This window comes from Streptomyces sp. SYP-A7185, assembly GCF_046103685.1.
Classification (GTDB): Bacteria; Actinomycetota; Actinomycetes; order Streptomycetales; family Streptomycetaceae; genus Streptomyces.
This window is the reverse complement of record NZ_CP122310.1, coordinates 8996102-9052015: the sequence shown is the minus strand read 5'-3', so window position 1 is coordinate 9052015 and position 55914 is coordinate 8996102. Positions and strand designations below refer to the sequence as shown.

Here is a 55914-nt window from a genome sequence, read left to right as displayed (position 1 = left end):
GACGATCTCGATCGATGACACCTGGCCCACCTCGACCCCGGCGACGCGTACGGAGTCTCCCTCGTTGAGGCCGGTGGCGTCGGTGAACCAGGCCCTGTAACTGCGGGTCTGGCCGACCTCGCTGCCCGCGACGCTCAGCGCGAGCACGGTGGTGGCCAGGGCCGTCACCACGATGAAGATCAGTGACTTGACGGCGGGTCCGGTCAGGCTGCGCGATGCGCTCACTTCAGCCTCACCTCCGCTCCGCGGAAGGCCGGTCCGGCCAGCACGCTGGACCAGTCGGGCAACGGGCCGCGGCGGCCGTGGTCCGGCGCGGCGAGCAGTTCGGCGACCAGGTCGTTCTCCTGGGGCGAGTTGGCCACGCCGAGCCCGCCGGACACCCCGCTGAGGGTGGCGGCCGTGTTCTGCCGCGCGGCGTACGAGCCACCCGTGTAGGGGACGGGGTAGCAGCGCGGGCCGCCGTTCGCCTCGTAGCGGGGCGTGTCCCGGCCCGGCACGTAGGCGCCGCGCGAGGGCACGACGCGTACGTCCACGCGCAGGCCCGGGCGGTCGGTGCCCTTGCCCAGCGCGGCGTCCATGGCCGGGACGAAGTCGGCGAACGTGCGCAGGGTGCAGGGGAAGGACGGCGCGTACCTGGCGAGGATCTCCAGGGTGGGGCGGCTGGTGGCGGTCAGCCGGATGAGGTTGGCCCGGTTGTCGCGCAGCCAGCTGCCGGTCTCTTGTGAGCTGCTGGTGACGGAGGCGTACAGGGTGGACAGCTCGGCCCGCCGCGCGGCGAGGGTGGCGCTCGTGGTGGTGGCGTCGTGCAGCGCGTCGACCAGGTCGGGGGCGGCGTCGGCATAGGTGCCGCTCAGCTCGACGAGCTCTGTGATGTCGCGGTTGAGGGTGGGCAGGTGGGGAGTGAAGTCCTTCAGGTATCCGTTCAGCCGCACCAGCGAGTCGCCGAGCTTCTCGCCCCGCCCCTCCAGCGCCCGGGCCAGCGCGGACAGCGTGGCCGACAGGTCCTGGGGCTGTACGGCGGTCAGCAGGGGCAGCAGATTGTCCAGCACCTGCTCCAGCTCGACGGCGCTGCGGCTGCGGTCCTGCGGGATGACCCCGCCCGCGGCCAGCGGACGCGGCGAGGGGTTCTCGGGCGGGACCAGCGCCACGTAGCGCTGTCCGAAGAGGGTGGTCGGCAGCAGCTGGGCCCGCACGTCGGACGGCACGCGGCGGATCTTGTCGGGCTGCAGGGCGAGGGTCAGGCGCGCGGTGCGGCCACCGGTGTCGATCTTCTCGACCTCGCCGACGACGACGCCGCGCAATTTGACCTCGGCGCTGGGGTGCATCTCGCTGCCGGCGCGCCCCGTCTCGACGACGACGGTCACGTCCGTTCTGAATTCCTTGTCGTAGACGGCGATCGACAGCCACACCAGCAGGGCGGGCACCACGAGGTAGACCACGCCGGCGAGCCGTCTGCGGCGGGCCAGGGCGCCCTCGCTGGGCCGGGTGCGCACCGCGGGCGGCGCCGCCGCGCGGGCGTCCTGGGTCTGCGGCGTCTTCGGCGGGGCGCTCATCCGGCGACCTTCACCGTGGTCGTGGCGCCCCACAGCGCCAGGCTGAGGAAGAAGTCGGTGACGCTGATGAGGACGATCGCGGTGCGCACCGAGCGGCCGACGGCCACCCCGACCCCGGCCGGGCCGCCCGAGGCGCGAAAGCCGTAGTAGCAGTGCGCCAGGATCACCAACACGCTGAAGATCAGCACCTTGAGGAAGGACAGCAGGACGTCCGTGGGGACCAGGAAGAGATTGAAGTAGTGGTCGTAGGTGCCCGTGGACTGCGCGTTGAACAGGACGGTCGTCGCCCGTGAGGCCAGGTAGGAGCCGAGCAGGCCGATGCCGTACAGCGGGATGACCGCGATCGCCCCGGCCACGATGCGGGTGGAGACCAGGAAGGGGGTGGAGCGCACGCCCATGCTCTCCAATGCGTCGACCTCTTCGTTGACGCGCATCGCACCGAGCTGTGCGGTGAAGCCGGCACCGACCGTGGTGGACAGGGCCAGGGCGGCGACGAGCGGCCCGATCTCACGGGTGTTGAAGTAGGCGGAGACGAATCCGGTGAAGGCGTCGGTGCCGATCTGGCTGAGCGCCGCGTATCCCTGGAGGCCGACGACCGTGCCGGTGAACACGGTGATGCCGATCATCACGCCGACGGTGCCGCCGATCACCCCGAGGCCGCCGCTGCCGAAAGCGACCTCGGCCAGCAGCCGTTGGATCTCTTTGGGGTAGCGGCGCACGGCGCGCGGGATCCAGAACAACGCCCGCAGGTAGAAGAGGAGTTCGTCGCCGGGCCGGTCCAGCCAGGCGAAGGCGCGGCTCTTGCCGCCGCGTGCGGTCAGGGCCACGGGTCACAGCCCCTTCGGCGGGACGAGCTGGAGGTAGACGCCCGTCAGGACCATGTTGACGAAGAAGAGGATGAGGAAGGTGAAGACGACGGACTGGTTCACCGCGTCGCCCACGCCCTTGGGTCCGCCCTTGGGGTTGAGTCCGCGGTAGGCGGCGACGACGCCGGCGATGAAGCCGAAGATCAGCGCCTTGAGTTCGCCGATGTACAGGTCAGGCAGCTGGGCCAGCGCGGAGAAGCTGGCCACGTACGCGCCCGGGGTGCCGTTCTGCATCACGACGTTGAAGAAGTAGCCGCCCAGGGTGCCCACCACCGAGACCAGGCCGTTGAGGAGCAGCCCGACCAGCATCACGGCCAGCACCCGGGGCACGACCAGTCGCTGGACGGGTGAGACGCCCATGACGCGCATGGCGTCGAGCTCCTCGCGGATGGTGCGCGAGGCGAGGTCGGCGCAGATCGCGGATCCGGCGACGCCCGAGATGAGCAGGGACACGATCAGCGGGCTGGCCTGCTGGATGATGACCAGGACGCTGGCACCACCGGTGAAGGACTGGGCGCCGAACTGCTCGATCAGCGAGCCCACCTGTAGGGCGATGACCGCTCCGAAGGGGATCGTCACCAGCATCGCGGGCAGGATCGTGACGCTCGCGATGAACCAGAACTGCTCGACGAACTCCCGCCACTGGAAGGGCCGTTTGAAGGTCAGCCGCACCACGCTCACCGCGAGCGCGAACAGGTGGCCGATCTCCCGCAGGACGCCCAGGCCCGGCAGGGGCCGGCGGGGGACGGGGGGTGCGCTCACGTGGCCGCTCCCCTGACCACCCGGGGCGCGGGCGGCCCCAGGACGTCGCCCCCTCGGAGGCTGGCCTCGACGGCACGGCGGGCGGCGGGCGGCAGGTCGTGCAGCATGCCCTGGACCCGCTCCTGGCGCCGGCGCACCGCTTTGCGCTCCGGCAGTCCGGGGGTGGGAGCCAGCTGCGGCACGATGGTGCGCTCCTGGGGCGGCCCGGCGACGATGCCGTGGGCGGCCTCCAGGTCCAACGTGGCCTGGTCCTTCTCCTCGGACATGCCGATGGGGCCGGCCCTGCGGGCCGTGAGGAACTGCTCGACCACCGGCTCCTCGCTGGTCAACAGCACCTCGCGTGGACCGAAGGTGACCAGGTTGCGGCGGAAGAGCATCCCCATGTTGTCCGGGACGGTCGCCGCGATGTCGAGGTTGTGGGTGACGATGAGCATCGTCGCGTCGATCTCGGCGTTGATGTCGATGAGCAGCTGCGAGAGGTAGGACGTGCGCACGGGGTCGAGCCCCGAGTCGGGCTCGTCGCACAGGATGATCTGGGGGTCGAGCACCAAGGCCCGGGCCAGGCCCACGCGTTTGCGCATCCCGCCCGATATCTCGCCGGGCAGCTTCTTCTCGGCGCCGGCCAGACCGACCAGGTCGAGCCGCTCCATGACGGTGCGGCGGATCTGTGACTCCTTCTTGCGGGTGTGCTCGCGCAGCGGGAAGGCGACGTTGTCGAAGAGGCTGAGCGAGCCGAAGAGCGCACCGTCCTGGAACATCAGGCCGAACAGCTTGCGGGTCTCGTACACGTCCCGTTCGCGGCTGTTGACCATGTCCACGCCGTCGATGAACACATGGCCCTGCTCCGGGCGGACCAGGCCGACGATCGACTTGAGGAAGACGGTCTTGCCGGTACCGGAGGGGCCGAGCATCACGCTGACCTCGCCGCGCGGCAGGGTGAGCGTCACGTTCTGCCAGATGTTCTGCCTTCCGAACGACTTGGTCAGCCCTTCGACGACCACTTCGACTCCCATCGCACCTCCTCCTTGCTCCACGTACGGGTTGCTCGCGGCCGGTGCTCAGAAGCCGGGCAGCTCCGGGATCTTGCAGGTCGATCCGGCGCCGCACACGCGCCCTTGGCGGATCTTGAGCGCGTTGCCGGGCCCGGAGACCGCGCCGGACAGCAGCACGTCCAGGTCCTCGCCGTTCGCTCCGCAGCCTCGGAGCGGCGGGATGCTCAACTCGCCCTGGAGGAGGCCGCCCTCGCTCACCGAGTAGCTGCCGGTGAGTTCCGTCTCGACGGGCCGGGACGTACGGCATCGGGGGCCGACGTCCAGGGGCACGCCGTTGACCCGGACGTCGTGCAGGCGCAGGTGCTGGCGGTAGCCGACCTGGGTCACCGGCGGCCGGCCCGGACGGATGATGTTGACGATGGTCGCCGGTTCGGGCTCGAAGCGCACCTTGGCGGTGGTCGGCTGGAACCCGAAGGTGAGGAACGTACCCTCGGCGTCGGGCAGTTGCATGATCCCCAGGTGGTCGTACTCCACGTAGTCGGGCGCCCTGACCTCACGCATCCGCATGGCCAGGTGCATGAGGCCGATGCTGCGCCCACGCGGGTCGTTGACCAGGGCCGAGCTCTTCAGTTTGCGCAGGGTCGCGAAGCCCGCCGGCACCGCGCACATCGAGGTCGCTTCGAGCTCGGTGACCTCCCCGCCCGGCGGCACCGGCGGCAGCCGCTTGGGGTCGAGCGTGCCCTTGGGCGGTTGCGCGGGGCACGGGGCCAGGGCTGCGCGGGGCCGGGGCCCGGTGTCGATGCCCTGGGGGGTGCCGCGTGGGGGGTCGCTGTCCGGGCCGGCGGATCCGGTGGCCGGGGCCGTGGGGGCCCCGGAGGCGGGCGCCTCGACGGGGACGGCCGCGAGCAGGGTGTCCGTGCCCCGGGCCGGGGTGCAGGCCAGCCGGGTCGATGCGGGCCGTACGTCCGGGGCTCCGGTGGCCGGGGCGGTGGCGCCGGTGCCGGACTCGGCGTCGGCGTCGGCGTTCTCGTCAGGGTCGGAGTCGGCAGGGGTGGCGGTGAGGGCAAGGTCCAGCTTCCCCGCGGTGAAGGTGACATCGCCTTCGGAGCCGACCGTCACGTACGGGACATCACCCCGGAAGCCGATCTCGACGGCGCCTTGCGCGGGCACCTTCGCGTCGGCCGCTTGCAGGCCCGTCCATGGGGCCCGTGCCCGCTGCCGCCCCTGGGCGACCGTCGTGGCCAGCGCGGCCGACCCCGTGACCGATGCCGTCGCCTCGGGCAGCAGCTCGGCCACGACCGGCCGCGGCACGCTCGCCCGGATGCGCACCGCTGTCGGCTGGATCGGCTTTCCCACCGCGCCGCGCCGGGGAAACGCGGCATCGACGACGACCGTGATGTGCCGGCGGCCCGAGGGCAACGCGCAGTCGTACGCGGCCGTGAGCCGGACCTGGCGCTGCTCTTGAGCCTCCGTCTTGCCCGATGTGTTCGTCGTGTTCCACGCGGTGGTCGTGGGGTCCGGCGCGTCGCGTGCTGCCGAGCCCGAGCCGGGCAGCAGGCCGAGCACGCAGGCCGCGACGACGACCGCGGCTCGTCGTGGGGTGCGCCCGCCGCTCAGGGCACCAGTCATCGCTGCTCTCCGATCCAGGGGGCGGACCCCGCGGAGGGGGGCCGCCGCGGGGTCCAACAGGAGGGCCCTCCAGCGGTCCGGGGGGAGCCAGGACCGCTCGCACGAAGGGGTGTTCGCACACGGGAGGGCCGAAGCAGACGCGGGGCAATACCGTCCAATAAAGCCCGATCTGCTTCCTATTCAGGTTGCGATCCGGACCTTACGCACGGGTAACCGAGCAGCGCAACGATCGAAATGGAAAAGCGCACGGGACCGCAATCACCAGGCATTTCCTTGTCCTTGGGACAGCAATTCCGACAGCGGCTTCGTCCACAAGTGAGTACTCCGCTCCCGGCCTCTTGACGAGGGACGGTCCGCTCTCTCCGCATACGATCACGTCCCCTGCCGGCCGCCGCCCTTGTCACCCGGCCACCAACGCACGGAGGAATTTCATCCGCCGGTGAGCATTCTTCTCCCGGCCTCTTGACGGAGCCCGCCCGGACAGGGCGCCCTGAACCTGACACGAGCGTCAGCAACGGGGCGGGGTTGTCCGAAAGAGAGTCATGAGCAGGGTGCACAGCGGCTGTCCATGGTTTAACGTGCCAGGGGTTCCACAGCGCCAAGATCAATTTGACCCGACGCCAGCCGGCGGCCACCGAGGTCGCCCGGGACCGGTTCCTCATCACGGCCGGTCAGCGGTTTCGATCACGGGCGGAGTAAGGGGAGTTCCATGACAACTGCTTTAACGGCGGGGAATGCGGGACATCCGGCGTCTGTTCTCCCTCGCGAGTTCGCCGCGGTCATGCGGCCCGAACTACCCGGACTCATCCAGGAAGTCATCGACGAGATCCGCCGCTCCTACCCCGAGTACGCGGAAGTTCTCGACGGCCCCTATTCCCGTGCCGTGCATCTTATCGTCGAGCACAATCTGACGAGCTTCGTGGACCAGGTCGCCGCCCCGGACACCTCCACCGTCCAGCGCGACAAGGTGTGCCGTATGTTCGGCCGCTTCGAGGCCTACGAGGGCCGCAGCCTGGACACCATGCAGGCGATCTTCCGGCTCGGCGCCCGGCTCGCCCTCAACCGGGCCAAGGGGGTCCTCCGGCGGCTCAACCTGCCGGCCGGCCTGATGCTCTCCTTCGCCGAAGCACTGCTGGCCTACGTGGACAACCTGATGGAAGTCTCCCGCGAGGGCTATCAGGAGGCCCGGGCGGAGATGGAACAGGGCCAGGACATCCAGCGCCAACGGCTGCTGCGACAGCTGCTGTCGGAGGCGGCCGTACCCCGTGCGACCCTGGTCGAACTCGCCGAGCGCGCCAAGTGGCAGCTGCCCGACGAGGTCACCCCGATCGCGTTCGGCGCGGACGCCAGACCGGACCGGGGCGCGATCTCCGAGGACGTCCTGGTCGACCTGAGCTCGCCGCTGCCCCACGCCCTGATCCCCGGACCCGTCGACGAGCACCGCCGCGCCTTCATGGACGCCGCCCCGCACACCACGCGCGCCGCCGTCGGCCTGACCGTGCCGCTCGCCGACGCGGCGGAGTCGTTGCGCTGGGCCCGAAGAGCGCTGAGCCTGGCCGAGGCGGGCATCCTGGAGAGCTCCTCGTACATCCACTGCGAGGACCACCTGGTGGCCCTGACCCTCTTCGCCGACCCCGGCCTGATCACGGCACTCGCCAAGCAACACCTCGCACCCCTGGCGGGCCTGACGGCCAATCAGCGCGACCGGCTCACCTGCACCCTGCGGGCGTGGCTCGACACCCGGGGCAACGTCCTGCAGATGGCCGACCAGCTGCATCTGCACCCCCAGACGGTCCGCTACCGCCTGCGCAACCTGGAGAAGGTCTTCGGCGACCTCCTGGCCTCCCCCGACCACCGCTTCGCCACCGAACTGGTCCTGCGCGCCCTGGAACTACGCGCCCGCCGCACCCGCCCGGCACCACGGCCCGTCACGGGCTGACCGCCACCCGCGCCAAGCGAGCGGATCGTGGCGCCCCGAGGGTCGGCCGGCCCGCCGAGGCGGGCAGCCCGCGCGGTCACGGCGTCTACCTCGGGTCGCGGTTGAACTGCGTCATCGACCAGCGGTAGCCGAGGGCCGTCAGGGCCAGGCACCAGGCAAGGGCGATCCACCCGTTGTGGCCGATCTCGGTGCCGAGCAGCAGTCCGCGCAGCGTCTCGATGGCCGGGGTGAAGGGCTGGTACTCGGCGATCGGCCGGAACCAGCCCGGCATCGCGCCGGCGGGGATGAAGGCGCTGGAGATCAGGGGCAGCAGGATCAGTGGCTGGGCGCTGTTGGCGGCCGCCTCCGCGTTCGGGCTGGCCATCCCCATGCCGACCGCGATCCAGGTCAGCGCCACCGCGAACAGCGCGAGCAGTCCGAACGCGGCCAGCCACTCCATGGCGGTGGCATCCCTGGAGCGGAAACCGATGGCCACGGCGACGGCACCGACGAGGACCACGCCGCCCAGACACTGCAGCACACTGCCGAGAACGTGCCCGATCATCATGGAGCCGCGGTAGATCCTCATCGTCCGGAAGCGGGCGATGAGGCCTTCGTTCATGTCCATGGAGACATGCACCGCGGCCCCGATCACCGTGCTGCCGATGGTCATCATCAAGATGCCCGGGACGAGGTAGGCGATGTACTCGGAGCGGTTCGCGTCACCGCCCCCGATGCCCGCGCTCATCACGTCGCCGAAGACATAGACGAACAGCAGCAGCATCATGATCGGCGCAAGCAGCAGGTTCAGGGTTCCGGACGGGTAGCGCCACGCGTGCAGCAGATTACGGCGCAGCATCGTGTGCGAGTCCCGCACCGCGAGCGAGAGTGCACTCATCGAACGGACTCCTTCGACTGGTGGGGCACGCCGGGCCGGTCGGCGGCACCGGTGAAGGCGAAGAACACGTCGTCGAGATCGGGGGCGTGCACGGTGAGTTCGTCCGCCTCGATGCCCTGCGAATCGAGCCGGTCCAAAATGGCGCGCAACTCGCGCTGACTGCCGTCGCCGGGAATCAGCAGTGCCAGCGCCTCGTCGTTCCGGGTGCCCCCGCGCAGCGTGAGCGCGGCGGACCGGTAGACCGCCGGGTCGGTGAACCGCAGCCGGACGTGACCGCCGGGGATGAGCCGCTTCAGCTCCTCGGCACTCCCCTCTGCGGCGATCTTGCCGTCGTTCAGTACGGCGATACGGTCGGCCAGCTCGTCGGCCTCCTCCAGATACTGGGTGGTGAGGAAGACGGTCACCCCGTCGGAGACGAGCTCGCGGATGATGGTCCACATGTTGTGGCGGGAGCGCGGGTCAAGGCCGGTGGTCGGCTCATCCAGGAAGATGACCCGCGGATCGCCGACCAGGGTCATGGCGATGTCCAGGCGGCGCTTCATCCCGCCGGAGTAGGTCGAGGCGGGCTTCTTCGCGGCCTCCACCAGATCAAAGCGTCTGAGCAGGTCGGAGGTCACCTGGCGCCCTTCACCACGGTGCAGATGGTGCAGATCGGCCATGAGGAGCATGTTCTCCTCACCCGTGATCAGGCCGTCGACCGCGGAGAACTGCCCGGTCACCCCGATCGCCGCACGGACGGCCTGCGGCGAGGTGGCCACATCGTGGCCGGCGACCTGGACCTGGCCCCCGTCCGCGGTGATCAGCGTGGACAGGATCTTCACCGCTGTGGTCTTGCCGGCCCCGTTGGGCCCCAGCAGAGCGAAGACCGTTCCTTCGGGAACGGCCAGGTCGATGCCGTCGAGCACGGTCTTGTCGCCGTACGACTTGCGCAGACCGACGGCGGAGACAGCGGCGGCAGGTGGATGCCCGTCGCACTGTCTTGATGTGGGCATGACAGAAAGAGGCATGAGGCCCTCCCGTTCGTGGGGGTGAGAGGGCGGCAGACACCGCGCGAGTCGAGGCTGCCGCCGGACTGACGCCGGACAACCGATCGACGTCTGGGGTCAAGCATCGGGACCGCGGGAGACTCGATCAACGACGTATCTTGGAAAGACAGTTAACACAGAGGTTCACGAAGCAAGGCGGGACGGATGGAGCTGCGGGAGATAGAGATCTTCCTGGCCTTGGCGGAAGAACTGCACTTCGGCCGCACGGCGGACCGGTTGCACGTCACTCCGGCCCGGGTCAGCCAGGCCATCAAGAAGCAGGAACGCACCATCGGTGCCGAGCTGTTCAAGCGCACCAGCCGCAGCGTCCAACTGACCCCCGTGGGAGCGCAGTTGCGCGATGGACTCAGGGCCGGCTACCAGCAGATCCAGGAAGCCCTGGCCGCCGCGACCGCCGCAGGACGGGGCATCACCGGCGAGTTCCACGTCGGCTATGCCACCGCGTGGTGCGGCGATCTCGTCGTGGCGGCCGCCGACACCTTCCGCACGCGTCATCCCGACTGTCTGATCCACATCTACGAGTCCCCCATGCTCGATCCGATCGCACCGTTGCGCGACGGCAGCCGGGACCTCCAACTGGTCGAGCTGCCGATCGACGAGCCCGACATCGTCAAGGGCCCGGTGCTCTTCTCCGAGCCCCGGGCGCTGATCGTCCCCGCCGGCCATCCACTCGCCGAGCGCGCGACCGTCTCCCTGGAGGATCTCGCCGAAGCCCCGCTGGTCACCATCACCGGGCAGCCCCCCTACTTCCTCGACCTCCACTATCCCCACCGCACGCCGAAGGGCCGGCCCATCCCGCGCGGCCCCTCGACCACCGCCTGGCAGGAAGTACTCGCCCTGGTCGGCGCGGGCAAGGGCATCTCCCCCACCTCGGCACGTGCGGCGCAGTACTACTCCCGCCCGGACATCGTCTACGTCCCCTTCGACGACGCCCCACCCGTGGAGTACGGCCTTCTGTGGTCGACCACCGGGAACATCCCGAAGGTCCGCGCGTTCGTCCAGACCGTGCTCGAAACGGCCGCCCAGACCACGACGGTCTGACGCAGAGCCCCTTCTCACAGCCGTAACGGAACCTCTCGTCGAGGAACCCGGCATGGTCCGGCCGCCGGGGAGCGGCTGTCCGGTGAGGGTCTCGACGGGCACCAGCACCCGCGCGTACCAGCGTTCGAACCACGGCGCGTCACCGCTTGCGGCGGGCAGACGCGTGAAGGTCTCGCGAAAGTGTGGGTAGAAGTCCAGTCCAGGACCGGAGGAACGGAGGACGAAGTGGACTGGGGACAGTTCGGACAGCAGATGGCATCGGCGGCGCGGGATCTGCTGGCTCAGGAGTCGGTCGACGGCACGCTGGAGCGCATCACCGCCTCGGCCATAGATCTGGTGGACGGCTGCGACGCGGCCGGCATCCTCGTGCTCAACGACAAGCAGGTGGAAACCCTCGCCCCCCACCGGCCCCCTCGTCATCGACAGCGACCGGCTCCAGGAGCGACTGGGAGAAGGCCCTTGCTTCAAGGCCGCCGACGGCGACGGCACAGAGCGGGTCTACCGCATCCACGACCTCGCCCGCGAGCAGCGCTGGCCCTCCTACGCCCTCCAGGCCGGCCAGCTCGGGGTAGGCAGCATGATGGGATTCCTGCTGTTCACCGACGACGAGGACCTCGGCGCGCTCAACTTCTACTCCCGCACGCCCGGCGCCTTCACCGCGGACAGTGAAACGGCCGGGCTGCTGCTGGCTTCCCACGCCGCGGTCGCCTTCTCCAGCGCCCGGACCCACGCCCAGATGGAACGGGCCCTTGCCACCCGCCACGTCATCGGCGAGGCCATGGGCATCCTCATGGGCCGCAACCACACCACCGAAGACCAGGCCTTCGACATGCTGCGCCGCTACTCGCAGAGGACCAACATCAAACTCCGTGCGGTCGCCCGCCGGGTCTGCGACGACGGCTGCCTTCGATGACCTCGGTCAAGCGGCTTCCCCGGCTCGATGGCTGAACCGGGGAAGCCTTGGCCAAGCCAGCCCCATGGGATCACTGGGCACGACCTGCCCCTCAAGTCCCCAGCACGACCAAACCCACACCTATTCGAGCCAACCGATGAAATCGCACACAAGCCCTCCGGGCCTGCCCTGAGCCGCCTGGCCTGCCCTGAGCCGTCGGAGCGATGCCGAGGTTCGCGGAGTGGCTTGATGGTCACACCAGGTACCTGAATACTGAAGAAGTGGGCACAGAACCGTCAGACCGGTCAACCTTCAGCGATGTCGTCGGCACGATGGCGGATGCCGCCGGTGAGCGCGACCGTCAAGCCGACGACCGCGAGGCCACCGCCGATGAGCGCGAAACCATCGCCGACGAACGCGAAACCATCGCCGACGAGCGCGAACGCGCGCTGAACGCCCGGGAGGAGCAGACCGACGCACAGGCCCGCCACCTCGGGGAAGCAGCCCCCAGCTTCTTGCAGCGTTCCCGGGAAGCGAACGACAGGGCCCGGGCCCTGCTCGCCGCCAGCGAGGCCCGGCTGGCGCGTGCCGACGCCAACTTGACGCGTGCGGAAGTGCTCGAAGCACGCGAGCAATGGGTCATAGGGCAAGAACTCGCCGTCTCGGACCGGCTGCTCGGCACCACAAGTCCGTCACGCAAGAGCAACCTGGACCTCTACGTGCAGCAACTCCACACGCGCTATCTCACCGCCTCGGCCAATCTGGCCGACGCGCACGACATGGTGGCCCAGCACCACGAACAGCTCGCCCAGAGCGACACGTCGGCCGGCGAAGAACACCGCACCCTCGCCCGGCAGGCCCGCCGGACAGCGCTGCACCTCCGCACGGCCGCCCACCAAACCACCCACCCGGAGGGCAGCGCCCCCTCTGCCGGCCTGCCGCCCGACGCCCGCCCCACGCCGTGAAGTGTCGTGCGTGGACGCCGGGCCCGGCCTGAAGGCAGGGCTGGCGAGTTCACGGTACTCATGCGGCTCGCATGGTGATCGACAAGACGTCGCCTGAGACAACCGGATACATTGCGGGCGTCGGCAGTATGGCTACGTGAAGAGCCGACGGCATGGCTATGTGACGTGAAGAGGGAAAGCGTGACCGACACCAGCGAAGCACGATCCGCGGACGGCTCGGCGCAGGCGACCGAGCAGAACCGGCTGCGCCGCCTGATGCGCTACCTTCCCTTGATCGCTCCCGTGCTGCTGTGGACCGTGCCCTGCTGGGTGCTGTTGCACGCCGGCCAGCGCTGGCCGCTTCCCGTGGCGCTGGGCGGCACCGCCGTGTTCGCCCTGGGTCTGGTCGGCATGCCGCTCGCCATGGCGCGCGGCCACGGCCGCCGTCAGCAGGACCGGGCGGCGATCGTCGGCGACACCCTCCTCGGCGTCGGCTGGGTGCTGTTCACCTGGTCCGTCCTGCTCGGAGTCCTGCTGCGGCTGGCCCTGGTATTGGCCGGCGTCGGTGACGGGCAGAGCCGGGCCCGGATCGTCACCTGGGCGGTCCTCGCCGTAGCTGCCGTGCTGCTGGCCTGGGGGTACGCCGAGGCCCGCCGGGTGCCACGGGTGCGCCGTCTCGACGTACAACTTCCGCGTCTGGGTGCCGGATTGGACGGCACGCGCGTCGCCCTCATCACCGACACGCACTACGGTCCGCTCGACCGCGCCCGGTGGTCGGCGCGGGTCTGCGAGACGGTGAACACCCTGGAGGCCGACCTGGTCTGCCACACCGGCGACATCGCCGACGGCACGGCCCAGCGCCGCCGCGCCCAGGCCGCTCCGCTCGGCACCGTGCGCGCCACCCGGGCCCGGGTGTACGTCACCGGCAACCACGAGTACTACAGCGAGGCCCAGGGCTGGGTCGACCTGATGGACGAGCTGGGCTGGGAGCCGCTGCGCAACCGTCATCTGCTCCTGGAGCGCGGCGGCGACACGCTCGTGGTCGCCGGCGTGGACGACGTCACCGCCGAGTCCTCCGGTCTGGCCGGCCACGGCGCCCACCTCGCCGGAGCCCTGGACGGCGCCGACCCCGACCTGCCGGTCCTGCTCCTGGCCCACCAGCCCAAGTTCATCGACCGGGCCGCGGCGGGCGGCGTGGACCTGCAGCTTTCCGGGCACACCCACGGCGGCCAGATCTGGCCCTTCCACCACCTCGTCCGCATCGACCAGCCCGCCCTCGCCGGTCTCAGCCGCCACGGCGACCGCACCCTGCTCTACACCAGCCGCGGCACCGGGTTCTGGGGACCGCCGTTCCGCGTCTTCGCCCCCAGCGAGATCACTCTGCTCGTGCTCCGCTCCCCACAGCAGCCCACCACGCCCTGACACAGCCACGGTCCGCCCATGCCTCTCCGCGCACAGACATGGGCCCGAGGACTGCGGCCGTGACGACGGGCTCAACGGCAACAGCACGCGACACCCCCGACTCCGCCGCCCTCACGCCCTCCGACCCTCAGCCGTGCCGATGACCTCATGCACGCTCGCCCGAAGGATCTCGTCTCCCTGCGCCTCCCGGACAACGGCGGGGTCGGCGTCCCACTCACAACCCCCCGGCGGACGCAGTTGCAGATATGGGCCTTCGTGGCCCATGACGCGCCCCATGCGCTGCCGCCGCAGGTCGATGACCAAAGTGCCGACGGCGCACTTTTCGATCGCTTCGGGCGCTGTTACCTCACTGGCTTGCTCGTCGCCATAGTTCGACACGTTCGCCCGCTTCCCAGGTGGACCACTCCCCCGGCCGGCACGAGCAGGCGCGGGGATCCTTGTCAGCGTCCACCGTGGCCGCCCGACCGCGATGCGCGCGACGACGCTCAGGACGCCGAAAAGGCGATACGTAGGGCGTCATTTCGGTGTCATTAGTGAGGCTCCGGGACTACCGTGCTCGCATGACCACACCGAACGGCACGCTTCGAGCGGTCCGTATGGGACTGCTCCTCAGCCAAGACGAATTCGCCCGCGCCATCCGTGACGCCGGTGCGCGCGCCGGACAACGGAACGACGCTTCCAAGCGCCTCGTGCAGCGATGGGAGAGCGGCACTACGGCCGCACCACGCCCGGTGTACGCGCGGGCTCTGGAGAGTGTCACGGGCTTGCCGGTCGAGAGCTTGGGGTTCGCCGCCCATGTACCGCACGCGCGCGTCACCGACGACGGCCACGGCGGACACGACCTGGAGGACTCGCCCATCGGAACTCCGGAGGCAAGCGGCTCACCGACTCCACAAGGGTCGCCTCGCGGCAACTACTCCGGGGTGTGGGTGTCGCGCTACGAATTTGTGAGCAGCGGCCGGAACAACGAGGTCTTCACCGGCAAGCATCACGTCGTGCTCCTCCAGCACGGCAACCGGCTCACGGCCCGCAGCCTGCCGAACGCGTCACTCAACCCGAACAGTCCTCTCACCCTTGATCTCCAGGTCGAAGGCAGCGCGGTGACAGGGACCTGGCAAGAGGAGACCGCTCGCGACGGCTACTACCAGGGAGCCCGCTACTTCGGGGCGCTCCAGATGCTGGTCGACCCGACGGGCCGCCGGACGAGCGGCAAGTGGGTCGGTTTCGGCCGCGACTACGAGATCAACTCAGGGCCTTGGGAACTACGGCTCATGGACGCGTCCACCAACAAGGCGACTCTGGACGCGTACAACCGTCCACCGGAATGAACCCCCACCACCATCCGACGGGCTAGCAGCAAACACCCGCCCGTTCAATCAAGGCGAGAACGGCGCCGCGTTTCAGATCGTGCGTCGTAGTACCGTCTCCACCGCGTCGATCAGCGGGTCGCCCTCGGTTCGTGGGTGGCGTACCAGGCCGAGTTCGATGTCCGGCAGCGCGGGCAGAAGGCCCGTGTCGTGGCCGACCATGGACGGTTCGAGGTTCGTCGGCATGAGTGCCGCCACGCCGAGTCCGGCCCGCAGCGCGGCGAGCACGCCGACCAGGCTGTTGCTTTCGAACGCCACCCGCCAGCTGCGGCCGGCTCCTTCGAGTGCCTCCATCACCGATGTGCGCCAGGTACACGTCCCCGAGAACAGCACCACCGGCAGCGGATCGGCGCTCACGTCCACGCCCGGGCCGATCCCCCAGGCCAGCGGGCGACGCACCGTCCACCGCAACGGCCCGGGAACACCCGGCACTTCGTCGAGCACGAGTTGGACGCGGCCCGCCTCATAGGCCTCCCGCATCTCGGCGGTGGAACAGCTCACCACCTCCAGCGTGGCCCCGGGGTGCAGCCGCGCGAGGTCGGCCAATGCCTGGGGCAGCTGGGAGGCGGCGAGGTCTTCGAGCAGCCCGACGCCGCAACGCCCGGTCAGCGCGCGCCCGGTGTCGGTGAGGGCCTGGGCGCAGAGCGAGAGGATGCGTTCGGCGTACGGCAAGAGCTCCTCCCCCGCCCGGGTGGGCGAGACGCCGGACGGCGAGCGGTAGAGCAGCGGCCGGCCGACGGCCCTCTCCAGCTTGCGCACCTGCTGGCTGAGTGCGGGCTGGGTCTGTCCCACGGCGGTCGCGGCACGGCTGATGCTGCCCGCCCGCACGACGGTGACGAAGGAGCGCAGCAACGCGGTCTCAAGGTCTCGGGGCATAAACATTGATTATGGCAGCTCCAGCGAATTAACCACTTCCTATGCCGCGGCGGCGAATCTACCGTCACCTGGGTGACCCGATATCGACAGGTACTCGCCGTGCCGGGGATGGCATCGCTGCTCGGCGTCTCGTTCCTCGCCCGTGCCGCCATCACGGCCGACGTGATGGCGCTGACGATGTATGTCGTGCTCGGCCTGGACATGAGTTACGCGGCTGCCGGCGGGGTCGCGGCGACCCTGACCACCGGGCTGGCGCTGGGCGGGCCGCTGCTCGGCCGCCTGATCGACCGGCGCGGCCTGCGAACGGTCCTGTCGGTGACGATCGCGGTGCAGGCAGCGTTCTGGCTGAGCCTGCCGCTCATGCCGTACGGAATCCTCCTGGGCGCCGCTTTCGTGGCGGGCCTGCTGATGGTGCCGGCCCAGCCCGTGACACGGCAGGCGATCGCCGCGATGACGACCCAGGGACAGCGCCGCGCGGCGTTCGCGCTCGAATCGGTGCAGGGCGAACTGTCGTACGTCGTGGGCCCGCCGATCGTGATCCTCTGCGCGGCGACGATGTCCCCCGGCGTGATGGCCTGGGCGGTCGGCGCCGCGCTCGTGGCGGGCGGTGCGGGCATCGCCCTGCTCGATCCGCCGCTGCGCGCGAAGCATGAGGCGGCCGCCGCCGAACGTCAGGGCCGTCCGCGGCGCCGGGAGTGGCTGGGCCCGCACATGGTCGCCATGCTCCTGATGGCGTTCGGCATCACGGTGTTGCTCAGCGGCGTCGACCTGGCCATCATCGCCACTCTCGAAGAATCGGGCCAAGTGTCCTGGGCCGCCGTCGTCGTGGCGACCTACGGCGTGGCCTCCGTCGTCGGCGGGCTGGTCTACGGCGTGCTCTCCCGGGCGGTGCCCACGTGGCTGCTGCTCGGCCTGCTCGGACTCGCGACCCTCCCCGCAGGGCTGGCCCACGAGGCTCCTTGGCTGTGCGCGGCCGTCGCGGGTGCCGGGCTGCTCACCGCGCCGACCCTCTCCACGGTGGCCGACGCGGTGATCCGGCTCGCGCCCGCCGGCGTGCGCGGCGAGGCCACCGGTCTTCAGTCATCGGCGCTGTGCGCGGGCTTCGCGCTCGGCACCCCGGTGGTCGGAATGGCCGTCGACGCCTCGGTGCCGGCGGCCGGCTTCGCGGCGGCCGGGCTGGCCGGGCTCGTGGCCGCGGCGGTCGGAGGCCTGCTGCCCCGCTGCTTCCCCGCCAGGGCCCGTGCTCAACTGGGCGATGCCGGCCCCTCCACGGCGGTCGATCCCCAGCCCAGCGCGGCCGGCGACCGGCCCGCGGCCTGAGTCACGGCACGGCGCACGAGCCACGGCACTCAGGCCGGCGTAAACCCCAAGGTCGGCATTTGGGGGAATCAGCGTGTCCGCGGCGCGGATGGGGCGTTGACCAGCGCAGGCGCCAACAAAGCGGGGTGCTCCGGCCTCGCGAGGTCTGTTGAGGCTGGTTTGGCGCCTTCCGGCTGAACGAACCCAAGGAGAAAGAAGTATGTCTGCCATGAAGAAGACGATGAGCGTGGTGCTGGCGACCGGTGGCCTCGTGATGGGCGCCGCTGGTCTCGCATCCGCCGACGCCGGCGCCCAGGGTGCTGCCGTGGGCTCGCCGGGCGTGCTCTCGGGCAACCAGGCGCAGGTCCCGGTCCACATCCCGGTGAACGTGTGCGGCAACACCGTCAACGTCATCGGCCTGCTGAACCCGGCCTTCGGCAACACCTGCGTCAACAGCTGACCAGCTGGATCGCACCGTGGTAGAGCCTGCCGGCTCGACACGACCTGAGTGAGCGTGCCACCGACCCTCCTTTTCGGTGGCGCGCTCGCTTGTTTCAGGGGACCGGCTCAGCCGACGCTGACCGCGGTGACCTCGTACACGGCCGCGGAACTCATCGACAGTCCGCGGCAGGTGAGTTGACTCGGCGGTGTGCGGTGAGAGCGCACCTCGACGTCGACCACCGCCGGGTGGGGCGGACGGCCGGTGATGCGGATGCGCCAGCAGTTGTCGTCGCGGTGGGTGCCGACGACCGTGTAGTCGTGCCGGCCCGCCGGGCCGAAGCGTTGGAGCACGGCTGCCACGGCCGCCTGCTGGGGCGGGAACAGATCCGTGTATCCGCGCAGGTGGTCCGCGTGGATCCGGTCGGCCAGATGCCCTTCGACCGCCGTCACCGCCGAGACGGCGTCGAGATTTCCGTAGTAGACCCCGTCAGGCGCGACCACGACGTTGGCGGCGAACCTGTCACCCCCGATGTGGGTGCACTCCCACACCTGGTGCGGCCAGCGTTCGCTCAGGGCCCGTCCCACGGGTCTGCCGCGCACCGCGCAGCACGTGTCGTGCTGGCCATGGGCGCAGACGAGGACCACGGGCGGGCCGCCGGTCTCGCCGGGGCGGTCCAGGGCGCCGACGATCCCCGCCAGATCCTGGTCGCGGCTCCACGTGCCCCACTCCTGGCGGTGGCCGCCGGAGTCGTCGTGGCGCAGCACGGCCCAGCGCCTGTGGCCTGCGGCGCTGTGGCGTCCGTGTCTCCTGATCAGCAGGATGCGGGCCCGCACGGCATGGGCGGCGGTGAACACGGCTGCTTTGGTCCGCGGGTCGAGGTCGAGGCCGTCGAAGCCGTTGGGCGGCCAGCCGCCCCGGTACTCGACGAGCACCCAGACCGAGCCGTAGGGGGCCGTGCCCGCCAGTGAGTCGCCTCGTGCCCGCGCGGCGTCGGCGCAGAAGAAGCGTTCTGCCGCGGTCACCGTGGCCACGTCACTGTTCCGCGGGCACCAGTACGCCCGCGCGCAGCAGTCTCGCGACGAGTTCGACGCCCAGTTCGCCGGCGGCCCGGACCTCGCCGTCCAGCAGGCGGGTCACCGACGCCAGGTCGGTCTCGGCGAAGTCGAGCCAGCCCACGCGCGTGGTCAGGCGCGAGCCTTCCAGCCGTGCCGCCAGCTCCCCGCGCAGCCGCACCGGCGAGTGCGGCCCCAGGCCGTCCGCGGCCTTGAGCTGGGCCAGCGGCCCCAGCGGCGCGGGGCGTCCCTGGCCACGCCGGGTGCGGTGGAACTGCGGGGCGGGGTCGGCCTCGGTGAGGGCGGCGACGAGACGGTCGCGGACGAGGTCGATGTCGCCGTGCGGACCGTCCAGGCCCAGCGGCAAGGTGGTGCGCATCTGCGGGTCCTCGCGCAAGGCCGTGAGCGCGGCCTGGGCGAGCTGCTCGGCCAGCGTGTAGCGCGTCCAGGTGTGGATGCCCAGCGTCAGATGGATCGAGACCTCGCCCTGCGCCCGGGCGGCGTGCAGCCAGCCCCGCGGCAGATAGAGGACGTCTCCGGGTTCGAGAACGGTGTCGATGTACGCCTCGCCCCGCGCCGCCTCGGCGACCGCCACCCGGCGGTCGGTCCACGGCTGGTCGCGCAGGGGGTCGGGGTGGACGGGCTCATGGATGAGCCAGCGCTTGGTGCCGCTGATCTGGAGGACGAAGACGTCGTGGACGTCGTAGTGGTCGTCGAATCCGCGGTTCTGCGGTGGGGTGACGTAGGCATTGGCCTGCACCGGATGGCCCAGTTCCGTGCTCAGCCGGGCGGTGAAGTCCGCGACCGGGCCCCACGTGCGCTGCAACGCCTGGAGAACCAGGGTGGCGCCGTCGGCGAACAGGCGCCACAGAGCGGTGTCGTCCAGTTGGTCGCCGATGGTGGCACCGACGCCTGCGGGCGAGGTGAAGGACGCGTCGGGCAGGGTGGAGCCGTCCTTGGCGACGCGCAAGAAGGGCGTTCGCAGCCCTCGGCGCGCGATCAGTTCGTCCACGGCGTCGGCGGAGAACAGATCGGAGAAGTCGCTCGCGCCCCGGGTGAGCAGCGCGGTGCGCGCCCAGAAGTCGCGGGCGAAGTCGTCCCGGCTCAGGCCGGTCAGCCGTGTCTCCAGGACGCCGACGCCTGGGGCGGCGCCGACGTCCCGGAGCTCAGTCGGGGGGATGCTCAAGAGCCGCTGTCGGACGAGCCGGCCCCGCCGTCGGCGCCACCGTCGTGGACGCCGGGCGTGCCCGCCGCGCCACCGTCCGCGGGACCCTCGGCCCCACCGTCGGCGCCACCGTCCTGGACGCCCGGCGTACCGGCCGCACCGCCGTCCGCGGGACCCTCGGCCCCACCGTCGGCGCCACCGTCGTGGACACCGGGCGTGCCCGCCGCGCCACCGTCCGCGGGACCCTCGGCCCCACCGTCGGCGCCACCGTCGTGGACGCCCGGTGTGCCCGCCGCACCGCCGTCCGCAGGGCCCTCGTTCTGGTTCGGATCCTGCTCGGGGTTGGTCATCGTTCCTCCTGCGAATCGAACAGCTGGGATGGGCAGGGCACACTCTCCAGAGCCCTCTCTGCTCTCACCAAGCTCGCTCACGCAAAACTGGTCGGCAACCTGGGCGGTCGCGGCCGGTCATGATGGCTCTGTGGCGACAGAAGACACGCAGTACACCGAGGACGGCCATTTCATCGTCATCAAGGGGCGACGCTGGCGGGCCACCGACCCCCTCGTGCCCGACGAGGTGGCCAAGCGGCTGACCCACCATCTGATGGCGGCACGCCGTGCCGTGGGCGCCTCGGGCGACGACGAGGACGCGCGGAAAGCGGCCCGAGCGCGCGTGCAGCTCGCCAAGACGGGGCTGGGAGAGCGCGGTACGGCCTGGTGGGAGCAGAGCCCGGCGCAACGGCGGGAGCGCTGGCAGGACTGCTTGCGCCAACTGGACGCGCTGGAAGCCGAGGCGCGGTCCTGAGAGTGTCGCGGATTGTCCTGGCGACGGGCCGGGCCATCGAGCAGGCGACTCGACGGGGCAGCCAAACGGGCGGACGCGCTCCGGCGAGAGCCGGTCGCGCGGTCCGCCCGCGTCAGGTCAGGCGTCATCCATGACGATGACCCGTGAGCTCACCAGTTGTAGACGATGTCCCCGTTGCTGTTGACCATCTTGAACGAGCCGTCCCCCTGGTCGATCACACATCCGTAACCGCCGTCTCCGGTCTCCCCGCAGAAGGTGGCGGCACTGGCCGGACCCGCCATGGCGATCCCGCCGCCCACGAGGACGCCGACGGCCGCGAGGCCGACGGCGAGCCGCCTGGCCCGCTTGCGGCGCGGCGTGGTGGTGGTGTTGCTCCGTCGCATGACTAACTCCCTGCTGCCGGTGGGCTGTCGATCGGCAGGGGTTCGGAGCCGCCGCGCGGCCGGATTGGGTTCGAGGGCGCATGCGGTGGGCCTTTCGTGCGCGCCGCACCCGGCGACGCGCACGCCTGCTCAGCCGGAGGGCTCGTCCGGGACCGGCTTCTCCGGGTGACTCTCCATGGCCCGGGATTCGCCGCGCCGGGCGGTGCCGCCCTCGTCCGTGTCGGGGACCTTGGCCGCCTCGCCGCTGTCGGGCTTGCCGTCACTCTTGCTGTTGCTCTTGCTGTTGCTCTTGGAGTTGTCGTCGGCCTGGCCCACGTCCAGATCCCAGGCGTCCGGCTCGCCCGTCGCCTGCTGGTCGGGAAGATCCCGGGGGATGGGCGTGCTGCCGTCCTCGCCGGGGGAAGCCGGAATCCGGTCGTCGCTCACGATGTCTCCGTACGTTGTCGGGCGGCCCGGGCGTTCATGTCCCTGACCCGTCGGTTCTTGGCTCGACCAGGTACCCGCGGACGACGCGACGACACGTCGCGACGGTGCTGACCGGGCTGACCGAGATGACTGGGCTGGCAACCCGTCGTGCGATGCGGCCGCACCTCCGCGGACGGCCTGCTCCCCCGTACCGGAAGCACCCGCCCCGTGTCTGACACACCCACTACCGGGTAACCGGGAGTCACCCGGACCGCCTGCGCACAGTCACCGCTGGGAGAGCCATGAGAGATTCCGCCCCCGCACAGGCCGGCTCGACCCAGCCCGCCCTGCACCATCCGCGCACGGCCCGCGCGTTGGCCCGTCACCGTGGCCGCTCCCTGCGCTGGCTGGCCGTCGGCGTCCTCATGACGATCGTGTTCGGCGGCGCGGCCCGGACCGGGTCGCACCGCGGCATCGAGTGGCTGAAGAACGTGGGCAGTCCCCTGCTCGCCGCCGGTCTCGTGTGCCTGGCGCTGGGAGTGTGCGGACTGTACGCGAACGCCCGGATGCGTCAGAGCCTGAAAACAGGTCCATGGCTGACCCGTCGTGCCCACCAGTTCCCGCCCAGCCGCCTGAAGGGTGTCGGCCTCGTCCTGCTCGACCCTTCCGGCGCGCTGTGCCCGCTGCTCATCCTGGCGACTCGTCAGCGCCATCAGCGTGCTCTGACGGGGTCCGAGGACACGTTGTGGTGGTGTCCGGGACCCACAGGCCGCGGCGTCCTCGTCCGCCCCGAGGGGGACGAACTGCTCTACGTGCGAAGGCCCTTCACCGCCTGGGGCCGCAGAACCCGCATCGAAGACGCCACGAGAGCCGGGCTCGGCGCATAGCCGCTCAGTCGCGCCCCAAGCCGTCCGCCGAGCACTCCCCTGCACCATCCATCCACCCAACGGCATCCCCAACGCGGCCTGCCTGAGGGCGACTTAATGGGGTACCGGGAGAGGCATGCCACGAAACCTCTTCGATCCCGAGAATCTCGTCCAGCCCTCCTCGGCCCCCGGGCTCACGCAAGAGAACCCCATGGCGGTCCGCTACACCGTCAAGGGTGAGGCGCGTGCCCGGCAAGGAACGATGGTCGCCTGGCGCGGCTCCCTGGAGTTCGAGCGGCAGGGCCAGGGCGTGGGCAACTTCCTCAAGCGCGCGGTGACCGGCGAGGGCCTGGCCCTGATGACGGTCAGCGGTGAGGGCGAGGCGTGGTTCGCGTCCGACGCGGCGCACTGTTTCCTCGTCGACGTGGACGACAACCGCGGCCTCACGGTCAACGGCAAGAACATCCTGTGCTTCGACGCCTCGCTCGACTACGACATCACCACGGTCAAGGGCGCGGGCATGGCCGGCGGCGGCCTGTTCAACTGCACCTTCGCCGGCACCGGCCGGCTGGCCATGACCAGCGGGGGCATCCCGCTGGTGCTGCCGGTGACCCCGGACGCGCCCGTCCACGTGGACACCGACGCCGTCGTCGCCTGGAGCCCGCACCTGCGCCCCTCGCTGCACCGCTCGCAGAGCGTCGGTTCGATGGTGAAGGGCGGCTCGGGCGAGGCCGTGCAGCTGAAGCTGGAGGGCGAGGGCGTCGTGGTGGTCAACCCCGGCGAGCCCAAGCCGGTCCCCGCATCCTGACGTCCCGAGCCACCCTCCCGTACACCTGTTGCCCCTCCCCGCCGCCCCGTCGTACAGCTGCCGCCCCCTCATCGCCGCCCCGTAGTACAGCTGCCGCCCCCTCATCGCCGCCTTGTGCGCCGAGCCGGTACGAAGCCCGGATCTTCGTGTCTTCTGCCAGTACGGGGGCGCGCCGGGCCTCGTAGAGACTGCCGGGCAAGAGCCGCGGCACCATCCGGCGACGGGGCCGCGGCCAAGGGCACGGCGAGGAGGGCGGCACCATGAGCGCGCAGCAACAGTACGACGAGATCGGTGAGGCGTACGAGGGCTTCAAGTCACTGCCGCTGGAGCAGTACGCGGTGGTACCCAGCTTCCTGGGAATGGTCGGCGACGTCCGCGGCAGATCGGTTCTCGACCTGGCCTCCGGCACCGGCTTCTACAGCCGGGAGTTCAAACGGCGCGGCGCCACCGACGTGCTGGGCATCGACATCTCCGGCGAGATGGTCGCGGTGGCCCGGCAGTTGGAGGAGCGCGATCCGCTGGGGGTGCGCTACCAGGTCGGCGATGTGGCCGAACTGCGGCCTCTGGGAACCCGTTTCGACATCACGCTGGCCGTTCAGCTGCTCAACTACGCCTCGGACATCGCCACGACGGAACGCATGTGCCGTAACATCCGCCGGAACATGAAGCCGGGCGGCGAACTGTTCCTGCTCAATCAGTCGCCCGACTTCCGGTTCGAGGGGCCGGGCCCGGACAAGTACGGCTTCCGCAGCGTGCTCACCGGCGCCGAGGTCGAGACGGGCCCACAGGTCAGGACCACGGCTCTGCTCGATCCGGCGCCGGTCTCGTTCGTGGCCAACCTGCCGCGCCGCGACGTCTACGACAAGTGCCTGGGGGCGGCCGGATTCCGTGACCTGACGTGGGTGCCGCTCACGGTGTCGCAGGCCGGCCTGCGCGAGTTCGGCGCGGAGCACTGGGCCGACTTCCGGGACAACCCCCCGCTGGAGATGCTGCGCTGCCGCGCCTGACCGCGCCAAAAAGGGGTGGGCCCGGCCGTCCCAGGCCGGGCCCACCCCTCGGACGCGTGCGCCACCGCCCGTGGCGCCGCGTCGGTCTGTGCCGCTCGCATCTCTCACATGGAGCAGGTGCGCGCGGTGCGCATCACCAGCGGTACCAGCGGCCCTTGCGGCCGCCGCCCGCAGCGGGGCGGATCACGAAACCGAGCAGCCACACCACCAGCACGATGACCGCGATCCACCACAACGCCTTCAGGGCGAAACCCGCACCGAAGAGAAGCAGAGCCAGAAGAAGCACCAGAATCAGGGGAACCATTGTTATCAACCTCCAGAGCACCGGATGCTCTCGGAGCCACCCCATAAACACATAAAAGTCATGTTTTCTTCACTGGTCGCGGGGAACGGGACCGCACCCCGGAGTACCCCCTTCCGCTCCAGCCATGCGCGCGCCCCCGGCATCGGACGGCCGCTGGATCCGATCGCGGTGATGATGTTTGCCGGGGCGCCCGAGCGGCCAGGCGGACTGACAGCACATGACGTCGACGCCAAGGGAGCGTGAGCGGAGCATGACCGCCAACGAGAAGGCCAAGGCGAAGTTCGAGCAGGCCACCGGCGCCGCCGCGGCAGCCGCCGGACGCGCCGTGGGCAACGAAAGCCTCACCGCCAAGGGCCGCGCCCAGCAGATGAAGGGCGACGCGCGCGAGGCCAAGGAGAAGACCAAGGACGTCGGCAAGCACTGACGATCCCGTCGCGACATGCCGCTGGGCGGCCCCGTACCAAGGGGCCGCCCAGCGGCATGTCCGGGCGCGGGCCATGGATCACGGCCACCCGAGGGGCGAGATCAGGTCAGGCGCCACAGATGGTCGGCCGTGCCGTTGTCCTCGAACTGCACGACCTGCGCGCTGTCGGCCGTCGACATGCCGTCCACCCCCAGGACCTTGCCGCTGTGCCGGTTGCGGAGCAGGAACCAGCCCTCACCCTTGTCGACCGTCTCCCAGCGCAGATGCGCCGCTCCGTCGTCCGTGAACTGAACGGCCCTGGCCGAGTCCGCCGTCGAGGCGTTCTCGATGCCGAGCACTTTGCCGCTGTATCCGTTGCGCAGCGTGTACCACCCCTGGCCCCGGTCGATGAGCTGCCACGCGTGGTCGCCGGTACCGGAGTTGTCGAACTGGACCACGCGCCCGCCGTCGTCCAGGGACATGTGGTCGACCGCGAGGACCTTGCCGCTGTGCCGGTTCTCGATCCGCCGGTAGCGCGGTTCGGGCGTCCACGGGCGGCCGTCGGCGCTCGCGGTGGGAAACGCGGTGACGCGCAGGCGTGCCGCGCCCATCGGGATGAGCGTGACGTCCTCCTGCGCGCCCGTGGCGCGGGCCGGGCCCCGCTGGAGGGGCGCGACCACGTGTTCGTCGTCCGCGACCCACTCCGCAAGGCGCCGGGCGCGCGCCCGGATGCGCACCGGAACGCCCTCGTGCGTGAACGGGTCGCCCTTCAGCGGCCCGGCATCGGCGGTGAAGGCCAGGTCGTCTTCCGGGTCGGGGGCGAGCACGTAGTTCCACGGGGTGGTGGCGTGCACCGCTTGGTGCGGGAAGGCGTCGGTGCCCGCGTAGCGCTCGTAGGACTCGCCGATGCGCAGGGAGTACGTCAGGGGGCCGTGGTCGACGCTGACCGCGCCGCTCCTCCAGGTGCGCACGGTGGTGCGCTGCGGCAGCCGCAGCGTGACGCGGTCGCCGGTGCGCCAGGTCCGCTCGACCTCGGCGAAGGCCGGCCCGTCCGGGGCCTGCCAACGGCTGCCGTTGACGGAGAGCCGGGGTTTGTCGCACCAGCCGGGGATGCGCAGCCGCAGCGGGAAGCGGACCGGCTTGTCCGTGGTCAGGGTGAGGGTGACGGTCTCCTTGAAGGGGTAGTCGGTGTCCTCGGTGAGGGTGACGGACGTGCCGTCGCCGACCTTCGCCGTCACCCGGCACGGCGCGTACATCGCCGCCGCCAGGCCGCGGTCCGGGGTCGCCAGCCACAACTCCTCGGTGAAGTAGGGCCAGCCCATGCCGTAGTTGTGCGGACAGCAGCGGTATTGGTCGACGCCCGGCTGGAAGGCCTGCATCGCGAAGCCGTTCTGGAACTGGCCCTGGGTCTTGCGGGTGTTGTCGAGGTCGATGCCGTTGGCGCTGGTGACGTAGTGGACGCCGGAGCCGGCGGGGTCACTCGCCGCGGGCAGCATGTTGAAGGCCAGTTCCTCGCACAGGTCGGCCCAGACCGGGTCGCCGGTGATCCGGGTGAGGAGTTCGTGGCTGGCCATGAACTCCACGATGCCGCAGGTCTCGAAGCCCTGGCGGGGGTCGCCGAAGCCCGGACGCGCGTTCTCGTCCCCCGCGAAGCCGCCGCCGGGGAACTGCCCGTACGTGCCGATCGCGGTCGCGTAGTTGCGATACGTCGCCCGGGTGTGGGCCGCCTGGCCGGAGCGCAGGGCGTACTGGGCGGGCTCGCGGAAGCCCTGTGCCACGTTGACGTTGTGCCAGTCGGCGACGCCGCCGGCCCAGTCCACGCCGTGGGTGTGCATCTTGTCGGCGAGGTCGAGCAGGAAGCTCTCCTGGGTGCGGTTGTAGAGCCAGAAGACGACGTCCAGACCGTCGCCCCAGCGCTTGGAGACCCAGCTGGAGTCGAAGGCGCCGGGCCCCTGGGCGTTCATGAAGCGCAGGAACCGCAGCAGGAACGGCACGATCCGCTCGTCCCCGGTGAACTCCTCGTGCGAGCGCAGCGCCTGGAACAGGGGCAGGTAGGGCCAGAAGTCCGGGCCGCCGTTCAGCTGGGTGCGCAGCCTTCTCGGGCCGCAGAAGCCGTCCGCCTCCTGGGTGGCGATGATCGCGTCGATCCACCGGCGGCTCTCCGCCAGAGCGGCGCGGTCCCCGGTGAGGGCGGCCAGGTCGACGTACCCCCGCAGCCAGTACGTCACCTCCTCCCATCCCGCCTTGTCCGGGTGCACCCAGCCCGAGTCGTCGAACGCGAGGAAGTGGGAGATCTCCGCGTACCGCCCGAACAGCCCGCCCAGCAGGAGGTCGAGCTGGCCGCGCAGCCAGCCGCGGGCGGTGACACTGCCCACCGGGAGCTTCTGGAACGCGGTGGGGGCCAGGGGCGCGGCGTTCGGGCCGTACAGGCCGCCGCGCGCCGGGGTCGCCGCGTGGGCCGTCGGGCCGGTGAGCGCGATCGCCCCGCCGGCCGCGCCGAGGGTGAGCGCACCGGAGCTCAGAAGGAAGTGGCGTCGGTCGAGCTGCGTCATGAAAACCGTCCCGTCGTGGCCGTTGTTCCGCTGGTGGCTGCCGCACAGAGCGCTTTATAACGTTGTAAATCTGCGGCACACATGATCTCGATGACTCAAGGGCGACAGAAGCAGGGGCAGTTGGCATCCCAGCACCGCGTGACAGCGTTGTCCAGAGGGAGGGACGGGATGGCTGGGTTCATCGGTGCCGCCGGGGGTTGTCACCAGTCGTGCACGGTGCCGTCCTGGAGTCGGTTGACCGGCAGGTAGGCCGCTGCGTAGGGGTGGGCGGCCGCCAGCTCCTCGTCCAGTTCCACGCCGAGACCGGGAACCTCGCCCGGATGCAGATGGCCGTCCCTGAACGTGTAGGCGTGCCGGAAGACCTCGTTTGTGAGGCGACTGTGGCCCGAGTACTCCTGGATCCCGAAGTTGTGCACGGCCAGGTCCAGGTGCAGGGCCGCCGCCATCCCCACCGGGGAGATGTCCTCGGGACCGTGCACCGCGCTCTTGACCTGGTACTGCGCGGCGAAGTCGAGCAGCTTGCGCAGCGGCGTGACGCCCCCGAAGTGGGTGACCGCCGACCGCACGTAGTCGATCAGCTGCTCGATGATCAGGGTCTGGTAGTCGAAGACGGTGTTGAAGACCTCACCGACGGCCAGGGGTGTCGAGGTGCGCCGACGCACCAGGCGCAGGGCCTCCTGGTTCTCGGTCGGCGTGCAGTCCTCCAGCCAGAACGGCCGGTACGGTTCGAGGTCCTTGCCGAGCCGGGCCGCCTGGATCGGGGTGAGCCGGTGGTGCGCGTCGTGCAGCAGCGGGAGTTCGGCGCCGAACTCCGCGCGGACCGCTTCGAAGACGGTGGGGGTGTGGCGGAGGTAGGCGTCGGTGTCCCAGTCCTCCACGAGGGGGCGGGCCTGCTGGTGCAGGACGGGATCGCCGCCGTCGCCGGTGGAGTGCACGCCGTACACGGCCTTGAGTCCGGGGATGCCGGACTGGATGCGCACGGCGGGGTAGCCCTCGGCGAGCCGGGCCCGCACGGAGTCGAGGAGTTCGGGCAGGTCGCGGCCGTTCGCGTGCCCGTAGGTGCGGATGCGCTCGCGGCTGGCGCCGCCGAGGAGCTGGTAGAGCGGCAGGCCCGCGGCCTTGGCCTTGATGTCCCACAGGGCGACGTCGACGGCGGCGATCGCGGCCATGGTGACGGGGCCGCGCCGCCAGTAGGCCCCGCGGTACAGGTACTGCCAGGTGTCCTCGATCCGGTGTGCGTCGCGTCCGGTCAGAAGCGGCAGCACATGATCGGTGAGATAGCTGACGACGGCCAGTTCCCTGCCGTTGAGGGTGGCGTCGCCCAGGCCGGTCAGGCCGTCGTCGGTCGTCAGCTTCAGGGTGACGAAGTTGCGTCCCGGGCTTGTGACGACGACCTTCGCGTCCACGATCTTCATGCGCGTGCTCTTTCCGATGTGCGGCGGGTGCGGCGGGCGGGCGTGGCGGGGCCACCGGCTCAACCAACCATGAACGGCCGCTCCGGGTCAGCCTGTTCGCCCTCTCGCTCCGTTCGTCTCGCGCACCCGGCCCGTACGCTCCTCCCCCGTGGGCGCACCTGACGCCCCGCTCCCCCGCATCTCACTCCTGCGGGGGATGGCCGATCACCGCAGGGGCGGTGAGCCTGGGGGCAACGGCCCGCGCACCGCGCCGACGGTGCCCGCATCACGCGGACCGGCGGGCCCTGACGACGAAGGCGGATCCGTATGCGCAGGGCGAACGCGACGAGGAAGAAGCTGTCGGTGCTGTTCGTGGCGGTGGCCGCGGCCACCGCCACCGGGCTGCCGGCCGCCACGGCACAGGCGGCCGACGGCTACGACCGATGTCCCGACGGCTCCTACTGCATGTTCTCGGGCCTCGACGGCACCGGCGACATGATCACCCTCAGGGGAAGCACCCCGGACCTCGCGGCGCTGGGCATGGACGACCGGGCCAAGTCGGACTGGAACCGGACGTCGTCGACCATCTACCTCTGGTCCGAGGCGAACTACGGCGGCTGTACGGTCGTGACCTCCGCCGGCCCCACGGGCAAGGGGAACTTCTTCCCCGCCTACCGGGACTTCCTCAGTTCGGTGCGCTTCGACGGGCCGGGCGGGCCGAGCTGCGGCACGCCCCCCGGTGAGGGCGGCTGAGCGCCTCACCCGAGGCGCAATGCCGACTGTTCGAACCCAGGGCTTCCCCGCCTCCTCACGGGCGGGGAGCGTCCTGCGGCCAAGTCTCCGGACGCCAGAGGCCGGCGCGCCGCAGGGACTGCGAGCAGTGCAGGAAGATCTCGTCTATGTCGACGACCACGGCCAGCCGGGGGCGCTGGTTCTTGACGGTCATGGCGTCGAAGAACGGGGCGTCCGTCAGGATCCGGGCCCGGCCGTTGACGCGCAGGATCTCGGTGCTGCCCGGCACCAGGTGGAGCAGGCCCACGTGCGGGTTCTCCAGGATGTTGCGGAAGCTGTCGCCGCGCCGGTTGCCCGGGCGGTCGGGCAGGGCGATGGTGCGCGCGTCGAGGACGTGGACGAAGCCCGGTGCGTCGCCCCGCGGGGAGGTGTCGCAGTTGCCCCCCGCGTCCGAGGTGGAGATGAGGCAGAACGAGGAGCGGGCCAGGATCGCCAGATCGTCCGCCGTCAGTTCGCCGTGGACCTTGTCGATGACGATCGGGTGCGGCTCGCCGAGCAACTCGGTCAGCTCGGCGTCCGAGCCGAGCTCCTGCCAGGTGTGCGGCGCCGTGGCGATACCGCCCGACGGCGGAACGGTTGCGGGGGTCGCGGCGTCGGGCACAGGGGTTCCTCGGAGGTCGGCGAGCAGGGCGGATCGGCGGACGAGCAGACTGCCGAGCGAGCAAGTTAGGCTCACCTTACTGGACCGCCGAACCGGGGCCGCAGGTGCCCCCTGTTGAACCACGGGTCAGTGGGGCCGTTGGCTGCGGACCGTGCACCTGCCTACTTTTGACGCATGGACAACGTGTCGCGTGAACTCGTCGTGCCGGACGGCACCAACCCGCTGTGCCGGCTCACGCTGGAGCAACTGCGTCGGCGTACGAGCATGAAGTGGCGAACCTACCCGCAGGACGTGCTGCCGCTGTGGGTGGCCGAGATGGACGTGCCCCTGGCCGAGCCGGTCGCCGAGGCGATCACCCAGGCCGTGGCGCTCGGCGACACCGGCTACCCCGCCGGGACGGCCTACGCAGAGGCGCTGGCCGCGTTCGCCCGCAAGCGGTGGAACTGGGACGGAATCGCCGTCGAGCGCACGGCCATCGTGCCCGACGTGATGCTCGGCATCGTCGAGATGCTCAAGCTGGTCTCCGCGGCCGGTGACCCGGTCATCGTCAACTCGCCGGTCTACCCGCCCTTCTACCAGTTCGTGGGGAACCTGGGCCGGCCCGTCGTCGAGGCGCCGCTGGGTCCGGACCTGCGGATCGACTTCGCCGTCCTTGAGGACGCGTTCCGGCGCGCGGCCCAGGCCGCCGACCGGCCGGTGTACCTGCTGTGCAGCCCGCACAATCCGACCGGGACCGTGCACACCGCCGCCGAAATGACTCAGGTCGCGCGCCTCGCGCGGGAGCACGGCGTGCGGGTGGTGGTGGACGAGATCCATGCCCCGATCGTGGCGGCGGGCGTGTCCTTCGTGCCCTTCTTGAGCCTGCCCGGGGCGGAGAAGGGGCTGTCACTCATGTCGGCGTCCAAGGCCTGGAACCTGGCCGGCATCAAGGCCGCACTCGCCGTCGCGGGACCCGAAGCAGCCGCCGACCTCGCCCGCATCCCCGAAGAGGTCAGCCACGGGCCGAGCCATCTGGGCATCATCGCCCACACGGCGGCCCTGCGCGACGGCGGCGACTGGCTCGACGCCCTGCTGCGCGGGCTCGACGACAACCGCCGGCTGCTCGCCTCGCTGCTGGCCGAGCACCTGCCCGCCGTCGGCCACACACCCGCGCAGGGCACCTTCCTGGCCTGGCTGGACTGCCGGGAACTGGGCCTGGGCCCCGACCCGGCGAAGGCCTTTCTCGAGCGCGGCCGCGTCGCTTTGAACTCCGGGAGCACCTTTGGCACAGGCGGCGAGGGCTTCGTCCGGCTCAACCTGGCGGCCTCCCCGGACGTCCTCACCGAGGCGGTCGGGCGCATGGCTTCGACGGTCGCCTGACAACGTTCTCCGAACCCCAATTCCCATGACCGGGTAACTCCCCTATGGCACATGCCTTCCGCCGTAGGTCCCGATGCGAGAGCCATGTCAATTTCGAACGCGAGATCGACACAATGTGCTTCTGTGGGTCAGTTTTCATTTCATGCATTCGTCGGCCGATGCAAGAACGTAGCCTTCATTGCCCACACATGAGTTACTGCTGTGGCAGGTTGGGCAGCCAACACTCAGAGGTGCACCATGTGTGCCCCCCATCAGGAGTGCTCAGTCGTGAGCACGACCCGCCAACCGCACGACCGCGTGCGCTCACGAAAAGGTCACCGCAATGTCAGACGTTCAGTCGGAAACTGCCGGAGTGCAGGCCCAATACGCCACCCGCGTAGCCGCGGACTTGGAGACCAACAGCAAGGAACAAGAACGCCTCGGGGCCGAGATGGCCGCGCTGCAGGAACAACTGCACGCACTTCAGAACGACCACGCGGTGTTGCTCAGCATGCAGCAGGCATTGGGCACCCCCGGCACCACCGCCGCGCAGCCGGCCGCCGCCAAGAAGGCGCCGAGCCGCGCGTCAACGGGCAAGAAGGCGGTGCCCGCACCGCGGACAAGTGCGAACAGTTCGCGTGCGGCCCGAACGAAGAAGGCTGCGGCCGCCAAGGCCAAGGACAGCTCCAAGCCCAAGGAGAAGGCAGCCAAGTCCGCTCCCAAGTCCACCCCCAAGGCAGCGGCGAAGAAGTCCGCCGAGCCGACGGCCGGACCCACTCTCGTCGAGCTCATCGACAGCCACCTCAGCCAGCAGAGCGAACCGCGCTCGGCCGCCGAGATCACCACCGCACTCGCCCAGGACCGCCCGGACCGCACCATCAAGACCACCGTCGTGCGCACCACGGTCGAGGGCTTGGTCGCCAAGGGCCGCGCCCACCGCACCAAGCAGGGTTCCTCGGTCTTCTACACCGCGGCCGCCCCGGCGGAAGCCACCGCTGCCGCACCGCAGTCGGAGAACGCCGCCGTCTGAACCAGCCGGCACCGCCCACAGGTGCCCGCTGCGATCGAGCCGGTGCACGAGGCGTTCGTGTACTGAGATGGGGTTCGGCGCTGTCCACCGGTCACCGGTGGACAGCGCCCCACCCAGGCCGTCAGCGGCGCACTCGTGCGCGCCGCACGAGATCCACCGCCGCGCCCGGCCACCTCTCGTGCTCGAAGACGAAGCCTTCTTCGAGCAGTCGGCCCGGGACGACGCGGCGGCTCTTGAGGAGCAGTTCGGTGTCCGTGCGCAGCGCGAAGGCACCGATCTCCGCCATCCACTTGGTGGCGGGCAGCCCCACACGGACCCCCGCCGCGGCCCGCAGGTCACGTATGAACGCGCGGTGCGGGAGCGGGCCGGGTGCGCAGAGGTTCACCGCGCCCGCGACGTCCTCGCGGGCGATCAGGAACTCCACCGCGCGCACGAAGTCCCGGTCGTGGATCCACGACAGGTACTGCGCCCCGCCCGCCACCGGACCGCCGAGGCCCAGGCGGACCATCCGCAGGAGCACGTCGAAGACACCGCCCCGGTCCGGACTCATGACCATCGCGGCGCGCAGCGCCACCTTGCGGGTGTGCGGGGTGCCGGCCTCCTGCTGGGCGCGCTCCCAGTTCTTGGCGATCCGGACGCTGTACTCCCAGTAGTCGGGCACCCCGGTCTCCGTACCGCCGATGACACCGCTCGCCTCGTCGTGGGGCGCGTCGAAACGGTGCGCGTAGATCGTGGCGGTGCTCATCTGGAGCCACAGCTGCGGCGGTTTCGCCGCGGCGGCGATGGCCGCGCCGACGACCTCGGCCGACCGCACACGTGAGTCCATCATGTCCCGCAGATTGGCCTCGGTGTAGCGGCAGCTCACGCTGCGCCCCGCCAGATTGACCACGACATCACTGCCGTCGACCTCCTGCGACCACGGGCCCAGTGTCCGTCCGTCCCAGGCCACTTGGCGGGCCCGCACGGGGTTCCTCGTCAGGACGACGACCTGATGCCCGGCAACGGTCAACGCCCGCTCCAGCACGGCCCCCACCTGACCGGTGCCTCCCGCCAGCACTACCTTCATCGCGCTTCCCCCTCGGTCGAACGACCACTCCCCGAACGGGAGCCTAGACCTGCCCCCACCGGCGCATCCGCCCGGGACCCCGCCGGTCACGCACCTGCCCCACCTCCGCCTCAGTGCTGGATGAGGCCGCCGGATGACTCGCCCCGATGAGTTCCTGCCGTCTCGCGGGTCTCCCCTGACAGACACTGGGGTTCGAGCAAAGGATGAGCCGTGAGCAATGATGTCTGGGCCTTGGTCCATGGGGAGCGTGCGGCGCTGGTCGAAGACCTCGCGCGGCTCGACGACAAGCAGTGGGAGCAGGACTCGCTGTGTGCGGGCTGGACCGTGCACGACGTGGTCGCCCACCTGATCGACACCGCCCGCACCACACGCCTGGGATTCGTGGGGTCCATGGTCCGGGCCCGTTTCGACTTCGACCGGCAGAACGCCCGCGGGGTGCGGCGCCGGCGCGGTGCCTCACCGCAGGAGACGTTGGAGCGCCTGCGTCAGGTGACGTCCCGGACGTCGGCTCCTCCGGCGCCCCTGGACACCCGGCTCGTCGAAGAGGTCGTCCACGGCGAGGACATCCGCCGCCCCCTGGGACTCACCCATACCTACCGTCCCGAGGCCGTCCTCAGAGCGCTGCGCCTGCAGGCTCGTACGTCGGTGTCCTTCGGCGGAGCCAAGGAGAAGGTGGCCGGGCTCCGGCTGGCGCCCACGGACGCCGACGTGACGATCGGGGACGGGCCGGAGGTGCACGGCCCCGCCCTGTCCCTGCTCCTGGCCATCTCCGGGCGCTCGGAGGCGCTGGACGAACTGGACGGGCCGGGGCTGGCCGCACTGCGGGCAGCCGCCGCCTGACGGCGCCCGCGCGGACCGGCCGTCACAGGACCGGCGGGCCCTGCTCGACGCGGCGCAGCACCGGTTCGAGTCGGTCGAGCCCCTCGCCGGTCTGGATCTGCCGCTCGTCCCACCAGGTGACGCCCTCATCGGCCAACGGGCCGATCAGATCACGGGTCTTGGCGGCGTCACCACCCGGCGAGGCGCCGCCCAAAACGATGTCGAACGGAGCGTCGGCCGATTCCTGGCGCTGGTCCTGACGCTGGTTTTCGCGCTGCTCCTGCACATAGGCCACCAGATCGCGGATCTGGTCGATCGGAGGCACATGCCCGTGCCTGGCGTCCGTGAACAGCGGGACCGCGCCGTCCCAGCGGGCCGCCCGGCGCATGGGCGGACGGTGGGGCCAGAAGCCCGCGATCCAGACCGGCGGGCGAGGCTGCTGGACCGTGGCCGGCAGCAGCGTCACGTCACGCGCCTGGTAATGCCGTCCGTCGTGGTCCACCGGCTCACCCGACCAGTAGCGCTGCACCAGGCCCAGACCCTCGTCGAGGCGCTCGGCCAGCACCTTCGGGTCGGTGGTGTCGCCGAAGCTGCCGTACTCGTCCTCGACGGGCCCGCCGAGGCCCGCGCCGAAGGTGACCCGGCCGCCGCTGAGGACGTCCAGCGTCGCCACCTGCCGGGCGAGCTGCTGCGGGCGCCGCCGGGCGAGCGGGGTGACCAGCGTGCCCAGCCTGATCCGGGAGGTGGCGAGCGCGGCGGCGGTCAGCAGCATCCAGGGGTCACCGAAGGGACGGCCCGCATGCCTGCGATGCAGCACGTGGTCCCAGACGAACAGTCCGTCCCACCCCGCTTGTTCCGCGGCCGCGGCCAGCTTCGCCACGGTGCGGGGGTCAGCGAAATCACCGAAGTTGGGAATGTTCACCGAGAAGCGCATCCCCGCATCCTGCTGCACACCCCCGGCACCGGCAACCGTGCCGCCGCCCGCTCAGAAACGCAGCAACCGCTGCGTGATCTCCCGGTACTGCCTCATGGCGTGCCGCAGGTCGTTCGACTCGGTCTCCGGGTCCCGGCCTTGCCAGCCGTCGTGGAGGGCGTCCCGTCGTTCCGTGAGTGCGCTCATGAGCTGGGCCGCCGCTTCGTCGAAGATGCGTTCGGCCTCCTCAAGGGAGGCGAGCGGACTGCCGGCGAAGTCGTTGAGGGCTTCTTGGAGCCGCAGGGAAAGCCGGTCCTGTTCGGTCGCCGGGAGCAGTGCGTCCGGGCCCGGGGTGCGACGCTCGGTGGAGCCCCGCGGCTGGTCCGCCGGCTGCTGCGCGCGTGCCTGGTCGTACATCATGGTGGGCCACTTTCCTGTGCGTCATGTCAGCTGCGTCATGTCGGCAGGTGGAACAGACCGACGGGACGATGGAGTGGGGGCCGGCCGGGAACTCCGGCCGGCGAGGAGGTCGGTCGTCGATGAAGACGCGGTCACGTCGAACGGGCGACGCTGGTGGGATCAGCCTAGGTGCGCGGGGGGATGCCCGTCGCCGCCCGCGGACGAAGGCCCGGGTGAACCTCCTCCCCGGCCGGGCGCGTCACCCGTACGTGGCGAGACGGAGGAGCGGAGATCAGGTCTGGAACACCGCGCCGATGAACTCCGACAGGAGGCGTTCCTTCAGCGGCCCGGGCAGTGCGTCGAGCAGGACCAGTACCGGCGCCATCCGCCGGGGCAGTGCCGCCCCGTCACCGAGGCCCGCGAAGGCCAGGACGGCCGCGATCTCCTCCGGGCCCAGTGTCTGCGGGTCGAGGCCGGCGGCGAGGTCGGCCAGGCCGGGGTCCACGGCCACCGGCGGCAGGGCGCGGGCCGCCCGGAGCGCGGCGGCGAGATCCTCCAGGAGCGCGTCGATCTGGTCGACGGTGGCCGGGGTCAGGGTGAGGTGGAGATTGGGCGGCATGGCGTCGAAGGAGAGTTGGGGCTGCAGGTACCAGCCGCGCTCACGCATCTCGTCGGCGAGGTGGAGCAGCAGGCTCAGGGCGGGCTCGCCGTCCCCGGCGTCCAGGACGGTGAACGCGACCAGGCCCGCGGCCGGCTCCCCCAGCACGCGTATCCCCGGGGTGGCGCGCAGGCCCGCCACAAGGCGGTCGCACGCGTCGGCGACCCGGCCGGCCAGCGCGGTGTAGCCGTCGGCGCCGACGTGCTGGAGGACCGCCCAGGCCTGGGCCAGCAGGCCCCCGGACTTCGTGCCCTGGACCGTCGGGTTGACGACCGGGTATCCGGGCCAGCCCGCGTGGGCGAAGTACTGGTGGCGGCGCAAGGCGGCATCCCGGTACAGGACCACCGAGGCGCCCTTGTCCGCGTAGGCGTACTTGTGCAGGTCCACCGAGAGGGAGGTGACTCCCTCCACGGACAGGTCGAACGGCGCCACCTCCCGTCCGGCGCGGCGCAGATGGGGCAGCAGCCAGCCGCCGATGCAGGCGTCGACATGGCAGAGCACGCCGTGGGCCGCGGCCGCCGCGGCGATCTCCGCCACCGGATCCATCACTCCGTGCGCGTAGGAGGGGGCCGAGGCGACCACCAGGGCCGTGCGGTCGGTGAGCGCGGCGGCCATGGCGGCCGCATCCGCGCGGAAGGTGTCCGGGTCGACGGGCACGACCACCGTCTCCAGGCCCAGGTAGTGGGCGGCCTTGTGGAACGCGGCGTGGGCCGTGGACGGCAGGACCAGTTGCGGCGCGGTGATCCCGCGGACCGCGCGGGCGTGGTCCCGGGCCGTCTTGACGGCGAGCAGGATGCTCTCCGTGCCGCCGCTGGTGAAGGTCCCCTGGGCGCCCGGCGCGCCGAGCAGCTCCACGACGGCGCCCACCAGGTCGTTCTCCAGGCGGGCGACGCTGGGAAAGACGGTCGGGTCCAGGCCGTTGACGGTCGCGTACGCCGTGTACGCGGCGGCGGCCAGCTCGTCCAGTCCCTGCAGACCGGCGTCGTAGACGTAGGCGAAGGTGCGCCCGCCGCGCGTGGGCGCGTCGGCCTCGCGCAGGGCCCGCAATTCGGCGAGGACGTCGGCGGCAGGACGAGCCGTGGGCAGCGGGCGGATGCGGTCAGTCGTCACGGCTGGTCTCTTCCTGCGGGATGGTCGGGACGGGGGTGGGGGCGGCGCGGTCCTCGCGGTAGCCGTGCAGCGCCCACAGGCTCGCGGCGGCCAGCAGGCCCGGCAGCACGCTCGTGCCCAGGGTGATGCCGGTCAGGGCGGACTCGGGCTGGGCCACCCGGTGGTCGGCGTCGGAGGAGCGGAAGCCGGTCACCGCGAGGAGCAGGGCGAACAGCCCGGCGCCCAGCGCGAAGGCCAGGGTCTCGGCGGCGGTCCACAGGCCCGTGAAGGTGGCCGCCCGCCGCTTGCCGGTGCGGGCCACGTCGGCGGCGAGCGTGTCGGCGAGCATGGTCATCGGCAGCAACTGGAGCCCGGCGTAGGCGATTCCGAGCACGGCGGTCGCCCCGTAGGCGACCGCGGGGCCTGCCGCCGCGGTGCAGGCGAGCGGCACCGTCCCGGCGAGGAAGAGCAGAGAGGCACACCACTGCGCGTACGTCGCCCCGCGCCTGCGCGCCAGGCGGTTCCACAGCGGCATCACCAGGACGAGCGGGCCGATCAGACACGCGAACAGGACACTGACCGCGGCGGGCCGCCCCAGCGTGTACGTGGCGAAGTACTGGACGCCGGCGAGCATGACGCCCACGGCGAGCGCCTGAAGGGTCCACATGCCGGCCAGGAAGAGGAACGGCCGATGAGAGCGGGCGGCGGCCAACTGGGCGCGCAGCGAGGGATCGGCTTCGGCCCGGGCCGCCACCGGGGCCCGCCGGGTGCTGAACCAGGCGCCGAACATGCCCAGGGCCAGCAGGCCGGCGACGGCCGCCCCCATCGTGCGGTAGCTCGCCGGGCTGTCGCCGTCGGCGTGGGCGATGGCCGGTGCCAGAGCCCCGGACAACAGGATCGCCACCCCCAGGAAGGCCACCCGCCAGCCCAGCACCCGTCCGCGCTCCGCGGGGTCCTCGGTCATCTCGGCGGGCATCGTCACGTACGGCACCTGGAAGACGGCGTAGGCGGTGGCCGCCAGCAGGAACAGCGCGGCCACGTACGCGGCCGCCGCGCCTGCCCGCAGGGGTGGCGCGGCGAAGATGAGCGCGAACAGCGGCGGCAGGGTGCAGGCCCCGACGAGCAGGAACGGCCGGCGGCCCCCGCCCTTGAGCCTGCTGCGATCGGACAGCGCTCCGACCAGCGGGTTGATCAGGACGTCCCAGGCCTTGGGCAGGAAGACCGCCGCCCCGGCGATCGCCGCGGGGACGGCGAGCACGTTGGTGAGGTAGTAGAGCAGGATCAGGCCCGGCACGGTGGCGAAGGTCCCGGTGCACAGCGAGCCGAGGCCGTATCCCACGCGCACCCCGCGCGGCAGGGGCGGGACCTGCTCCGGGCCCGGGTCCGCACGGGTGTCTGCTGGCATGCCGCAGATCATGAACGACGGTTCGAGCGATCGACAAGGGTCTGACGTGACGGCGCTGTGAACACCCCGCCGCCATCCGCGACCGGCCCTGGCCGCTTGTCCGGAGCGGGGCGTCGGATCAGCGGTGGATGTCCGCGCCGGGGCCCAGCGGCAGGCCGAGGCCGTAGAAGAGGCCGAGGACCGCGAGCCAGGCGATCAGGAACGGGACCACGAACACCGAGAGCCGGGACAGGACCGTGCCCAGCTGCGCCCCGGGTTCGTAGCGGCGCAGGATCGTCAGCATCAAGAAGACGTACGGGTTGAGCGGCGTGATCATCTGGGTGGCGGAGTCACCGATGCGGAACGCGGCCTGGGTGACGGCGGGTTCCATCCCGATGAGCAGGAACGCCGGGACGAAGACCGGGGCGACCAGGGACCACAGCGCCGAGCCCGAGGTGACGAACAGGTTCAGGACGCAGACCAGGAGGACGAACAGGACCAGGCCCGTGAAGCCGGTCAGGCCCGCGGACTCCAGGAGGTTCGCGCCGTTGACCGCGAGCAGGGTGCCGACATTGGACCAGTCGAAGACACCGATGACCTGAGAGATCACCAGGATCAGCACGATGTAGCCGGACATGCCGGTGATGGACTCGGCCATCATGCGCGGCGCGTCCTCGGCGCGCGTGAGGGTGCCCACGGTGCGGCCGTAGACGACGCCGGCGAGGACGAACGCCACGAACAGCAGCGGCACGATGCCGTTGAGGACCGGCGAGGGGACCAGCGCGCCGCCCTCGCCGCGCAGCGGGGAGCCCGGCAGCAGCCAGCAGGTGACCACGACGGCGGCGTAGAGCAGGACGGCCAGGCCCGAGCGCAGCAGGCCGGTGCGTTGCCTTGCGGTGACGCTCACCGTGGCGGCCGGGGGCGCGGTGGCCCCCTGTGCCGCCTCCTCGCCCTCGGCGCTCTCCCGCACGTCGGCGTCCGGGTCCGGCTGGGGCAGCCGGGGCTCCAGGACGCGGGCGATCAGGAAGCCGCCGATCAGGGCGAGCACGCAGCTGGCGGCGGCGGTGAAGAAGTAGTTGATGAGGATGTGCGTGGGGGCGCTCTCGCCGCCCGGTACGACCGCGGCGGCCTGGTGGGTGATGCCGGTGTACAGCGCGTCGAGCGCCCCGATGGAGAAGCCCGCCGCATAGCCCGCGCACACGCAGGCGAATCCGCCGATGAGGCCCGCGATCGGGTTGCGGCCCGCGTTCTTGAAGGCGAGCGCGGCCAGCGGCGGGATGACCAGGATCGCCACGTCGCTCATCAGGTGGGCCTGGCAGGACACGAAGGCGACCAGGTAGGGCAGCAGCCGCTTGGGGGCCCGCGCGATGGAGGCGCGTACGGCCGTCTCCAAAAGGCCCGTCTTCTCGGCCACGCCGACCGCGGCCATCATCAGCAAGACGGTGCCCAGGGAGGGGAATCCGGTGAAGTTCGGGATGAAGTTCTCGAGCAGCCAGCGCACGCCCTCGCCGCTGAACAGGCCCTTGACCGCGAGGGTCTTGTCCTGGCCGGGCACCGTGACGGTGGTGTGGGTGGCGGCCAGGACCGTCGACACCGTGCCGATGATCACAAACAGGCCGAGGAAGAGCAGCACCGGATGCGGGAGCTTGTTGCCCGCGCGCTCGATGCCGCCCAGGACCTTGTCCAGTGCGGAGCGCCGCGGCGGCCCGCCGGCCGGCGTCTTCGCCGGGGTCAGCGAGGCGCTCATCCGGCAACTCCGCGCGCTGGGGCGCCGCTCGCCGCACCGGCGGTCCGCGCCAGGCCCAGCGTGTCCTTGCGGACGGCGCCGCGCTGGGCGACGAGCACGACGTTGGCCGGGTCGGACAGCACGGAGATGTCCGCGAGGGGATCGCCCTCGCACACCACCAGGTCGCCGTGTTTGCCCGCCTCCAGCGTGCCGATCTGCGCGGAGAGGCCCAGGAGTTCGGCGGCGCTGCGGGTGCCCGCCTCGATGGCCCGCTGCGGGGTCATGCCCAGGGACACGAGGTGGGAGAGCTCGCGCAGGTTGCGGCCGTGGGGCACCATCGCCGCGTCGGTGCCCATCGCGATCCGTACGCCGTCGGAGATGGCCGCCGCGATGTTCTCGCGGGTGATGCCCGACCAGCGGACCTTCTTCTCGTAGTGGAAGGGCTCCATGGTGGAGCGGTCGATGCCGTCGAACACCGTGGAGAGCGTCGGCACCACGAACGTGCCGTGCTCACCGGCCAGTTCGCGCGCCCGGGCGGTGAGGCCGTAGCCGTGCTCGACGCTGCTGACGCCGCCGCGGATCGCGTTCACGATGCCCGCGGTGCCCTGGGCGTGGGCCGCCACGGGCCGGCCGCCGTGCCGGGCCACCTCGTCGACGACCGTGCGGATCTCCTCGACGGTCAGGCCCTCGTCGTCGGGCTGGTCGTAGGGGCTGCTCATGCCGCCGGTCGCGCACACCTTGATCACGTCGGCGCCCGAGCGCAGCAGGCGGCGCACCGCGATCCGCACCTCGTCGGGGGTGTCGGCGATCTCGCCCACCCCGGCGCTGGGGTCGAAGCCGCACTCGGAGCGGAAGTCGGCGTGCCCGCCGGTGTGGCTCAGGATGCGGACCGCGGTGTGCAGCCGGGGTCCCGCGGTCAGGCCCGCGGCGACCGCGTCCCGGTAGCCGGCCGGCAGCCCGCCCAGGTCGCGGGCGGTCGTGATGCCCGCCTCCAGGGTGATGCGCAGCCGTTCGGCGGTGCGGAAGGTCTCCAGGGTCGGGTCGCTCTCGTGGCGGCGGGCCATCTGACGGGGCGATGCGATGGCGAGGTGGACGTGGGTGTCGATGAAGCCCGGCAGGACCGTGCGGCCCGCCGCGTCCACGGTGCGGGCGCGGGCGGGCGCTCGCGGCGCTGTGGCCGCCGGTCCGGCGAAGACGATCGTGCCGTCCTCGTCGACGTCGATCACGGCGTCCGTCACGGGTGCCGCGCCGGTGCCGTCGACGAGACGGGCCCGGATGATGCGCAAGGAGGAGAACTGTGCGTGGCTCATGGCCGACGATCCTCGGTATCAGGGATCACGGCTGTGTAAAATCGCCGGAATCCTTCACCACGATGCTTCCGACGCAGGATTTGGCCCATCTCATGGATACGCAGCGCGCCACCCCGCTGGACGAACTGGACCTGGCGATCGTGCACGCCCTGCAGATCCAGCCCCGGATTCCCTGGGTGCGCATGGGCCAGGTCCTGGAGGTCGACGCGGTGACGGTCGCCCGCCGCTGGGAGCGCATGGTGCGCGCGGGCGTGGCCTGGGTCGACGGCTATCTGTCGCCCGGTCACGACGAAGGCGTCTACGCCCAGATCGAGATCGACATGGACGGGCGGCTGAGCGAGGACACCATCGGGCAACTCGCCCGCGACCCGCACGTGCTGAGCCTGAAGCAGACCTCCGGCGGGCGTGACCTGCTCGCCATCGTCGGCGCCTGCGACCTGGACGGCCTCGCCCGGCTCTCCGGCGAGCGGGTGTCGCACCTGCCGGGCGTACGCGCCGTACGCAGCCACGTCATCACCGCGGCACCCTTCGAGGGGGCCTCCTGGCGACTGCGCAGCCTCACCCGGCAGCAGCGGACCGCCCTGAGCGTGGACCGCCCCGCGCTCCCCGACGAACCGCTGCGCCCCCTCGACCGGCGGATCGCCCTGGCGCTGGGCGCCGACGGCCGGATGCCGCTGACGGACCTCGCCCAGAGCGTCGGCGCCTCCGCGGCGACCGTCCGGCGCCGCCTGCGGGTCCTGACCGGCACGGGACGGCTCTCGCTGCGCTGCGCACTGGCCAGGCCCCTGACCGGCTTTCCGGTCTCGGTCGTCTACTTCGGCTCGGTGCCCGCCCAGCATCTCGACGAGACGGTGAGCGCCCTGCGCACCCTGCCGGGCCTGCGCATGTGCAGCATCACCGCGGGCGCGCACAATCTGGTGCTCGACATCTGGCTGCCGGCCCTCTCCGAGGTCCACACCACCGAGGCGCTGCTCAACAGCCGCCTCGCCCACCTGGACCTGCGCATCACGGAGCGGGCCGTGGTGCTGCGCACGGTAAAGCACGTGGGGCGCATCCTGGACCGCAGAGGGCACAGCGTGGGCTCAGCCCCGCTCAACTACTGGGACGCATAGCGAACTCCGGCTCACACGCGCGCCCCTCAGGTCCCGTTCTCCCGCGCCTGCGCGCGCAGGGCGAACAGCCGGGTGAGCGGGTGGAAGCGGTAGCGGCCCGGCGCCCGGGATTCCAGGAACTGCACGTCCACCAGCTGCTCCAGGATCACCTCGGTGGCCGACGGCGCCCCGCCCGTGGTCGCCGCCGCCTGGCTCACCGTCAACTCGCCGTGCCCGGCGGCCAGCAGGGGCAGGGCGAGCGCCGCCGCCCTGCCGGTGGGCCCCCGGGCCAGCAGCTCCCGGTGGCCCGCCTCCAGGGCCGCACCCATGTCCAGATCGGCGAAGGACAGTTCCGCAAGCCGCCGCCCGGGGTCGGCCAGCCGGTCGGCGAGCTCCCGCACCGGCCACCGCGGACGGGCCGCCAGGCGGGCGCCCGCGATCCGCAGCGCCAGCGGCAGGTGGTCGCAGTGGTGCGCGATGGCCTCGGCGGCATCCCGCTCGGCCGTCAGCCGCCCCGCTCCCGCCCACAGACCGAGCACGTCCAGGGACGCCGGGGGCGGCAGCGGCGCCAGATGGAGAGGGACGGCGCCGTTCAGGGCCGCCAGGACACCGCGGCTGGTGATCAGGACCGCGCAGCCGTGCGCCGCGGGCAGCAGGGGCCGCACCTGGGCCGCGTCCACGGCGTTGTCGAGGACGACCAGGAGCTGCCGTTCGGTGAGCAGCGTGCGGTAGGCCGCCGCCGCGTCCGCCACGCCGCCCGGGTAGGGCCGCGGGGCACCCAGCGCGCCCAGGAAGCGCCGCAGGACGACGTCGGCCGGGACCGGGTGCTCGTCCCGGCGTGAGCCCCGCAGATCGACGTACAGCTGGCCGTCGGGGAACCGCTCGCCGAAGCGGTGGGCCGCGTGCACGGCGAGCGCCGACTTGCCGACGCCGCTCGGCCCGTCGAGCGTCACCACCAGCGGCCCCCTGCCCCGGGGGGCGGGGCGGAGCACGTCGAGCGCCGCCAACTCCCCTGCCCGGCCCGGGAGTGCGGCGATGTCCGGCGGCAACTGGCGCGGGACGGGCAGCGACCATCCGGCGCCCTCCGCCCCGTACGGCACCGTGCGGCCGCCCGGCCCCGGGCGGAACCGGCGTGCCTCCTCCACCCGGTCCCGGGCCGTGGCGAGCAGACGCAGCTCGTGCCCGGTGGCGCCGAGCAGCTGCACCAAGGTGTCGAAGCGGTCCGTCGGCGGCAGGGTCTTGCCCGCGAAGTAGTCGCCGATCACCCCGTGCGCCCAGCCGGTGCGCGCCGCCAGCTGCCGGTAGGTGATCTGCGCGCCACCGTCCCTGCGCGCGGCTCGCCTGCGCAGCTGTCGCAGCAGCGCGGCCAGCGCATCGGCCGTGTCCACGGAATCGACCGGGCCGACATCGCCGGCCGCCTCCCGCGCTCCTCCCTCCGGCGGGTGTCCCGCCGCCCCCGTTCCCGCTGGCATGAACCGCGACCTCCCTGCCGGCCCGCGCCGGGCGACACCACTGACCGTCGCCTGGCCGAGGCCATCCGGACCTGTCCGGTGGTGCCCGATTTCGGGGATCTCTCCCCGGGACGCGCTGCGAGAGTCCCTCTACCGCTCGGGTCCCGCGTATCGGCGACCGGGCACCGCACCGGCTGTCGCTACGGCATTCGTGAAATACCGTCCGCCGGTTTGGTGCGGGCCGCGTCGGACGCCGGGAGACCGGGCGTCGCACCACCGCACGACCGACATCGGACAACCAAGGAGGCACGACCTATATGAGCAGGGTCTGCAACAAAGCCCCCAGCCTGCCTGACGGCAGCGTGGCCGAACAGTCCTTGTACGAGCGCGTGGACGGTCCCATCGCCACGGGCTCGGCCCACTTCATGCGGGCGGGCAGCGAGCTGCACCTGATGCACTCCGACCTGGAGCTCAACGACGTGCGCCAGGCCGCCCTGCGGGTGCGCTGCGCCGCGGCCGCCGTGCGCGCCGCACTGGTGGAGTACCGCACCTCGCACCGCGTCGCCCAGGAACTGGGCTTCTACCCGGTGCACGACGAGCGGCTGCGGGTCGCGGGCGGCGGGACCGCCCCGGTGCGCGAGACGCTCGGCGAGGCCCGCGAGGCGGACCTGGTCCAGCTGGACCAGGCCTCCGTCGAGACCATCGCGCGGCGCTACGAAGAGGGCGGGGACGAGGCGGCGTTCGGCCACTTCGTGTCCGAACTGACCACGTTCTCGGCGGCGCTCGACGGCTTCGCGGCGCACGCCGCCGAGGCCGGTGCCGCCGACTGGCAGCGCGTGGCCTGGCAGTTGCTCACCGGGTTCGACCGCATCCGGATCTACGGCCAGGCACTGGCCGTCATCAACATCCTCGGCATGACCCCCGGTGCCGTCGCCGTCGCGGGCGCCGGCCAGGAAAGGAGGAACGGGATATGAGCGCCGTCTGCAACAAGCTCCTCAGTCTCAGTGAGGAGGACCTGCGCGACAAGAAGCAGCTCGCCATGGCAGCGGGCACCGAACTGAACGCGGCCACCAGCGAGCTGTGCCGGGCCCTGGAACTCGCGGAGCACGGCGACGGGGTGGCCGGCGCCGCCGTGTACGCCGCGGCGGCGCGCGACCGGCTCGGCGGCGCCGCACGGATGCTGGCCCAGGTGGCCGACATCCTCGCGACGGGCACGCTCACTCCGGAGACCGCCGCCTGGTACAGCAGGCTCGACTACGACCGGCTCTACCGCTCGGGCATCAGCCTGGGCCAGGTACCGCAGTCGGCCGAGCTGTGGCAGGCGTTCACCGGGCAGGCCAGGATCGGCGGCCCGCTCGGCATCTGCCGCGACATGCGCGAGCGCACGCTCGCGGTGGCCGCGCTGATCAGCGAGTGGCTGGAGCGGGCCGACGTCCCGGCGGCGGACACCGCGCTGCCGCGGATCCAGTCCGCGATGGCCGACCTGGCCACGTACGCCCAGCTCGTCGCCTTCGCCAACAAGGTGGAGCCGCGCGACCCGGCGTGGGTGATCGCGCAGGACGCTGCCGCGTAGCCCGTCGCGGGCAGAGCACGACCCAGCGGAGGAGCGCCGGCCCGGGCCGGCGCTCCTTCCTTGTGCGCCCGTCGCGTGCGGCCGTCCCTCTCGTACGGCCGTCGATGTGCTCTGTGTGCCCTCGGGGGCGTCACGTCCGGTAGGCGCGCGCCTGGAGCCCGTACATCCGCGCGTACAGGCCGTCGCGCGCCAGCAGTTCCTCGTGACTGCCCGTCTCGGCGACGCGGCCGTGCGCGAGGACGACGATGAGGTCGGCGCCGCGTACGGTCGAGAACCGGTGGGTGACCAGCAGCGTGACCGTGTCGGGGTCACCGCCGTCCGGGCAGGGGCGGCGTGCCGCCTCGATGTACCGCTCGAAGATGAGGTGCTCGGTCTCCGCGTCCAGGGACGCGGTCGGCTCGTCGAGGATGCGCAGCAGAGGGTGGGGCCGCATCAGGGCGCGCGCGAGCGCCAGCTTCTGCCACTGGCCCGTCGACAGGTCGACGCCGCGCTCCCAGCGGCTGCCCAGCTGGGTGTCCGGGCCGTCCGGCAGAGAGCCGGGCAGATCACCGGCACCGGCGCGGTCCAGGGCGTCGGCGACCGCGCGCGGATCGGCGATCCGTGACAGGTCTCCCACGCCGACGGTGTCGCGGAGCGCGAACTCGTAGCGTACGAAGTCCTCGAACGCGGCGGCGATCCGCTCCCGCCACCGCTCCGGCGCCAGCGCCTCCAGGCCGGCGCCGTCGACCGTGATCCGGCCCAGCGTCGGCTCGTACATCCTGCACAGCAGCTTGACCAGGGTGGTCTTCCCGGAGCCGTTCTCCCCGACCAGGGCCACCACGGCCCCGGCCGGCAGCCGCAGGCGCACGTCGTGCAGCGTGGTCAGGGCCGTGCCCGGATAGCGGAAGGACAGTCCTTCGACGGTGATGGCCGTGCGCAGCCGCGAGGGCACCGGCGCCCAGGCGGGCTTCGCGGCGTGGCCGGCCCCGGTGGCCTGCGGCGCGAGGCTCGCCCGCTCCGCGTAGGCGCGCAGCCAGCGCAGCCGCTCGGCGCTCTGCAGGAAATCGACCACGGCCCCCGTGGCCTGCACGAGTCCGCCGACATGCCCCGTGAAGCGTCCCGCCAGGACCACGGCGAGCAAGACCGCGCCCAGGCTGGTGTGACCGGTGACAGCGAGGTGCACGACGAAGGCGACCGAGCCGATCAGGCCCAGGGCGTTGAGGAGTCCGGCCACGCTCCCGATCGCGGCGAACCGCCACTGCGCCCGGCCGGACACCCTGTCGGCGCGGCGGCGCAACTCCCGCACCCTGGCGCACAGTTCGGGCCCCGCCTCGAAGACGCGCAGTTCCTTGCCCGCGTCCGGCGAGGTGGCGAGCCGGGCCAGCCGGGCGGCGAGCCGGTAGTCGGCGGCCGTGGCCTCCTGGGCGCGGGCGAGGACGCCCCGGGCCGAGACCTGCAGGCGCAAGGCGAGCGCCCCGACGAGCGGGAGCACCAGGAGGGCGGGATGGACGGTGGCCAGGAGCACGGCGGTCACCAGGAAGCCGCCGAGCTGCTCGAGCAGGTTGAGCACCCAGTTGAGCAGGGCGCCCATGGCCAGGGTGCGGTCGCGCAGCAGATGGAGCCGGTCCTGGAAGGCGGGCGACTCCTGGTGGCGCAGTCCGGGTATCCCCGCGGCGAGCCGAGCCAGCAACCGGTCGAAGGCGAAGCCCACGCGTTCGCTGAGCCCGATCCTGGCGCCGATGGCCGCCAGTTCGACCGCCTCCCACACGCCGAGGCTCACCACGAGCAGGAGAGCCGCCGTCACCGTGGCTTTCGGCAGCCCCTCTTCCGCGCCCTCGGCCAGGGACCGCAGCCACAGGGCCTGCAGGGCCGCGAGTCCGGCCGCGGCGGGCACGAGCAGCAGTCCGAGCACGGCGAGCTTCCAGGACTCCCGGAAGGATTCGGTGACCAGGGTGCGCAGGGCGTCGAGCACCCCGCGCCCACCCCGCCCCCCGTGTCCGGCGTCGTCGGGAGGGTCGAGGGCGGTGGCGGTGGCGGTGGCGGTCTGCGGCCGTTCGCGGGCCGCCTCCGCCGGACGGGTGCGCGCCCGCGGGCGGTGAGATCGGGACGCGCCGGGGCCACCGGCGGTCTCTGCCGTGTCTGCCGTGTCTGCTGTGTCTGCTGTATCGGCGCAGGCAAGCTCGTCGGCGGCGAACCGCTCCGCCTGCAACCGGTACATGTGGGCGTACTTGCCCTCCAATGCCATCAAGTCGTCGTGGGAGCCGCTCTCCACGATGCGGCCGCCGTCCAGGACATGGATGAGGTCCGCTTTGCGTACGCCCGAGAAACGGTGGGAGACCAGGATCGTGGTGGCCCCGCCGCTCACCGTCAGGAACCGGTCGAAGAAGGCGGCCTCCGCCCGCGCGTCGAGATGCGCGGTGGGCTCGTCCAGCACGAGCACGGCGCCCGACCGCGCCGCCAGCAGGGCGCGGGCAAGTGCCACCCGCTGCCACTGGCCGGCGGACAGATCGGCGCCGCCCGTGAACTGCCGGGAGAGCACGGTCTCCCAGCCCGCACCGAGCCTGCCGGGCAGGTCGGCGCCGTCGGCCAGCTCCAGGGCGCGCTCCAGGGCGCCCGTGTCGCCGCCGATGTCCGGGGCGCCCATCGCCACGTTGTCGCGCAGCGTCAGCGGATACTTCACGAAGTCCTGGAAGACGACGGAGATTCCCCGGCGCCACTGCCGCGCGTCGCCGGCGCGCACGTCCGCGCCGTCGGCCGTGATGCGTCCGGCGTCGGGCTCGTGGAGCCGCGCGAGGAGTTTGATCAGTGTCGTCTTGCCGGAGCCGTTCGCCCCGACGATCGCCACGGAGGTTCCGGCCGGGATCTCCAGGTCGAGCCCGCGCAGCACGGGCCGGTCCGTGCCGGGGTAGGTAAAGCCCACGGATTCGAAGGCGAGGGTGCGGCGGATCGCCGGGCCGGCCGGGCGGCCATGGGCGCGGCCGATTCCGTCCGGCTTCTGCCCCGGGCGGCTCTCGGCCGGGCCCCGCCCCGGCCCGTATCCGGCGCTCCCCCGTGACTCCAGTGCCGCGAGCGAGCGCAGTCCCAGCAGCGCGTCGCGCACCAAGAGGTCGTCGTCGCCGACCCAGCCGAGGGCCGGCAGGGCGAGTGCCGCCTGGGCGCTGATGACGAGCTGGGTGAGCCCGAGGTCGCCCCGCGCGGCGGCCCAGGCCGCGTATCCCAGGACCAGGCCCTCCCCCAGCACGACGAACCCCACCGCGCCATAAGCGCGTCGCGCGGCCGTTCCGCGGGTGGCCCAGACCCGGGACATGCCCGCCTGCCACACGGCCGTCATCCGGTCGGCGAGCCAGGTGCCGAGCCCGAAGACACGTACCTCTTTGGCGGGTTCGGGGTCCACGGCGAGTGACCGCAGGTAGCCCGCCCTTCGGATCACCGCGCCTGCCGCCTCCATGCTGCCGTGCACCTGCCGTGACAGCCGCAGGTAGGAGCGGTAGGTCAGCACCGCGGCGAGCGCCATGAGCGGCGGTGCCCACCAGGCCAGCGGCGCCAGCAGGACGAGCAGGCCGATCCCTTCGAGCCGCGGGCGTACGATCTCGGGCAGCAGCGCGGCGAGTTGGTCGGGCCGGGTGCCCTGCTCGGTGGCCAGGCGCAGCGTGTCGGCGTAGCCCGGCTCTTCGAGGTGTCCGATGCCGTCCGGGCCGGTCCCCGCGGCGATGGCCCTGTCCTCCACCACACTGGCCGCCCGCAGCCGCAGGACCGCCGCGAGCCCGCTCTCCAGCGCGCGCAGTCCCGTACGTGCCAAGGTCAGCGCACCGAACACGGTGAGCACGGCCAGCGCACCGCGGGCCTGCGCCGACCCGGCGCCCCCTTCCACGGCTGCGGGCAGTGCCCCCACGAGCCGGCCGGTCGCGATCACGATGAGCGGTCCGGTGAGCGCCCCGCAGACCACCGTCACGGCCAGGGCGACCGTGTGGCGGGGACCGGCCCGCCACAGCAGCCGCACGGCAGCCGTCCATTCCTGCCACGTCCGCATTCCGGCCTCCTGAGCCGTGCACCACCATCGGGTGCACGATGCTCACAGAGGCGCCCGGCGTCCGGACGAGGGTCCCGGTCCCGACCGGACGCTGCCGGTCACCTGCCCGGTCGTGGCACGACTCAGGGGCGAGCGGGGGCTCGGACGTCCCCGTGCCGGTGCCGGCCAAGCCCGACGCCGCGCCGAAACGCCGGTCAGCTGCCGGTGAGGCCGCGGCGGCCCGCGATGACGCCCGCCTGGAAACGCGAGTCGGCCTCCAGCGCCGTCATCAGCTCGGCGACCCGCCTGCGGTAGGTCCGCACGGACATGCCGACGCGGCGCGCCCCCACGGCGTCGGTGACTCCGGCCGCGAGCGCCCGCAGGACGGCCAGCGAATCGGCGTCCAGGCCCTCGGTCTCACGCCGGAGGTAGTCCGCGAGCGGGGTGCCCGCGTCCCACGTGGCACGCATCAGCGCGTGGACGCCGCCGACGAGGGCCGGGGCGGTGGTGATCGTGAATTCACGGCCGCGCGCTCCGGAGCGGCCGGCCAGGATCATCACTCTGCGGTCGATGATGATCGTCTCGTGCGGCAGCGTCGCGGCGCGGATCCGCACCAGACCGCCCGCGGCCGCGACGGCGAACAGATGCAGCCGCTGATCCTCGTCGGCCAGCACCGCGGGGGTGTAGAGCTTCCGTACGACCGTGCCGCCTTCGATCCGCGGGCGCAAGCGGCGCGCGATCGTCTCCCTGGCCTCGGGCCGCGACCAGGTGTGCAGGTCGTCGGCGGCGCAGAAGAACTCCCGCGTCGTCTCGCCGAACAGCTGGGCGGTGTGCGCGGCCAGCTCCCTCTCACCGTGCAGCGTCACTGTCGCTTGGTCGGTCGTCACCCTCCCAGTCTTCCTCATCGGCGTGGCAACAGGTTGCCATCCGGTCCTGTGCCGGTCCCGGCGGGTCCAGGCTTGGGACATGACCACACAGATCACGGCCGCCGCGAGCGGCCAGTTCACCCTCGGCGGCGACCTGCGCGTCAACCGGCTCGGCTTCGGCGCGATGCGGCTGCCGTCGGGCACCTTCACCGGTCCGGCCCGCGATCCGCGCACCGGTATCGCGGTCCTGCGACAGGCCGTCGAAGCGGGCGTCGACCACATCGACACGGCCGGTTTCTACACCCGGGGCGACGTACGGGCCAACGACCTGATCCGCCGGGCGCTGGCGCCCTACCCGGACGACTTGCTGATCGCCACCAAGGTGGGGCCGCTGCCCGGAGCGGACGGCATGCCCAGCGAGCAGGCGGGCCCCGAGCAGCTGCGCGAGCTGGTGACCGAGGACCTGCGGGCCCTGGGCCTCGACCGCTTCGACCTGGTCTATCTGCGGGTCGGAGGGATGCGCGAGCCCGGCGGCGAGAGCGTGGCCGACCGGTTCGCGGCCCTGGCGCAGCTGCGCGAGGAGGGGCTGATCCGTCACCTGGGCGTCAGCAACGTCGACGCGCGGCAGCTCGCAGAGGCGCAGACTGTCGCGCCGGTCGTCGCGGTGCAGAACCAGTACCACGTGCACCGGCCCGGTGATGCCGCCGTGCTCGCGAACTGTGCGGAACACGGCATCGCCTACGTGCCGTTCTTCCCGCTCGGCGGCGGCTTCGACCCCATCGAGCACGAGCGCCTCACCAAGGTCGCCGAGCGGCACGGGGCGACGACCGCGCAGGTCGCCCTCGCCTGGTTGCTCGCGAGTGCGCCGAACATGCTGGCCATCCCCGGCACCGGCTCCCCCGCCCACCTCACCGAGAACATCGCGGCGGCCGGCCTGCGTCTCGACGCGACGGATCTGGCCGAACTGACCACGTGAGACAGGCCTCGCCGAACTGACGGCACGGTCCGCGGTCCGGCCGACCGCAGCCGCTGCCCCGTCCGCCGCCTATCGCTTTCTCAGCGCCTCGTTGAGAGCGGCGCGGATCGGCCCGGGCAGCGGCTCGCCCTCCGTCGTGGCGATCAGCTCGTCCGCCACCGCCCGCAGCTTGGTGTTGGAGTGCTGCGACACCTCGACCAGAATCTCCCACGCCTCGTCCGCGGTGCACGGCCCCAGTGTCATGAGCATGCCCCGCGCCTGGTCGATGGACGGATGGGACTCCATGGCGCGATGCAGTTCATTGACCTCGGTGCGCAACGCCCTGATCTCGGAGACCTCATCCGCGCAGTCGTCGTCGACGACCTCTTGATCGGGATCAGTGTGTGGGCTCAATCCCGAAGCGTCGGGAGAGTCCGGTGAGGAGGCCACCTGCTCCACCTCTCATTTTCTCGGACTGCCTCTGTCAGGCCGGCAGCTCCGCTGATGAGCCGAGCATCGCAGATTCTCCACAGCCGTGGCCAGAGTTTGCGATTCCGTGCATGCGGCAGCGCCGGTGGCTGTGTGTCCCAACCGACCGGCGCCTACGTCGCACAGCGCTGTGCTTACGCAGCGATCGAGTAGCCCCCTGTGTTGATCTGAAACGGGCGACCTTCTCGATTCGCCGGCCGAGCGGGCTGGGGCGGGCAGATCCGGACACATGCGGGCGGTGCCCCCGGCCGGTCAGGGCAGGGGATCAAGGGTGCCTTCGAGGCGGTGCCTGATGATCTGCGGACGGCGCCACAGGGCCAGGATCTCGTTGGCGAGGGCCACCATGAGCAGCGGGTCCTCGTCACCGCGCACCTTGACGACGGCGGCCGACAGACCGCGCGGGACGGCTCCCGCGTCGAGGAGTACGCGCCATTCGTCCGGGCCGATCTCCAGGAACTCCAGCGTGGTGAGACCGGCGATCTCCAGAGGGTCGGCGAGCGTGCCGGGGTAGGCGGTGAGCGTCCTCAGCCGGGGCAGCCCGGCGGCCGGGGCAAGACTCAGGGGATCGCCTTCCCACACCCCGATGGCCAAGACCTCCATGCCGGGGTGCGCGGCGGCCCCGACACTCGGCAGGCCGTGGATGTTGACGTACGCGACGGGCGGCGGCCCGTGTCCGACCGCGCCGCCGCGCCCCTGGAGGTCCTGGCCCCGCACCAGGTCGGTGAGCGAGTCGGCGACCAGTTCGGCCCCGATGTTCTGCTCGTGACCGAGGAGGATGATCTGTCCGGTGTGCCCTTGCGGGCCGGGGGTCAGATCGACCGCCAGCCGGTCGCCACCGCCGTTGTCCCCGAAGGCGATCCATCCCGGCGAACCGACCAAGCCCTGTACGGCGGCGTCGGGCGGGGTGAGGACCGCTTCCCGGGCCGCGACGCTCCACGGGCGCGGGCGGGACGCAGCGTCGGCCACGTACAGGTCGTCGAGGGTGAAGAGCTCGCCTTCGAGCGCTTCACAGTCGAGGGCATCGGCCCCCTGGGCTTCGCCCGGCTCCCCCCGCCGGGGCCGTGCCACCCGGTACAGGACCTTGAGCTCCTCCGGCAGGGGAACGCCGAGGCGCGATTCGGCGGCGGCCAGCTCCGCCTCGGTCGCACCGACCGCACCGGGCAACCGCTCCCGCAGCAGCCGCTCCAGCAGCGCCGGGTCCGCCGAGGGGGCCGGTACCGCTGCGGGCACCGGATCGGGAAGACGCCGCCAGGGTTGCGGAACAGCGTCCTGCACCAACAGGAGGACTCCTGGGTCGTCACCGCCGGGTTCCACGGCGGGGCTGGGCCCCAGCAGACGCAAAACGGCCTTGCCATCCGGCGCCAGCTTCCCCGTGAACGAGACGGTGTCGACACCGGCCGCCGCGAGCGCGTCCTGCACCTGCCGCACCGCCGCCGCCTCGGCCCGCTGGTCCTCGGCCCGGGCCGCCTCGTCGGCGTCCGAAGGCCGGCGCCCGCGCGGCAGGCGCCAGCTGTCGCGGCTGATCCGGCCCGCCACGCGAAGGGCCGGGGCATCCTGCTCCCGCGCCCCGCCGCCCCACAGGAGCCGCAGCACGGGCTCCCAGGTCGCGAAGGCGCGCACGGCCGGCGCGGACGCATACTGATCCACCATGCGCAGACCGTACGCGGCCCCACCGACAGCGCGGGCCGCCGCCCCGTGCGGGGGCTCAGCGCTGGCGGACGGGCCGTACGACGATCTCGTTGACGTCCACGTCGGACGGCTGGGCCAGGGCGTACGAGATCGCGCCCGCGATGGCCTCGGGCCCGATCGTGTGGGCCCGGTAGGCGCGCATGGCCTCGGCGGCGCCGGCCTCGGTGATGGTGGTGGCGAGCTCGGAGTCGACCACGCCGGGCGAGATGGTGGTGACCCGGACCGAGGGGTCCGCCTCTTGGCGCAGGCCCTCGGTGATCGCCCAGGCCGCGTACTTGGTGCCGCAGTAGACCGCCGCGGTGGGCACGACCTCGTGGGCGCCGATGCTGGCGACCGTGACGAAGTGCCCCGAGCCCTGGGCGGTGAACACCGGCAGGGCGGCGGCGATGCCGTGCAGCAGGCCGCGGACGTTCACGTCGATCATCCGGTCCCACTCGTCGACCAGCAGGGAGTCCAGCCGCGACAGGGGCATGACGCCGGCGTTGGCGACGAAGACGTCGACGCGGCCGTGCCGGTCGTGGGCGGCCCGGACGAAGGCCTCGACGTCCGCGCGGTCGCTCACGTCGACCTGGACCGGGTACAGGTCGCCGCCGGAGCGTGCGGCCGCGTCGGCCGTGGTCTCGGCCAGTTCCCGCAGGCGGTCGGTGCGGCGTGCGCCGGCCACCACCAGATGGCCCTCGGTGACGAGCCGGGTGGCGACGGCCGCGCCGATGCCGCTGCTGGCGCCGGTGATGAGGACGACCTTGCGGTCGTCGGGGGTGATGTTGTCCGTGTGCTGTGTGGTCATGTCCTTGAGGCTGGCCCGGCCGCAGCGTTCCCGGGAGAGGCGGTGTTCTCCTGGGTGCGGCGCACCCAGGAAGCCCGGCGGACCCCGGCCTAGCATGAGGACATGGCACGTACGGAACTCGGCGACTACCTCACCGCGCGGCGCGCCCAGGTCACTCCCGCCGACGCGAACCTGCCCGTGACGGGATATCGCCGGGTGCCGGGGCTGCGGCGCGAGGAGGTCGCCCTGCTGGCCGGGGTCAGCGCCGACTACTACGTCCGTCTGGAGCAGGGGCGCGAACGCACGCCCTCCGCGCAGGTGCTCGATGCCCTGGCGACCGCCCTGCGCCTGGACGAGGACGGCCGGCTGCACCTGTTCCGGATCGCCGGGATCGGCCCACGCGCCAGGGCCGCCGCCGTGACGGACCGGGTCGAGCCGAGTCTGCTGGCTCTCATGGACGCCTGGCCGCACAATCCGGCCGTCGTCTACAACCGCGCGTACGACGTGCTCGCCTCGAACACGATCGCCGACGCGCTTTTCCACGACTGGGGGCACTCGCGCAACCTCCTGCACGTCGTGTTCACCGATCCCGCCGCCCGCACCTTCTACCGCGACTGGTACGACGTGGCACGCAACTCCGTGGCCGGTTTCCGGCTGGGGCACGGCGCGGCGCCCGACGACCCGCGGGTACGGCAGGTCCTCGGCGAACTCCTTGAGCGCAGCGCGGAGTTCGCCGAGCTGTGGGCCCGCCACGACGCGCGGGGCAAGGCGCTGGAACGCAAGCGCTTCGTCCATCGCGGGGTCGGGCCGCTGACGCTGACCATGCAGACC

The 55914-nt window shown here is 71.7% G+C and carries 52 protein-coding genes and 1 pseudogene (2 of these 53 only partly in view); 22 read left to right on the top strand and 31 right to left on the bottom strand.

The genetic code is table 11. The features are described from left to right. The 6 genes in view from QBL25_RS39885 to QBL25_RS39860 are tightly spaced (at most 45 nt apart) and all read right to left on the bottom strand, a layout consistent with a single transcriptional unit that may run on beyond the window. Positions 1–225 carry the 5' portion of an MCE family protein gene (locus QBL25_RS39885; RefSeq protein WP_409061850.1) on the bottom strand. Its footprint begins 810 nt before the window's first position, so 225 of the gene's 1035 nt are visible here — the first part of the coding sequence; its start codon is at positions 223–225; its stop codon lies off the left edge, out of view. After that, positions 222–1553: an MCE family protein gene (locus QBL25_RS39880; RefSeq protein WP_409061849.1), complete on the bottom strand. Its 1332-nt coding sequence runs from the start codon at positions 1551–1553 to the stop codon at positions 222–224. Before QBL25_RS39880 ends, QBL25_RS39885 begins: the two co-directional genes overlap by 4 nt. After that, positions 1550–2374 (bottom strand): MlaE family ABC transporter permease, encoded by an 825-nt coding sequence (locus QBL25_RS39875; protein ID WP_409062945.1) that lies wholly within the window; start codon positions 2372–2374, stop codon positions 1550–1552. The genes QBL25_RS39880 and QBL25_RS39875 overlap by 4 nt, the downstream gene beginning before the upstream one ends. Before the next feature lie 9 nt (positions 2375–2383). After that, positions 2384–3181: an MlaE family ABC transporter permease gene (locus tag QBL25_RS39870; RefSeq protein ID WP_409061848.1), complete on the bottom strand. Its 798-nt coding sequence runs from the start codon at positions 3179–3181 to the stop codon at positions 2384–2386. Next, positions 3178–4194, bottom strand: coding sequence for an ABC transporter ATP-binding protein (locus QBL25_RS39865; protein ID WP_409061847.1), 1017 nt, complete (start codon positions 4192–4194; stop codon positions 3178–3180). Before QBL25_RS39865 ends, QBL25_RS39870 begins: the two co-directional genes overlap by 4 nt. Before the next feature lie 45 nt (positions 4195–4239). Further along, on the bottom strand, positions 4240–5802 hold the full coding sequence (locus QBL25_RS39860; protein ID WP_409061846.1) for a DUF6801 domain-containing protein: 1563 nt from the start codon (positions 5800–5802) through the stop codon (positions 4240–4242). A gap of 781 nt (positions 5803–6583) precedes the next feature. Here QBL25_RS39860 and QBL25_RS39855 point away from each other — a divergent pair. Continuing rightward, positions 6584–7741 (top strand): PucR family transcriptional regulator, encoded by a 1158-nt coding sequence (locus tag QBL25_RS39855; protein ID WP_409061845.1) that lies wholly within the window; start codon positions 6584–6586, stop codon positions 7739–7741. Positions 7742–7826: 85 nt separating this feature from the next. On the opposite strand, the gene QBL25_RS39850 is transcribed toward QBL25_RS39855, so the two are convergent. Both QBL25_RS39850 and QBL25_RS39845 read right to left on the bottom strand, forming a co-directional pair. Beyond that, positions 7827–8618 carry an ABC transporter permease gene (locus tag QBL25_RS39850; RefSeq protein WP_409061844.1) on the bottom strand — a complete coding sequence of 264 codons (792 nt, stop codon included), beginning with the start codon at positions 8616–8618 and terminating at the stop codon, positions 7827–7829. Continuing rightward, positions 8615–9610, bottom strand: coding sequence for an ATP-binding cassette domain-containing protein (locus tag QBL25_RS39845; RefSeq protein ID WP_409061843.1), 996 nt, complete (start codon positions 9608–9610; stop codon positions 8615–8617). The genes QBL25_RS39850 and QBL25_RS39845 overlap by 4 nt, the downstream gene beginning before the upstream one ends. 198 nt (positions 9611–9808) lie before the next feature. On the opposite strand from QBL25_RS39845, the gene QBL25_RS39840 reads away from it, so the two are divergent. From QBL25_RS39840 to QBL25_RS39820, 5 genes and pseudogenes are all read left to right on the top strand, one after another. After that, positions 9809–10705, top strand: coding sequence for a LysR family transcriptional regulator (locus tag QBL25_RS39840; protein ID WP_409061842.1), 897 nt, complete (start codon positions 9809–9811; stop codon positions 10703–10705). Positions 10706–10957: 252 nt separating this feature from the next. Beyond that, positions 10958–11618, top strand: a pseudogene (locus tag QBL25_RS39835) (GAF and ANTAR domain-containing protein). 260 nt (positions 11619–11878) lie between these two features. Continuing rightward, positions 11879–12562 (top strand): hypothetical protein, encoded by a 684-nt coding sequence (locus QBL25_RS39830; RefSeq protein ID WP_409061841.1) that lies wholly within the window; start codon positions 11879–11881, stop codon positions 12560–12562. A 180-nt stretch (positions 12563–12742) separates the two neighbouring features. Next, positions 12743–13963 (top strand): metallophosphoesterase, encoded by a 1221-nt coding sequence (locus tag QBL25_RS39825; RefSeq protein WP_409061840.1) that lies wholly within the window; start codon positions 12743–12745, stop codon positions 13961–13963. 560 nt (positions 13964–14523) lie between these two features. Beyond that, positions 14524–15291, top strand: coding sequence for a helix-turn-helix domain-containing protein (locus QBL25_RS39820; RefSeq protein ID WP_409061839.1), 768 nt, complete (start codon positions 14524–14526; stop codon positions 15289–15291). A gap of 72 nt (positions 15292–15363) precedes the next feature. On the opposite strand, the gene QBL25_RS39815 is transcribed toward QBL25_RS39820, so the two are convergent. Next, positions 15364–16206, bottom strand: coding sequence for a LysR family transcriptional regulator (locus tag QBL25_RS39815; protein ID WP_409061838.1), 843 nt, complete (start codon positions 16204–16206; stop codon positions 15364–15366). Between the two features lie 72 nt (positions 16207–16278). Here QBL25_RS39815 and QBL25_RS39810 point away from each other — a divergent pair, with 72 nt between their 5' ends. After that, positions 16279–17526: an MFS transporter gene (locus tag QBL25_RS39810; RefSeq protein ID WP_409061837.1), complete on the top strand. Its 1248-nt coding sequence runs from the start codon at positions 16279–16281 to the stop codon at positions 17524–17526. A 208-nt stretch (positions 17527–17734) separates the two neighbouring features. Continuing rightward, on the top strand, positions 17735–17965 hold the full coding sequence (locus QBL25_RS39805; RefSeq protein ID WP_409062944.1) for a chaplin: 231 nt from the start codon (positions 17735–17737) through the stop codon (positions 17963–17965). A 107-nt stretch (positions 17966–18072) separates the two neighbouring features. On the opposite strand, the gene QBL25_RS39800 is transcribed toward QBL25_RS39805, so the two are convergent. Genes QBL25_RS39800 through QBL25_RS39790 form a run of 3 tightly spaced genes read right to left on the bottom strand, consistent with a single transcriptional unit; the run spans position 18073 to position 20514 of the window. After that, positions 18073–18969, bottom strand: coding sequence for a sucrase ferredoxin (locus tag QBL25_RS39800; protein WP_409062943.1), 897 nt, complete (start codon positions 18967–18969; stop codon positions 18073–18075). A 10-nt stretch (positions 18970–18979) separates the two neighbouring features. Then, on the bottom strand, positions 18980–20185 hold the full coding sequence (locus tag QBL25_RS39795; protein WP_409061836.1) for a cupin domain-containing protein: 1206 nt from the start codon (positions 20183–20185) through the stop codon (positions 18980–18982). Further along, positions 20182–20514, bottom strand: coding sequence for a BatC protein (locus tag QBL25_RS39790; RefSeq protein ID WP_409061835.1), 333 nt, complete (start codon positions 20512–20514; stop codon positions 20182–20184). The genes QBL25_RS39795 and QBL25_RS39790 overlap by 4 nt, the downstream gene beginning before the upstream one ends. 130 nt (positions 20515–20644) lie before the next feature. Here QBL25_RS39790 and QBL25_RS39785 point away from each other — a divergent pair, with 130 nt between their 5' ends. Next, on the top strand, positions 20645–20968 hold the full coding sequence (locus tag QBL25_RS39785) for a hypothetical protein (RefSeq protein WP_409061834.1): 324 nt from the start codon (positions 20645–20647) through the stop codon (positions 20966–20968). A 149-nt stretch (positions 20969–21117) separates the two neighbouring features. On the opposite strand, the gene QBL25_RS39780 is transcribed toward QBL25_RS39785, so the two are convergent. Both QBL25_RS39780 and QBL25_RS39775 read right to left on the bottom strand, forming a co-directional pair. Further along, a complete protein-coding gene (locus QBL25_RS39780) occupies positions 21118–21351 on the bottom strand; it encodes a hypothetical protein (protein ID WP_409061833.1) in 234 nt (77 codons plus the stop codon). A 129-nt stretch (positions 21352–21480) separates the two neighbouring features. Then, positions 21481–21777 carry a hypothetical protein gene (locus QBL25_RS39775; RefSeq protein WP_409061832.1) on the bottom strand — a complete coding sequence of 99 codons (297 nt, stop codon included), beginning with the start codon at positions 21775–21777 and terminating at the stop codon, positions 21481–21483. A gap of 281 nt (positions 21778–22058) precedes the next feature. Between QBL25_RS39775 and QBL25_RS39770 the strand changes: the two genes are divergently transcribed. The 3 genes from QBL25_RS39770 (at position 22059) to QBL25_RS39760 (ending at position 24437) form a co-directional block, all read left to right on the top strand. Beyond that, positions 22059–22643: a hypothetical protein gene (locus QBL25_RS39770; protein WP_409061831.1), complete on the top strand. Its 585-nt coding sequence runs from the start codon at positions 22059–22061 to the stop codon at positions 22641–22643. A gap of 115 nt (positions 22644–22758) precedes the next feature. Beyond that, complete coding sequence (locus QBL25_RS39765) at positions 22759–23430, top strand: AIM24 family protein (protein ID WP_409061830.1); 672 nt, start codon at positions 22759–22761, stop codon at positions 23428–23430. 260 nt (positions 23431–23690) lie between these two features. Then, positions 23691–24437, top strand: coding sequence for a class I SAM-dependent methyltransferase (locus tag QBL25_RS39760; protein ID WP_409061829.1), 747 nt, complete (start codon positions 23691–23693; stop codon positions 24435–24437). A 133-nt stretch (positions 24438–24570) separates the two neighbouring features. Here QBL25_RS39760 and QBL25_RS39755 read toward each other — a convergent pair whose 3' ends face one another. Next, the gene (locus tag QBL25_RS39755) at positions 24571–24741 is read right to left on the bottom strand and encodes a hydrophobic protein (RefSeq protein ID WP_351158101.1); all 171 of its coding nucleotides are present in this window, start codon (positions 24739–24741) and stop codon (positions 24571–24573) included. 250 nt (positions 24742–24991) lie between these two features. On the opposite strand from QBL25_RS39755, the gene QBL25_RS39750 reads away from it, so the two are divergent. Next, positions 24992–25165, top strand: coding sequence for a CsbD family protein (locus tag QBL25_RS39750; RefSeq protein ID WP_409061828.1), 174 nt, complete (start codon positions 24992–24994; stop codon positions 25163–25165). A gap of 101 nt (positions 25166–25266) precedes the next feature. Here QBL25_RS39750 and QBL25_RS39745 read toward each other — a convergent pair whose 3' ends face one another. Together QBL25_RS39745 and manD are read right to left on the bottom strand one after the other, a co-directional pair. After that, positions 25267–27696, bottom strand: a complete 2430-nt coding sequence (locus QBL25_RS39745; RefSeq protein WP_409061827.1) for an RICIN domain-containing protein — start codon at positions 27694–27696, stop codon at positions 25267–25269. A gap of 200 nt (positions 27697–27896) precedes the next feature. Beyond that, positions 27897–29111, bottom strand: coding sequence for a D-mannonate dehydratase ManD (manD, locus tag QBL25_RS39740; RefSeq protein WP_409061826.1), 1215 nt, complete (start codon positions 29109–29111; stop codon positions 27897–27899). A gap of 306 nt (positions 29112–29417) precedes the next feature. Here manD and QBL25_RS39735 point away from each other — a divergent pair, with 306 nt between their 5' ends. Next, positions 29418–29843, top strand: a complete 426-nt coding sequence (locus QBL25_RS39735) for a peptidase inhibitor family I36 protein (protein WP_409061825.1) — start codon at positions 29418–29420, stop codon at positions 29841–29843. Positions 29844–29898: 55 nt separating this feature from the next. Here QBL25_RS39735 and QBL25_RS39730 read toward each other — a convergent pair whose 3' ends face one another. Continuing rightward, positions 29899–30483: an MSMEG_1061 family FMN-dependent PPOX-type flavoprotein gene (locus tag QBL25_RS39730; RefSeq protein ID WP_409061824.1), complete on the bottom strand. Its 585-nt coding sequence runs from the start codon at positions 30481–30483 to the stop codon at positions 29899–29901. Positions 30484–30657: 174 nt separating this feature from the next. On the opposite strand from QBL25_RS39730, the gene QBL25_RS39725 reads away from it, so the two are divergent. Next, the gene (locus QBL25_RS39725; protein ID WP_409061823.1) at positions 30658–31842 is read left to right on the top strand and encodes a MalY/PatB family protein; all 1185 of its coding nucleotides are present in this window, start codon (positions 30658–30660) and stop codon (positions 31840–31842) included. 352 nt (positions 31843–32194) lie between these two features. Then, positions 32195–32851, top strand: a complete 657-nt coding sequence (locus QBL25_RS39720) for a hypothetical protein (RefSeq protein WP_409061822.1) — start codon at positions 32195–32197, stop codon at positions 32849–32851. Positions 32852–32972: 121 nt separating this feature from the next. On the opposite strand, the gene QBL25_RS39715 is transcribed toward QBL25_RS39720, so the two are convergent. Further along, positions 32973–33917, bottom strand: coding sequence for an epimerase (locus QBL25_RS39715; protein WP_409061821.1), 945 nt, complete (start codon positions 33915–33917; stop codon positions 32973–32975). Between the two features lie 210 nt (positions 33918–34127). On the opposite strand from QBL25_RS39715, the gene QBL25_RS39710 reads away from it, so the two are divergent. Next, entirely contained in the window at positions 34128–34757 is a 630-nt protein-coding gene (locus tag QBL25_RS39710) for a maleylpyruvate isomerase family mycothiol-dependent enzyme (protein ID WP_409061820.1), read from the top strand. Between the two features lie 22 nt (positions 34758–34779). On the opposite strand, the gene QBL25_RS39705 is transcribed toward QBL25_RS39710, so the two are convergent. The 6 genes from QBL25_RS39705 to QBL25_RS39680 form a co-directional block, all read right to left on the bottom strand. Then, positions 34780–35670 carry an LLM class flavin-dependent oxidoreductase gene (locus QBL25_RS39705; RefSeq protein ID WP_409061819.1) on the bottom strand — a complete coding sequence of 297 codons (891 nt, stop codon included), beginning with the start codon at positions 35668–35670 and terminating at the stop codon, positions 34780–34782. Between the two features lie 51 nt (positions 35671–35721). Then, positions 35722–36069, bottom strand: a complete 348-nt coding sequence (locus QBL25_RS39700; protein ID WP_409061818.1) for a hypothetical protein — start codon at positions 36067–36069, stop codon at positions 35722–35724. Between the two features lie 271 nt (positions 36070–36340). Next, a complete protein-coding gene (locus tag QBL25_RS39695; protein ID WP_409061817.1) occupies positions 36341–37816 on the bottom strand; it encodes a pyridoxal phosphate-dependent decarboxylase family protein in 1476 nt (491 codons plus the stop codon). Then, on the bottom strand, positions 37806–39200 hold the full coding sequence (locus tag QBL25_RS39690; protein ID WP_409061816.1) for an MFS transporter: 1395 nt from the start codon (positions 39198–39200) through the stop codon (positions 37806–37808). The genes QBL25_RS39695 and QBL25_RS39690 overlap by 11 nt, the downstream gene beginning before the upstream one ends. Positions 39201–39318: 118 nt before the next feature. After that, on the bottom strand, positions 39319–40926 hold the full coding sequence (locus tag QBL25_RS39685) for an AbgT family transporter (protein ID WP_409061815.1): 1608 nt from the start codon (positions 40924–40926) through the stop codon (positions 39319–39321). Beyond that, a complete protein-coding gene (locus QBL25_RS39680; protein ID WP_409061814.1) occupies positions 40923–42215 on the bottom strand; it encodes an amidohydrolase family protein in 1293 nt (430 codons plus the stop codon). Before QBL25_RS39680 ends, QBL25_RS39685 begins: the two co-directional genes overlap by 4 nt. A gap of 92 nt (positions 42216–42307) precedes the next feature. On the opposite strand from QBL25_RS39680, the gene QBL25_RS39675 reads away from it, so the two are divergent. Beyond that, positions 42308–43327, top strand: coding sequence for an Lrp/AsnC family transcriptional regulator (locus QBL25_RS39675; protein ID WP_409061813.1), 1020 nt, complete (start codon positions 42308–42310; stop codon positions 43325–43327). 26 nt (positions 43328–43353) lie between these two features. Here QBL25_RS39675 and QBL25_RS39670 read toward each other — a convergent pair whose 3' ends face one another. Continuing rightward, on the bottom strand, positions 43354–44778 hold the full coding sequence (locus QBL25_RS39670; protein WP_409061812.1) for a helix-turn-helix domain-containing protein: 1425 nt from the start codon (positions 44776–44778) through the stop codon (positions 43354–43356). Positions 44779–45074: 296 nt separating this feature from the next. On the opposite strand from QBL25_RS39670, the gene QBL25_RS39665 reads away from it, so the two are divergent. Further along, on the top strand, positions 45075–45731 hold the full coding sequence (locus QBL25_RS39665; protein ID WP_409061811.1) for a hypothetical protein: 657 nt from the start codon (positions 45075–45077) through the stop codon (positions 45729–45731). Then, the gene (locus QBL25_RS39660; RefSeq protein WP_409061810.1) at positions 45728–46330 is read left to right on the top strand and encodes a hypothetical protein; all 603 of its coding nucleotides are present in this window, start codon (positions 45728–45730) and stop codon (positions 46328–46330) included. The genes QBL25_RS39665 and QBL25_RS39660 overlap by 4 nt, the downstream gene beginning before the upstream one ends. Before the next feature lie 130 nt (positions 46331–46460). Here QBL25_RS39660 and QBL25_RS39655 read toward each other — a convergent pair whose 3' ends face one another. Then, positions 46461–50339, bottom strand: coding sequence for an ATP-binding cassette domain-containing protein (locus QBL25_RS39655; protein ID WP_409061809.1), 3879 nt, complete (start codon positions 50337–50339; stop codon positions 46461–46463). Between the two features lie 194 nt (positions 50340–50533). Continuing rightward, a complete protein-coding gene (locus tag QBL25_RS39650) occupies positions 50534–51205 on the bottom strand; it encodes a DNA-binding response regulator (protein ID WP_409061808.1) in 672 nt (223 codons plus the stop codon). 79 nt (positions 51206–51284) lie between these two features. Here QBL25_RS39650 and QBL25_RS39645 point away from each other — a divergent pair, with 79 nt between their 5' ends. Beyond that, positions 51285–52160: an oxidoreductase gene (locus tag QBL25_RS39645; protein WP_409061807.1), complete on the top strand. Its 876-nt coding sequence runs from the start codon at positions 51285–51287 to the stop codon at positions 52158–52160. A gap of 69 nt (positions 52161–52229) precedes the next feature. Here QBL25_RS39645 and QBL25_RS39640 read toward each other — a convergent pair whose 3' ends face one another. The 3 genes from QBL25_RS39640 to QBL25_RS39630 form a co-directional block, all read right to left on the bottom strand. Beyond that, positions 52230–52553, bottom strand: coding sequence for an ANTAR domain-containing protein (locus QBL25_RS39640; RefSeq protein WP_409061806.1), 324 nt, complete (start codon positions 52551–52553; stop codon positions 52230–52232). Positions 52554–52880: 327 nt separating this feature from the next. Then, entirely contained in the window at positions 52881–54278 is a 1398-nt protein-coding gene (locus QBL25_RS39635) for an SMI1/KNR4 family protein (protein WP_409061805.1), read from the bottom strand. 55 nt (positions 54279–54333) lie between these two features. Beyond that, a complete protein-coding gene (locus QBL25_RS39630) occupies positions 54334–55104 on the bottom strand; it encodes an SDR family oxidoreductase (RefSeq protein ID WP_409061804.1) in 771 nt (256 codons plus the stop codon). Between the two features lie 102 nt (positions 55105–55206). Between QBL25_RS39630 and QBL25_RS39625 the strand changes: the two genes are divergently transcribed. Next, positions 55207–55914 carry the 5' portion of a helix-turn-helix domain-containing protein gene (locus QBL25_RS39625; protein WP_409061803.1) on the top strand. Its footprint extends 123 nt past the window's final position, so 708 of the gene's 831 nt are visible here — the first part of the coding sequence; it begins with the start codon at positions 55207–55209; its stop codon lies off the right edge, out of view.

What these genes read in the sequence shown, in the direction of transcription:
- QBL25_RS39880 (WP_409061849.1), bottom strand. Translation starts at nt 1,553, where the DNA reads ATGAGCGCCCCGCCGAAGACGCCGCAGACCCAGGACGCCCGCGCGGCG.
- QBL25_RS39865 (WP_409061847.1), bottom strand. Translation starts at nt 4,194, where the DNA reads ATGGGAGTCGAAGTGGTCGTCGAAGGGCTGACCAAGTCGTTCGGAAGG.
- QBL25_RS39860 (WP_409061846.1), bottom strand. Translation starts at nt 5,802, where the DNA reads ATGACTGGTGCCCTGAGCGGCGGGCGCACCCCACGACGAGCCGCGGTC.
- QBL25_RS39855 (WP_409061845.1), top strand. Translation starts at nt 6,584, where the DNA reads ATGCGGCCCGAACTACCCGGACTCATCCAGGAAGTCATCGACGAGATC.
- QBL25_RS39850 (WP_409061844.1), bottom strand. Translation starts at nt 8,618, where the DNA reads ATGAGTGCACTCTCGCTCGCGGTGCGGGACTCGCACACGATGCTGCGC.
- QBL25_RS39845 (WP_409061843.1), bottom strand. Translation starts at nt 9,610, where the DNA reads ATGCCCACATCAAGACAGTGCGACGGGCATCCACCTGCCGCCGCTGTC.
- QBL25_RS39840 (WP_409061842.1), top strand. Translation starts at nt 9,809, where the DNA reads ATGGAGCTGCGGGAGATAGAGATCTTCCTGGCCTTGGCGGAAGAACTG.
- QBL25_RS39820 (WP_409061839.1), top strand. Translation starts at nt 14,524, where the DNA reads ATGACCACACCGAACGGCACGCTTCGAGCGGTCCGTATGGGACTGCTC.
- QBL25_RS39815 (WP_409061838.1), bottom strand. Translation starts at nt 16,206, where the DNA reads ATGCCCCGAGACCTTGAGACCGCGTTGCTGCGCTCCTTCGTCACCGTC.
- QBL25_RS39805 (WP_409062944.1), top strand. Translation starts at nt 17,735, where the DNA reads ATGAAGAAGACGATGAGCGTGGTGCTGGCGACCGGTGGCCTCGTGATG.
- QBL25_RS39790 (WP_409061835.1), bottom strand. Translation starts at nt 20,514, where the DNA reads ATGACCAACCCCGAGCAGGATCCGAACCAGAACGAGGGCCCTGCGGAC.
- QBL25_RS39780 (WP_409061833.1), bottom strand. Translation starts at nt 21,351, where the DNA reads ATGCGACGGAGCAACACCACCACCACGCCGCGCCGCAAGCGGGCCAGG.
- QBL25_RS39770 (WP_409061831.1), top strand. Translation starts at nt 22,059, where the DNA reads ATGAGAGATTCCGCCCCCGCACAGGCCGGCTCGACCCAGCCCGCCCTG.
- QBL25_RS39765 (WP_409061830.1), top strand. Translation starts at nt 22,759, where the DNA reads ATGCCACGAAACCTCTTCGATCCCGAGAATCTCGTCCAGCCCTCCTCG.
- QBL25_RS39760 (WP_409061829.1), top strand. Translation starts at nt 23,691, where the DNA reads ATGAGCGCGCAGCAACAGTACGACGAGATCGGTGAGGCGTACGAGGGC.
- QBL25_RS39755 (WP_351158101.1), bottom strand. Translation starts at nt 24,741, where the DNA reads ATGGTTCCCCTGATTCTGGTGCTTCTTCTGGCTCTGCTTCTCTTCGGT.
- QBL25_RS39750 (WP_409061828.1), top strand. Translation starts at nt 24,992, where the DNA reads ATGACCGCCAACGAGAAGGCCAAGGCGAAGTTCGAGCAGGCCACCGGC.
- QBL25_RS39745 (WP_409061827.1), bottom strand. Translation starts at nt 27,696, where the DNA reads ATGACGCAGCTCGACCGACGCCACTTCCTTCTGAGCTCCGGTGCGCTC.
- manD (WP_409061826.1), bottom strand. Translation starts at nt 29,111, where the DNA reads ATGAAGATCGTGGACGCGAAGGTCGTCGTCACAAGCCCGGGACGCAAC.
- QBL25_RS39735 (WP_409061825.1), top strand. Translation starts at nt 29,418, where the DNA reads ATGCGCAGGGCGAACGCGACGAGGAAGAAGCTGTCGGTGCTGTTCGTG.
- QBL25_RS39725 (WP_409061823.1), top strand. Translation starts at nt 30,658, where the DNA reads ATGGACAACGTGTCGCGTGAACTCGTCGTGCCGGACGGCACCAACCCG.
- QBL25_RS39715 (WP_409061821.1), bottom strand. Translation starts at nt 33,917, where the DNA reads ATGAAGGTAGTGCTGGCGGGAGGCACCGGTCAGGTGGGGGCCGTGCTG.
- QBL25_RS39705 (WP_409061819.1), bottom strand. Translation starts at nt 35,670, where the DNA reads ATGCGCTTCTCGGTGAACATTCCCAACTTCGGTGATTTCGCTGACCCC.
- QBL25_RS39700 (WP_409061818.1), bottom strand. Translation starts at nt 36,069, where the DNA reads ATGATGTACGACCAGGCACGCGCGCAGCAGCCGGCGGACCAGCCGCGG.
- QBL25_RS39690 (WP_409061816.1), bottom strand. Translation starts at nt 39,200, where the DNA reads ATGCCAGCAGACACCCGTGCGGACCCGGGCCCGGAGCAGGTCCCGCCC.
- QBL25_RS39685 (WP_409061815.1), bottom strand. Translation starts at nt 40,926, where the DNA reads ATGAGCGCCTCGCTGACCCCGGCGAAGACGCCGGCCGGCGGGCCGCCG.
- QBL25_RS39680 (WP_409061814.1), bottom strand. Translation starts at nt 42,215, where the DNA reads ATGAGCCACGCACAGTTCTCCTCCTTGCGCATCATCCGGGCCCGTCTC.
- QBL25_RS39675 (WP_409061813.1), top strand. Translation starts at nt 42,308, where the DNA reads ATGGATACGCAGCGCGCCACCCCGCTGGACGAACTGGACCTGGCGATC.
- QBL25_RS39670 (WP_409061812.1), bottom strand. Translation starts at nt 44,778, where the DNA reads ATGCCAGCGGGAACGGGGGCGGCGGGACACCCGCCGGAGGGAGGAGCG.
- QBL25_RS39665 (WP_409061811.1), top strand. Translation starts at nt 45,075, where the DNA reads ATGAGCAGGGTCTGCAACAAAGCCCCCAGCCTGCCTGACGGCAGCGTG.
- QBL25_RS39660 (WP_409061810.1), top strand. Translation starts at nt 45,728, where the DNA reads ATGAGCGCCGTCTGCAACAAGCTCCTCAGTCTCAGTGAGGAGGACCTG.
- QBL25_RS39655 (WP_409061809.1), bottom strand. Translation starts at nt 50,339, where the DNA reads ATGCGGACGTGGCAGGAATGGACGGCTGCCGTGCGGCTGCTGTGGCGG.
- QBL25_RS39645 (WP_409061807.1), top strand. Translation starts at nt 51,285, where the DNA reads ATGACCACACAGATCACGGCCGCCGCGAGCGGCCAGTTCACCCTCGGC.
- QBL25_RS39635 (WP_409061805.1), bottom strand. Translation starts at nt 54,278, where the DNA reads ATGGTGGATCAGTATGCGTCCGCGCCGGCCGTGCGCGCCTTCGCGACC.
- QBL25_RS39630 (WP_409061804.1), bottom strand. Translation starts at nt 55,104, where the DNA reads ATGACCACACAGCACACGGACAACATCACCCCCGACGACCGCAAGGTC.